The sequence below is a fragment of the Paenibacillus sp. J22P90 genome, assembly GCF_059692195.1.
Genome location: NZ_JCAUAY010000002.1, coordinates 807,402 through 865,072, shown reverse-complemented (window position 1 = coordinate 865,072; position 57,671 = coordinate 807,402). Strand labels below are relative to the sequence as shown.

Annotated in this window: 57 protein-coding genes and 1 pseudogene (1 of these 58 only partly in view); 42 read left to right on the top strand and 16 right to left on the bottom strand. The window is 46.9% G+C overall.

The annotated features are described in order from the left end of the window. The first annotated feature begins 70 nt into the window (after positions 1-70). From sufC to sufB, 5 genes are all read left to right on the top strand, one after another. Entirely contained in the window at positions 71-901 is an 831-nt protein-coding gene (gene sufC / locus AC58UX_RS08615) for a Fe-S cluster assembly ATPase SufC (RefSeq protein WP_497251452.1), read from the top strand. Between the two features lie 147 nt (positions 902-1,048). Next, positions 1,049-2,344: a Fe-S cluster assembly protein SufD gene (gene sufD, locus AC58UX_RS08610; protein WP_497251450.1), complete on the top strand. Its 1,296-nt coding sequence runs from the start codon at positions 1,049-1,051 to the stop codon at positions 2,342-2,344. Then, positions 2,341-3,567 carry a cysteine desulfurase gene (locus AC58UX_RS08605; protein WP_497251448.1) on the top strand — a complete coding sequence of 409 codons (1,227 nt, stop codon included), beginning with the start codon at positions 2,341-2,343 and terminating at the stop codon, positions 3,565-3,567. Before sufD ends, AC58UX_RS08605 begins: the two co-directional genes overlap by 4 nt. Continuing rightward, positions 3,554-3,985, top strand: coding sequence for a Fe-S cluster assembly sulfur transfer protein SufU (gene sufU, locus AC58UX_RS08600; protein ID WP_497251446.1), 432 nt, complete (start codon positions 3,554-3,556; stop codon positions 3,983-3,985). Before AC58UX_RS08605 ends, sufU begins: the two co-directional genes overlap by 14 nt. A gap of 38 nt (positions 3,986-4,023) precedes the next feature. Then, positions 4,024-5,421, top strand: coding sequence for a Fe-S cluster assembly protein SufB (gene sufB / locus AC58UX_RS08595; protein ID WP_497251444.1), 1,398 nt, complete (start codon positions 4,024-4,026; stop codon positions 5,419-5,421). 64 nt (positions 5,422-5,485) lie between these two features. Here sufB and AC58UX_RS08590 read toward each other — a convergent pair. After that, a pseudogene (locus AC58UX_RS08590) lies at positions 5,486-5,913 on the bottom strand (PH domain-containing protein). Between the two features lie 180 nt (positions 5,914-6,093). On the opposite strand from AC58UX_RS08590, the gene AC58UX_RS08585 reads away from it, so the two are divergent. The 6 genes from AC58UX_RS08585 to AC58UX_RS08560 all read left to right on the top strand — a co-directional run bounded on the left by AC58UX_RS08585 (position 6,094) and on the right by AC58UX_RS08560 (position 10,424). Continuing rightward, a complete protein-coding gene (locus tag AC58UX_RS08585) occupies positions 6,094-7,200 on the top strand; it encodes a C40 family peptidase (RefSeq protein ID WP_497251442.1) in 1,107 nt (368 codons plus the stop codon). Between the two features lie 121 nt (positions 7,201-7,321). Next, complete coding sequence (locus AC58UX_RS08580; RefSeq protein WP_497251440.1) at positions 7,322-7,540, top strand: hypothetical protein; 219 nt, start codon at positions 7,322-7,324, stop codon at positions 7,538-7,540. Further along, a complete protein-coding gene (locus tag AC58UX_RS08575; protein WP_497251438.1) occupies positions 7,540-8,190 on the top strand; it encodes a hypothetical protein in 651 nt (216 codons plus the stop codon). Before AC58UX_RS08580 ends, AC58UX_RS08575 begins: the two co-directional genes overlap by 1 nt. A gap of 4 nt (positions 8,191-8,194) precedes the next feature. Beyond that, positions 8,195-9,391 carry a glutathionylspermidine synthase family protein gene (locus AC58UX_RS08570; RefSeq protein ID WP_497251436.1) on the top strand — a complete coding sequence of 399 codons (1,197 nt, stop codon included), beginning with the start codon at positions 8,195-8,197 and terminating at the stop codon, positions 9,389-9,391. Beyond that, positions 9,388-10,038 carry a signal peptide protein gene (locus tag AC58UX_RS08565; protein ID WP_497251434.1) on the top strand — a complete coding sequence of 217 codons (651 nt, stop codon included), beginning with the start codon at positions 9,388-9,390 and terminating at the stop codon, positions 10,036-10,038. Before AC58UX_RS08570 ends, AC58UX_RS08565 begins: the two co-directional genes overlap by 4 nt. Next, positions 10,035-10,424 carry a DUF350 domain-containing protein gene (locus AC58UX_RS08560; RefSeq protein WP_497251432.1) on the top strand — a complete coding sequence of 130 codons (390 nt, stop codon included), beginning with the start codon at positions 10,035-10,037 and terminating at the stop codon, positions 10,422-10,424. The genes AC58UX_RS08565 and AC58UX_RS08560 overlap by 4 nt, the downstream gene beginning before the upstream one ends. Before the next feature lie 12 nt (positions 10,425-10,436). Here AC58UX_RS08560 and AC58UX_RS08555 read toward each other — a convergent pair whose 3' ends face one another. The 3 genes from AC58UX_RS08555 to AC58UX_RS08545 are packed head-to-tail and all read right to left on the bottom strand — an operon-like array spanning position 10,437 to position 13,324. Continuing rightward, positions 10,437-11,486, bottom strand: coding sequence for an HD-GYP domain-containing protein (locus AC58UX_RS08555; protein ID WP_497251430.1), 1,050 nt, complete (start codon positions 11,484-11,486; stop codon positions 10,437-10,439). 47 nt (positions 11,487-11,533) lie between these two features. After that, the gene (locus AC58UX_RS08550; protein ID WP_497251428.1) at positions 11,534-12,598 is read right to left on the bottom strand and encodes a ThiF family adenylyltransferase; all 1,065 of its coding nucleotides are present in this window, start codon (positions 12,596-12,598) and stop codon (positions 11,534-11,536) included. A 24-nt stretch (positions 12,599-12,622) separates the two neighbouring features. Further along, on the bottom strand, positions 12,623-13,324 hold the full coding sequence (locus AC58UX_RS08545; protein ID WP_497251426.1) for a molybdenum cofactor biosynthesis protein: 702 nt from the start codon (positions 13,322-13,324) through the stop codon (positions 12,623-12,625). A 122-nt stretch (positions 13,325-13,446) separates the two neighbouring features. On the opposite strand from AC58UX_RS08545, the gene AC58UX_RS08540 reads away from it, so the two are divergent. The 11 genes from AC58UX_RS08540 to AC58UX_RS08490 all read left to right on the top strand — a co-directional run bounded on the left by AC58UX_RS08540 (position 13,447) and on the right by AC58UX_RS08490 (position 24,849). Then, on the top strand, positions 13,447-13,914 hold the full coding sequence (locus AC58UX_RS08540) for a hypothetical protein (protein WP_497251424.1): 468 nt from the start codon (positions 13,447-13,449) through the stop codon (positions 13,912-13,914). Between the two features lie 92 nt (positions 13,915-14,006). Continuing rightward, positions 14,007-15,449, top strand: coding sequence for a bifunctional metallophosphatase/5'-nucleotidase (locus AC58UX_RS08535; RefSeq protein ID WP_497251422.1), 1,443 nt, complete (start codon positions 14,007-14,009; stop codon positions 15,447-15,449). A gap of 48 nt (positions 15,450-15,497) precedes the next feature. Continuing rightward, entirely contained in the window at positions 15,498-16,310 is an 813-nt protein-coding gene (locus AC58UX_RS08530) for an undecaprenyl-diphosphate phosphatase (RefSeq protein WP_497251420.1), read from the top strand. 118 nt (positions 16,311-16,428) lie between these two features. Further along, complete coding sequence (locus tag AC58UX_RS08525; RefSeq protein WP_497251418.1) at positions 16,429-17,562, top strand: HD-GYP domain-containing protein; 1,134 nt, start codon at positions 16,429-16,431, stop codon at positions 17,560-17,562. A gap of 72 nt (positions 17,563-17,634) precedes the next feature. Continuing rightward, positions 17,635-19,860 carry an MMPL family transporter gene (locus tag AC58UX_RS08520; protein WP_497251416.1) on the top strand — a complete coding sequence of 742 codons (2,226 nt, stop codon included), beginning with the start codon at positions 17,635-17,637 and terminating at the stop codon, positions 19,858-19,860. A gap of 128 nt (positions 19,861-19,988) precedes the next feature. Beyond that, positions 19,989-21,116, top strand: a complete 1,128-nt coding sequence (gene yfkAB, locus AC58UX_RS08515; RefSeq protein WP_497251414.1) for a radical SAM/CxCxxxxC motif protein YfkAB — start codon at positions 19,989-19,991, stop codon at positions 21,114-21,116. 26 nt (positions 21,117-21,142) lie between these two features. Further along, entirely contained in the window at positions 21,143-22,480 is a 1,338-nt protein-coding gene (locus AC58UX_RS08510; protein ID WP_497251412.1) for a hemolysin family protein, read from the top strand. Between the two features lie 14 nt (positions 22,481-22,494). Beyond that, positions 22,495-23,541, top strand: coding sequence for a sporulation integral membrane protein YtvI (gene ytvI, locus AC58UX_RS08505; protein WP_497251410.1), 1,047 nt, complete (start codon positions 22,495-22,497; stop codon positions 23,539-23,541). Positions 23,542-23,721: 180 nt separating this feature from the next. Beyond that, positions 23,722-23,964 (top strand): spore coat associated protein CotJA, encoded by a 243-nt coding sequence (locus tag AC58UX_RS08500; protein ID WP_497251408.1) that lies wholly within the window; start codon positions 23,722-23,724, stop codon positions 23,962-23,964. Beyond that, a complete protein-coding gene (locus AC58UX_RS08495; protein ID WP_497251406.1) occupies positions 23,961-24,227 on the top strand; it encodes a spore coat protein CotJB in 267 nt (88 codons plus the stop codon). The genes AC58UX_RS08500 and AC58UX_RS08495 overlap by 4 nt, the downstream gene beginning before the upstream one ends. A gap of 52 nt (positions 24,228-24,279) precedes the next feature. Further along, positions 24,280-24,849, top strand: a complete 570-nt coding sequence (locus AC58UX_RS08490; RefSeq protein ID WP_497251404.1) for a manganese catalase family protein — start codon at positions 24,280-24,282, stop codon at positions 24,847-24,849. Between the two features lie 317 nt (positions 24,850-25,166). Here the strand turns inward: AC58UX_RS08490 and nagA are convergent, their stop codons facing one another. Then, complete coding sequence (gene nagA / locus AC58UX_RS08485) at positions 25,167-26,339, bottom strand: N-acetylglucosamine-6-phosphate deacetylase (protein ID WP_497251402.1); 1,173 nt, start codon at positions 26,337-26,339, stop codon at positions 25,167-25,169. Beyond that, positions 26,336-27,064, bottom strand: a complete 729-nt coding sequence (gene nagB, locus AC58UX_RS08480; protein WP_497251400.1) for a glucosamine-6-phosphate deaminase — start codon at positions 27,062-27,064, stop codon at positions 26,336-26,338. The genes nagA and nagB overlap by 4 nt, the downstream gene beginning before the upstream one ends. Before the next feature lie 259 nt (positions 27,065-27,323). Here nagB and AC58UX_RS08475 point away from each other — a divergent pair, with 259 nt between their 5' ends. From AC58UX_RS08475 to AC58UX_RS08460, 4 genes are all read left to right on the top strand, one after another. Then, positions 27,324-27,995, top strand: a complete 672-nt coding sequence (locus AC58UX_RS08475; protein ID WP_497251398.1) for an HAD family hydrolase — start codon at positions 27,324-27,326, stop codon at positions 27,993-27,995. A gap of 63 nt (positions 27,996-28,058) precedes the next feature. Then, positions 28,059-28,295, top strand: coding sequence for a spore germination protein (locus tag AC58UX_RS08470; RefSeq protein ID WP_497251396.1), 237 nt, complete (start codon positions 28,059-28,061; stop codon positions 28,293-28,295). A gap of 199 nt (positions 28,296-28,494) precedes the next feature. Continuing rightward, positions 28,495-29,538: a cation diffusion facilitator family transporter gene (locus AC58UX_RS08465; RefSeq protein ID WP_497251394.1), complete on the top strand. Its 1,044-nt coding sequence runs from the start codon at positions 28,495-28,497 to the stop codon at positions 29,536-29,538. A 29-nt stretch (positions 29,539-29,567) separates the two neighbouring features. After that, positions 29,568-29,945 (top strand): ArsR/SmtB family transcription factor, encoded by a 378-nt coding sequence (locus AC58UX_RS08460; protein ID WP_497251392.1) that lies wholly within the window; start codon positions 29,568-29,570, stop codon positions 29,943-29,945. An 86-nt stretch (positions 29,946-30,031) separates the two neighbouring features. Here AC58UX_RS08460 and AC58UX_RS08455 read toward each other — a convergent pair whose 3' ends face one another. The 5 genes from AC58UX_RS08455 to AC58UX_RS08435 all read right to left on the bottom strand — a co-directional run bounded on the left by AC58UX_RS08455 (position 30,032) and on the right by AC58UX_RS08435 (position 36,255). Then, the gene (locus tag AC58UX_RS08455; RefSeq protein WP_497251390.1) at positions 30,032-31,129 is read right to left on the bottom strand and encodes a YheC/YheD family endospore coat-associated protein; all 1,098 of its coding nucleotides are present in this window, start codon (positions 31,127-31,129) and stop codon (positions 30,032-30,034) included. A gap of 6 nt (positions 31,130-31,135) precedes the next feature. After that, positions 31,136-32,263 (bottom strand): YheC/YheD family endospore coat-associated protein, encoded by a 1,128-nt coding sequence (locus AC58UX_RS08450; RefSeq protein ID WP_497251388.1) that lies wholly within the window; start codon positions 32,261-32,263, stop codon positions 31,136-31,138. Continuing rightward, positions 32,263-33,627: a YheC/YheD family endospore coat-associated protein gene (locus AC58UX_RS08445; protein ID WP_497251386.1), complete on the bottom strand. Its 1,365-nt coding sequence runs from the start codon at positions 33,625-33,627 to the stop codon at positions 32,263-32,265. Before AC58UX_RS08445 ends, AC58UX_RS08450 begins: the two co-directional genes overlap by 1 nt. Positions 33,628-33,733: 106 nt before the next feature. Beyond that, positions 33,734-34,810, bottom strand: coding sequence for a YheC/YheD family endospore coat-associated protein (locus AC58UX_RS08440; protein WP_497251384.1), 1,077 nt, complete (start codon positions 34,808-34,810; stop codon positions 33,734-33,736). Positions 34,811-34,854: 44 nt separating this feature from the next. After that, the gene (locus AC58UX_RS08435; RefSeq protein WP_497252121.1) at positions 34,855-36,255 is read right to left on the bottom strand and encodes a YheC/YheD family endospore coat-associated protein; all 1,401 of its coding nucleotides are present in this window, start codon (positions 36,253-36,255) and stop codon (positions 34,855-34,857) included. Between the two features lie 384 nt (positions 36,256-36,639). On the opposite strand from AC58UX_RS08435, the gene AC58UX_RS08430 reads away from it, so the two are divergent. From AC58UX_RS08430 to AC58UX_RS08400, 7 genes are all read left to right on the top strand, one after another. After that, positions 36,640-36,942: a hypothetical protein gene (locus AC58UX_RS08430; protein ID WP_497251382.1), complete on the top strand. Its 303-nt coding sequence runs from the start codon at positions 36,640-36,642 to the stop codon at positions 36,940-36,942. 30 nt (positions 36,943-36,972) lie between these two features. Continuing rightward, positions 36,973-37,944, top strand: a complete 972-nt coding sequence (locus AC58UX_RS08425) for an FAD:protein FMN transferase (RefSeq protein WP_497251380.1) — start codon at positions 36,973-36,975, stop codon at positions 37,942-37,944. After that, positions 37,941-38,513 carry a ferric reductase-like transmembrane domain-containing protein gene (locus AC58UX_RS08420; RefSeq protein ID WP_497251378.1) on the top strand — a complete coding sequence of 191 codons (573 nt, stop codon included), beginning with the start codon at positions 37,941-37,943 and terminating at the stop codon, positions 38,511-38,513. Before AC58UX_RS08425 ends, AC58UX_RS08420 begins: the two co-directional genes overlap by 4 nt. A 112-nt stretch (positions 38,514-38,625) precedes the next feature. Beyond that, on the top strand, positions 38,626-39,681 hold the full coding sequence (locus AC58UX_RS08415) for an acyltransferase (protein ID WP_497251376.1): 1,056 nt from the start codon (positions 38,626-38,628) through the stop codon (positions 39,679-39,681). A gap of 546 nt (positions 39,682-40,227) precedes the next feature. Then, a complete protein-coding gene (gene nfsA / locus AC58UX_RS08410) occupies positions 40,228-40,956 on the top strand; it encodes an oxygen-insensitive NADPH nitroreductase (RefSeq protein WP_497251374.1) in 729 nt (242 codons plus the stop codon). A gap of 96 nt (positions 40,957-41,052) precedes the next feature. Next, positions 41,053-41,340: a hypothetical protein gene (locus AC58UX_RS08405; RefSeq protein ID WP_497251372.1), complete on the top strand. Its 288-nt coding sequence runs from the start codon at positions 41,053-41,055 to the stop codon at positions 41,338-41,340. Between the two features lie 175 nt (positions 41,341-41,515). Further along, positions 41,516-42,844, top strand: a complete 1,329-nt coding sequence (locus AC58UX_RS08400) for a DRTGG domain-containing protein (RefSeq protein WP_497251370.1) — start codon at positions 41,516-41,518, stop codon at positions 42,842-42,844. Here AC58UX_RS08400 and AC58UX_RS08395 read toward each other — a convergent pair. From AC58UX_RS08395 to AC58UX_RS08385, 3 genes are all read right to left on the bottom strand, one after another. Next, a complete protein-coding gene (locus AC58UX_RS08395; protein WP_497251368.1) occupies positions 42,841-43,134 on the bottom strand; it encodes a YtpI family protein in 294 nt (97 codons plus the stop codon). The two genes, AC58UX_RS08400 and AC58UX_RS08395, sit on opposite strands and share 4 nt — an antisense overlap. An 84-nt stretch (positions 43,135-43,218) precedes the next feature. After that, a complete protein-coding gene (locus AC58UX_RS08390; protein WP_497251366.1) occupies positions 43,219-43,710 on the bottom strand; it encodes a sporulation membrane protein YtrI in 492 nt (163 codons plus the stop codon). Beyond that, entirely contained in the window at positions 43,707-44,039 is a 333-nt protein-coding gene (locus AC58UX_RS08385) for a YtrH family sporulation protein (RefSeq protein ID WP_497251364.1), read from the bottom strand. The genes AC58UX_RS08390 and AC58UX_RS08385 overlap by 4 nt, the downstream gene beginning before the upstream one ends. Positions 44,040-44,164: 125 nt before the next feature. On the opposite strand from AC58UX_RS08385, the gene AC58UX_RS08380 reads away from it, so the two are divergent. The 8 genes from AC58UX_RS08380 (at position 44,165) to AC58UX_RS08345 (ending at position 53,288) form a co-directional block, all read left to right on the top strand. Further along, positions 44,165-47,737, top strand: a complete 3,573-nt coding sequence (locus AC58UX_RS08380) for a DNA polymerase III subunit alpha (RefSeq protein ID WP_497251362.1) — start codon at positions 44,165-44,167, stop codon at positions 47,735-47,737. A gap of 108 nt (positions 47,738-47,845) precedes the next feature. After that, positions 47,846-48,346 carry a phosphatidylglycerophosphatase A family protein gene (locus tag AC58UX_RS08375; RefSeq protein ID WP_497251360.1) on the top strand — a complete coding sequence of 167 codons (501 nt, stop codon included), beginning with the start codon at positions 47,846-47,848 and terminating at the stop codon, positions 48,344-48,346. Between the two features lie 170 nt (positions 48,347-48,516). Continuing rightward, positions 48,517-48,705: a hypothetical protein gene (locus AC58UX_RS08370; protein ID WP_028554922.1), complete on the top strand. Its 189-nt coding sequence runs from the start codon at positions 48,517-48,519 to the stop codon at positions 48,703-48,705. Positions 48,706-48,771: 66 nt separating this feature from the next. After that, positions 48,772-49,638, top strand: coding sequence for an acetyl-CoA carboxylase, carboxyltransferase subunit beta (gene accD / locus AC58UX_RS08365; protein WP_497251357.1), 867 nt, complete (start codon positions 48,772-48,774; stop codon positions 49,636-49,638). Next, complete coding sequence (locus AC58UX_RS08360) at positions 49,628-50,608, top strand: acetyl-CoA carboxylase carboxyltransferase subunit alpha (protein ID WP_497251355.1); 981 nt, start codon at positions 49,628-49,630, stop codon at positions 50,606-50,608. Before accD ends, AC58UX_RS08360 begins: the two co-directional genes overlap by 11 nt. Continuing rightward, complete coding sequence (pyk, locus tag AC58UX_RS08355; protein WP_497251353.1) at positions 50,601-52,355, top strand: pyruvate kinase; 1,755 nt, start codon at positions 50,601-50,603, stop codon at positions 52,353-52,355. Before AC58UX_RS08360 ends, pyk begins: the two co-directional genes overlap by 8 nt. A 92-nt stretch (positions 52,356-52,447) precedes the next feature. Continuing rightward, positions 52,448-52,888: an acyl-CoA thioesterase gene (locus AC58UX_RS08350; RefSeq protein WP_497251351.1), complete on the top strand. Its 441-nt coding sequence runs from the start codon at positions 52,448-52,450 to the stop codon at positions 52,886-52,888. A 4-nt stretch (positions 52,889-52,892) separates the two neighbouring features. Beyond that, a complete protein-coding gene (locus AC58UX_RS08345; RefSeq protein WP_497251349.1) occupies positions 52,893-53,288 on the top strand; it encodes an FxsA family protein in 396 nt (131 codons plus the stop codon). A gap of 32 nt (positions 53,289-53,320) precedes the next feature. On the opposite strand, the gene ytvI (AC58UX_RS08340) is transcribed toward AC58UX_RS08345, so the two are convergent. Then, positions 53,321-54,406 carry a sporulation integral membrane protein YtvI gene (ytvI, locus tag AC58UX_RS08340; protein ID WP_497251347.1) on the bottom strand — a complete coding sequence of 362 codons (1,086 nt, stop codon included), beginning with the start codon at positions 54,404-54,406 and terminating at the stop codon, positions 53,321-53,323. 237 nt (positions 54,407-54,643) lie between these two features. Here ytvI (AC58UX_RS08340) and AC58UX_RS08335 point away from each other — a divergent pair, with 237 nt between their 5' ends. After that, positions 54,644-56,776, top strand: coding sequence for an RNA degradosome polyphosphate kinase (locus tag AC58UX_RS08335; RefSeq protein ID WP_497251345.1), 2,133 nt, complete (start codon positions 54,644-54,646; stop codon positions 56,774-56,776). On the opposite strand, the gene AC58UX_RS08330 is transcribed toward AC58UX_RS08335, so the two are convergent. Continuing rightward, positions 56,742-57,671: the 3' portion of a Ppx/GppA phosphatase family protein gene (locus tag AC58UX_RS08330; protein WP_497251343.1), read on the bottom strand. Its footprint extends 609 nt past the window's final position; only the last 930 of its 1,539 coding nucleotides appear in the window; its start codon lies off the right edge, out of view; its stop codon occupies positions 56,742-56,744. The two genes, AC58UX_RS08335 and AC58UX_RS08330, sit on opposite strands and share 35 nt — an antisense overlap.

Below are 57,671 nucleotides of genomic sequence, written 5' to 3'. Positions count from 1 at the left end.
ATCAGTGATAATCATTTCATTTGATTGTCAACTATCTAGTACACTCAAACATTATGGAGGCTTAAAGAAAATGGCAAATTCATTAACATTTACAATAGACGGTCTGAAGGCGACCATCGAAGGAAAGGAAATTTTGAAAGGTCTTAGCCTAGAAATCAAAGGCGGCGAAGTTCACGCGATCATGGGGCCGAACGGTACTGGTAAAAGTACATTGGCATCTGCGTTGATGGGTCACCCGAAATATGAAGTTACAGAGGGTTCTGTTACTTTAGATGGCGAAGATGTGCTTGAGATGGCTGTAGACGAGAGAGCACGCGCTGGTCTGTTCTTGGCTATGCAGTACCCAAGCGAAATTACAGGGGTAACGAATGCTGACTTCTTGCGCAGTGCGATGAATGTTCGTCGCGGCGAAGGCAACGAAATCTCCTTGATCAAATTCATCCGTCAAATGGAAGCAAAAATGAAGCAACTGGAAATGAACCCTGAGTTCATGCACCGTTACTTGAACGAAGGCTTCTCCGGCGGTGAGAAGAAGCGTAACGAAATTCTTCAAATGCTTTTACTTGAGCCTAAAATCGTAGTTCTTGATGAAATTGACTCCGGTCTAGATATCGATGCTTTGCGTATCGTTGCTGAAGGTGTTAATGCTATGCGCAGCGAAGATCGTGGATTCTTGATCATTACGCATTACCAACGTTTGTTGAACTACGTTAAACCTGATTTTGTACATGTTATGATGCAAGGTCGCATTGTGAAATCAGGCGGTCCTGAGCTTGCTGAGCGTTTGGAAGCAGAAGGCTACGACTGGATCAAAGAAGAACTCGGAATCGTTGATGAAACTGTTGGTCAAGACGAAGAAGAATTCAAAGTTCCAATGAACACGACTGGGCCGAAGTACTAGGAGACAAAATAAACGGCTACTCCGTCCTACATGGACGGTAGCGTTTATGGAGAAAGATAAGCAATTGTATAAAGTGAAACTTATACTTACTTATCTTTTGAGAGACTTTGATCTTCGGGTCAAAGATACTTATAAATGGAGGAAATCATGAGCACTAAAACAACACTTTCCATCGATACTAATGCTGTTACTGAGCTCTCCCGCAGCAAGCAAGAGCCTGAGTGGATGACAGCCCTTCGTACTGAAGGCGTGGCATTAGCGAATTCGTTGGAATTACCTATACTAGAAAAAACAAGAATCGACCGTTGGAGCATTTCCGCTTACGGTTCCTATAAAGAGCAAGCAGCTTTGAGTTCACTTGATGCACTGCCTGAAGTGACGAAAGGCTTAACGAATTCCGATAACCTGATTGTTCAACGCAACTCCGGTATCGTGTTCAATCAAGTGTCGGAAGAATTGAAAAAGCAAGGCGTTATTTTCACAGATCTTGAAACGGCTGTTCGTGAGCATGGAGATTTGGTGAAGCCTTACTTCATGAAGGCTGTTCAAGCGAATGAAAATCAGCTAACAGCTTTGCATGCGGCATTGTGGAATGGCGGTATCTTCATCTACGTTCCGAAAAACGTTGTTGTAGACATTCCGCTTCAAGCTTTATTTGTAGCCGATGATGCAGAAGCTACATTTGCACCGCATGTCCTGATCGTTGCTGAGCAATTCAGCTCCGTTACGTATGTAGATAACTTTGTGTCCTCCGTTGGCGGCGCAGCACTTGTACAGAACGGTGTTGTTGAAGTGTTTGCAAAACCAGGATCACGCGTTAGCTATTCTTCCATTCACAGCTTGGAAGAATCCGTAACAGATCTCACGTATCGTCGTGCGATCCTTGAAGACGACTCCCGTATTGGATGGGTTGTTGGAGAGTTGAACTATGGAAATTCGATGTCCGATACGACATCTATTCTTAAAGGCAAAGGATCCGACTCGGATGCGAAAGTGATCTGTGTTGGAACACAAGAACAGAAGCTAAACCTGACGACTCGCGCTGTTCACTGGGGCAAAGCGTCAACAAGTGATATGATTACACGTGCAGTTATGCGTGATAGCTCTACTGCGATCATCAACGGAATCACGAAGATCGAAAAAGGCGCACAAGGCTGTAACGGTCAACAAACGGAGAAAGTCTTGATGCTAAGCCCGAAAGCACGCGGAGACGCGAATCCGATTCTTCTGATTGACGAAGATGATGTTAAAGCAGGTCACGCAGCGAGTGTTGGGCAAGTGAATGCAGAGCAAGTTCACTACCTAATGTCCCGCGGGATTACGAAGGAAGAAGCTCAACGCTTAATCATTTACGGATTCTTGGCACCAGTTGTGTCTGAGATCCCTGTTAAGAGCGTTGAAGAACAGCTGCAAAGCTTAGTGGAGAGGAAGCTAGGACAATGATACCTGCCGAGATACGTGAACTTTTTCCCATTCTGAAGCAAGAAGTGAACGGTCATCCTCTGGTTTACTTGGATAGTGCTGCTACTTCCCAGAAGCCTACTCAGGTGATTGAGGCACTGAAGCATTACTATGAGTGGGATAATGCGAACGTTCATCGTGGTGTTCATACCCTAGGTTCCCGTGCAACCGATGCGTACGAAGGAGCTAGAGCCAAAGTGGCTAAGTTCATCGGGGCAGCGAGTGAGCAGGAAATTATTTTCACTAGAGGCACGACAACCGCTATTAATATTGTGGCAGCTAGTTATGCCCAATCGGTACTGCGTGAGGGCGATGAAATCGTCCTTACACCGATGGAGCATCACAGCAACCTAATTCCTTGGCAGCAAGCAGCTAAGAAGACAGGTGCCATTTTAAAATATATCCCGCTGCAACCAGACGGATCTATTTCCTTGGTAGATGCTGAAAACACGATTACAGATCGTACGAAAATCGTTTCGATCGTATATGTGTCCAATGTTCTAGGCGTCGTGAACCCGATTAAGGAAATCGCGCAAATCGCCCATAAACATGGTGCTAAAATCATGGTAGATGGTGCACAAAGCACACCGCATATGAAGGTGGATGTGCAAGATTTGGATTGTGACTTTTATGCCCTGTCCGGGCATAAGATGTGTGGACCGACTGGAATCGGGGCATTGTATGGGAAGAAGTCTTTGTTAAATAACATGGAGCCTATTGAGTTTGGCGGCGAAATGATCGACCACGTCGATCTTTACGAGTCTACTTGGAAGGAACTTCCGTGGAAATTTGAAGGCGGAACACCTATGATTGCAGGAGCAGTAGGACTTGGCGCTGCGATCGACTTCTTAACGGAAGTCGGGATGGATAACATATATAAACATGATGTGAAGCTCACGAATTATGCGTTAGACCGGATGATGCAGATCCCTGATCTAGCTGTCTACGGACCAACGACAAACCGTGCAGGTCTTGTAACCTTTAATCTTGGGGATGTTCATCCTCATGACGTGGCAACCGTTTTGGATTCGATGGGCATTGCAGTTCGTGCCGGTCACCACTGCTGCCAGCCGCTGATGAGATGGTTAGAACAAAGCAGCACAGCTCGTGCAAGCTTTTATCTATATAATACGGAAGATGATGTAGACCGTCTTGTGACGGCTTTACTGAAAACAAAGGAGTACTTCGGCGATGCAATTGGATGATTTATACCGTAGAGTAATTATGGATCACTATAAAACTCCGCGCAACCGTGGGAAATTTGAGTCCGGCGAGTCTGTTACGATTGATCTAAACAACCCAACCTGTGGAGATAAAATCTCACTGCAGATGCAAGTTGAAGAAGGCATCGTGAAAATGGCGAAATTCACAGGCGAAGGCTGCTCGATCAGCTTATCCTCTGCATCCATGATGACGGATGCGGTCAAAGGCAAAACGATCGAGGAAGCGCTGAAGATGGCCGATGATTTTTCCGGCCTGATGAAGGGCGAACCTGTTGAATTTGAATACGAAGACATTGAAGCCCTGTCTGGAGTTAACAAATTCCCTGCGCGGATTAAATGTGCGACTCTTGCGTGGAACGCTCTACGCAAAGGGATTGAACATTCACATAAGACCGAATAACTAATCGTAAGAAAGAAATCGTTAAGGAGGAATCAACCATGGCTAAACAAATGCCAGATTTAGAGGATTACAAATATGGTTTTAGAGATGAGCATAAGTCCATTTTCCAATCCGGTAAAGGCTTAACTCGTGAAATCGTTGAAGAAATCTCAAGAATTAAAGGCGAACCAGAATGGATGTTGGAATTCCGTCTAAAATCACTTGAGCAATTTTTCAAAATGCCGATGCCGCGTTGGGGCGGAAACATGGATGACTTGGATTTCGATGATATCCAGTACTATGTTCGTCCATCCGAGAAGCAAGGTAAAACGTGGGAAGAAGTTCCTACAGAAATTAAAGAAACGTTCGACAAGCTTGGTATTCCTGAAGCAGAGCAAAAGTTCCTAGCTGGTGTATCTGCACAGTATGAGTCCGAGGTAGTTTACCACAGCATGCAAAAAGAGCTTGAAGATCAAGGTGTTATCTTCACGGATACGGACACAGCTCTTCGCGAATATCCGGAATTGTTCAAACAATATTTCGGAACAATCATTCCTCCTTCTGACAACAAATTTGCAGCGTTGAACAGTGCAGTTTGGTCAGGCGGATCCTTCATCTACGTACCAAAAGGCGTTAAATGTGAAGTGCCTTTGCAGGCTTACTTCCGTATTAACTCCGAGAACATGGGTCAATTCGAGCGTACTTTGATCATCACCGATGAAGATAGCTTCGTACACTACGTAGAGGGCTGTACAGCTCCTATTTACAGCACGAACTCCCTTCATAGTGCGGTTGTTGAGATCGTATGTCTGAAGAACTCCCGTGCGCGTTACACGACGATCCAAAACTGGGCACCTAACATCTACAACCTCGTTACTAAACGTGCGGTTGCAGAAGAAGGAGCTACGATGGAGTGGGTTGACGGTAACATCGGTTCCAAGCTGACAATGAAGTACCCAGCTGTTGTTCTTAAAGGCCGCGGCGCTAAAGGGATGGTTCTTTCCATCGCTGTTGCGGGCAAAGGTCAACACCAAGATGCGGGCGCGAAAATGACGCATTTGGCACCAGATACAACATCGACAATCGTATCCAAATCGATCTCCAAGCACGGCGGTAAAGTAACGTACCGTGGTTTGGCTTCCTTCGGGCGTAACTCCCAAGGCTCCAAAGCTAACATCAAGTGCGATACGTTGATCTTGGATAACGAGTCAACATCAGATACAATTCCTTACAATGAAATCTTGAACGATAACATCACACTTGAGCATGAAGCGACAGTATCCAAGGTATCTGAGGATCAATTGTTCTACCTCATGAGCCGTGGTCTTACAGAAGCAGAAGCTACGCAAATGATCGTTATGGGCTTCATCGAACCATTCACGAAAGAACTTCCAATGGAATATGCCGTGGAAATGAACCGTCTCATTAAGTTTGAGATGGAAGGGTCTATCGGTTAATCTCCTGATCATAGAAAAAGCGTCCCAGATATTTCTCTGGGGCGCTTTTTTGCATACGTACGTGTTACCCGTTTATCCGCTTACGATTCTGCGTAGCCGCTGATTGCAGCGCCACATACAACGATTGGATATTGAACTTTTTCTTAAATTCAAAGCGATACGACGCGGTAGAAATGTTATTCGATTTGTAGTAGGGGGATGTTATGTAATGAATAATTAACTCACTGTCATCAAAGCCTGTACCGCCGGATTCCATGGATACTTCGTAGATGGCGTCTAGATCGATCGTCGATACCTTGGTCTTCTTGCCAGTCAGCCCTGGTGATCAATCAGGATAATGCGCTCGTCGGTGATGACAAAGGAATCTCTCACCAGCTTAAAGCCTGTTGAAATGGTTTCATCCGGCATCAGATAGATGCCATATTGCTTTGTAAGTTCTTCGACAGAAACCTCAGATAAATTTCCGATTAATCCACTAAAAATACCCAACATCATCACTCCTTCTTGAACAAATATATGTTGGAGTTCCCGATTTATACGGTCATTTTCATAATGGTAAGCCCAGCTTTCCAACATGCTCCAAGGCAGAATGAGCTGCCAAATTGCATATTTACATGCCACTTGTCTCACCCTATGAAGGATAATAATGTTTCCTGAAGGAGAGAGAAATTCATGTGGAGTAAGCTAAAGACACCAGCAATAGGCAGTATGGTCGTCATGTTGGCGATTACGACAGCTTGTGGGAAGGATAATGCGAGCCCTCCAACCGTAACACCCTCGCAGAGTCCGACAGGTCTTACAGGCCAAGGAAACTCAGTTACGAGGAGCTTATCGCAAGCAGGCAAGGATATTATTGCCCTTGCGAGTAATGATGCTGTTCTCCCGATGAAGCAGATTGGCAATGTGAATTATGTGTCTGCCCAAGATCTAATAAAGACACTAAAGTTTCAATCCGATTGGGAAGACAACAAGCTAATGATCGGCGATAATGATGCCAACTTTGAATTGTTTATGGACTCGAGAAAAGCTGTTAAAGATGGCGCCGACATTCAATTAAGTCAACCTGTTGTGAAAGAGGGTGGTACGGTATATTTACCTGTCTCTGGCTTGTCCGATTTATTCCAAGAGGATATGTCGTTTGAAGTTAGAAAAAGCGATGTACTCATACACGCTTCACCCATAGCCATTATCGAGAATGAAGACGCTCCTGCGGGTGCGAATGATAATTCGCCGGACTTGGATTTCGGGGACGATCCAACGGATCCTTTTAAGGACAGCGGTACAGGCGCAAATCCAGCGATGAATCCGAGCCCAGCATCAGGAGATTTACAGGTTTGGTCGCCATATGACCAACAAGAGGTTGTTCCGGTTCTGAAAAATATCAATATCAATGCCATGATTGATAAAGGGGAAAATTATTTAGGTGTTAAATATAAATTTGGAACGGGGCCTTATCCGAAGACAGGACGCTTCGATTGCTCCACATTTACCCAATATATTTTTGGTAAATATAATATTAAACTCCCGCGCGTAGCTCGCCAGCAAGGAACGCATGGAACCTTGGTTTCACGAAAATCTTTGCGTAAAGGAGATCTCATGTTTTTCTATGTACCAGGCCGTTTCAAAACGAATAGAACGGTAGGGCACGTAGGGATTTATATTGGAAATCGTAAAATGCTGCATGCATCACCAGAGCCGAAAAACGGTGTGCAAATTACGAATATCGATAAGCCATATTGGAAAAAAACATTTCTCAAAGCGAAGCGCATAGCTTATTAAATGATGTCCGAATAAAAGTCTATCCCTTGGATAGGCTTTTATTTTTGTCAATTTTGAAACAAATGTGTGCTTCGTGCGTTTAAATGTGTATGGATTTTTTTTGTGAAGGAGGCATGGAAGCATGAGAATTGTTCTGTATGAAAAATTAATCGAGGGGCAGCTGCTCCAAATTGGTGAACGCGCATGGGATGATCAGTTGATTCAAGCTTTAAATGTGGCTAATTTTATCCTCGTTGGCGGGAAGGAATATGAAATGATTGAGGGTCGCTTAAATTTGGATCTTCAAGTGTTTGAATTGCTTCTCGTTGCAGCCAGCTCAGAAGGGGGAGGAAGCAAGTAGTGAAACGACCACTTAAAGTACTGTCAGCTTCACTCACACTGATCTTGTTAAGTCAAATGCTGCTGGTATCCGCTCAGGCCGCAGAGACACCGGCTCCGAATACAACAGGTTCATCCAAATTGGTGGAATGGTCGAACGAAGACGTTAAAGCGTTTTATGATCCGCAGGTGGATTGGAGCTTGCCTATCCCAGGTAATCAGCCTTCACCATCGCCATCGCCAACACCAACACCAGTAGGCAGCAGTAGCGGTTCGACTGTCATTGTGAACCAGAGTTACGGTGGCAGCGGCTTTGGCTGGGATGATCTTCTCTTGTATCATCTTATTTTTAATACAGTAAGCCCTTATTCATCCAGCAGCTGGGGGAGCAGTCATCGCTCGTATTACTATCGTTCGAATACCCCTTATGTGACTAAAACGTACCAACCGAGCTCGTTTACGAATCGTTCCACAACGAAGACGCCTACGACTTCAAGCGGAAGCGGCACGTTTACATCGAATAAATCGTCAACGACAACGAAATCAAATACGAGCTCATCTGTAGGCAGCACGTCGTCCAACAGCACCAAATCGACCTCGACCTCATCTGGCAGTATTGGTGGTAAATCAAGCGGCTTCAGCTCATCCTCCAGCTCAAGCTCTGGAGGTTAATTGAATGGGATTTGAAGTCATAGGGACCCCATCTCCCGATAGAGAACGAAGAGTACAGGAATTGGCCGATCTTGGTTTTACTTGGGCCAATTTGGAGCAGGAACAGTATTGGATTGATCAACTTGTCGTGATGCCAAGTGAAGTTTATCAGGACCTCATTCATGCCGCGGCAGGACTCTGGCAAGTGTTCGATAAAGCAGTCCGCTATGTCCACAGGGATAGGAAGCTTTACGCAGACCTGTCGATCCCAGAAGTACTGTGGGATGGATTGGATCGGCTTGAGCCGAATGAGGAAGGCTTCATTAGCCGTTATGCCAGATTTGATTTTACCATCAGTCAGGACGGCGCAATTAAATTGCTTGAACTGAACGCAGATACGCCGACAGGCTACGTAGAGGCCGCTATTGCTACGCCTTGGCTATGTGAGCAATATGGTGTGGATTCACCAAATGTTGGGATGAAAGAGCTCGTAAGAGCCGCTTGGGCGATTGAAGCTCCCGATTACGCGGCTTGCATTGCATATGGGAAGCATGAGGAAGACTCTGGCACGATTAATGCTCTTGTCGCGCACAGTCAGAGAGAGATGATCTGTGTCGATTGTTTGGATTTATGGATTGACGAAGGTGTGGTCAAGGTTGGAGCGGATCAAACCATTCAGCGTATGTTCGCCTTATATCCGAAGGAATGGATGGGGGTTGATGACGGCGGAGAAGCGCTGTCGTATGCCATCGAAGAACAATTCGTTCATCTGTTCAATCCTTTACACGCTGTGGTGCTGCAATCCAAAGGGCTGCAGGCGTTAATCTGGGAGCTTCATGTAGGACAGTCTGACATATTTACGCCGGAGGAGCACGAGGTGATTAAAACCTACATGCTGGCTACGTACATGGAACCTGTCTTCGAGGGCAGTTATGTGTCTAAGTCGATGTTTGGTCGTGAGGGCGGCTCGGTGCAGTTATATAACGAGCATGGAGAGCTGGAGTTCAAGGATGAAGCGGGCTTTGATACGAGTGTATTTTTTAAGCGTGTGTATCAAGAACGGGCTGATTTGCCGCGGCTTTCCTTTCAGCATGGTGAAGGTCATCTATTGACGGGACTTTTTGTATTGAATGGAACACCCTGCGGCTTGCTAGGAAGAGCTGGTGGCATTATCACAGGAAATGCAAGTCAATTTGTGGCGATTGGAGTGAAAGCGCCTTGAAACAAGGAAGATTCATGCTATTGGCAGTAGGACTTATCGGAATTATCGGTATCATATGGCTGTTGACCATAGCATTCGATAAGAAACCATCTGTTCTAAGCAAAACAACATCAGAGAATGCGGCAACTTATACGAATTACGGAGCTGGCGAGGTGCCGTGGGATTACCAAGTTCAGCAGGTGAAGGTTGGCGATTTAATTGATGGAGACATGGTATTGTTGCCCAACAATGAGCGAATTTCCAATGATCAGAATTTCGCTACTGGGGATACGATCTGGATCTTGAGTTTTATGCAGGCATCCATGAAAACGGACAGTCAAGGGAAGAACAATGTGACCTTGTCGCAGTGGAAGCCCATCAAATCGTTCAAAACCAAAGAAGAAGCAGATAAAGATTTTGCGGAGCTGAAAGTAGAAATAAAGACGGACGTGAAATTGGTCGGGGTTTATAAAACAGAGCTGGATGGCAAATTTAGATGGTTTGCTGTGGTCGAATTGCCTACTGGACAGAAGGTTAAGCAGCCGATTCCAGAAGAGCGATACAAAACGTTTAAGGATAAAAAAGAAGTAAGCGTAGTACTAGAAGAAGTGCATGATTATACAGATTTTGATCAATCTATGGCTAAATTTCGGGGGTGGGCAGAGTGATCGTTTTGGATATTATTATTAGTTTATGTGTGATTGTTTTGCTGCAATTTGCAGGCATGTACGTATTTAGTTTAATGACACCCTACCGTGATATGGAAGAAATCAACAATGGCAATGTGGCCGTTGGTATCACCATGGGAGGTAAGTTCGTGGCTACAGCGATCATTTTAGGCATTGCTGCCTATACGAACTCCTCCATCTGGCATATGAGTTTATGGTTTGCGGTTGGGTACGCATGTTTAATAGCTTCATACTGGGTGTTTGATTGGTTAACACCAGGCATAAAGCTATCAGATCAGTTGAAGCAGCGTAATGTAGCGGTCGGTATACTACTCGCTGCAGTCTATATTGGAATTGCGATTTCGATTAGCTCTCTCATTATTTAGAGAGCTGGTCGACTACATCGCAATTCGCGTTATTTCAACATTTGCAAGCTGTGACAGATCTAGGAATTGATTGTCGATGTTAATGAGCGGTCGGAAGAAATCGGAAGGGTTCGTCATAATGATTGTACCTTCACGTCCGTCGCTCAGAGACACCTTTTTACCAATAAAGTTAGGAATCATATTGCGAATGAAAACTTGCGTAATTTTGGGATCCAACTGGCCAAAGCTCATGCGGTGAAGCTCTTTGAGTACATACAGTAGATCACGCCGTTCTGAATAAACTCGGTTTGAGATCATGGCGCTGTACACATCGGCAACGGCGACAATGCGAGAGTATGAATGAATGTCGGTACCAAATTTGCGTAGTGGATAACCGGTACCATCCATACGCTCGTGATGCTGAAGGGCAACAAGCGCAAGTGTATCATCCTTCAATGACTTTCGAATGATATCATAGCCATGAATGGTATGCTTCTGAACTTCCTCGAACTCGTCCTTCGTCAGCTTGCCTGGTTTATTCAAAATATCCGGATGAACTCTACATTTCCCAATATCGTGTAAATAACCTGCTTTACCGATCGCTAATGCTTCTTTCTCGGACTTGTTCATCCATTTAGCGATGTAGTAGGATAACATACCTACTTGGACACTATGTTGAAGGGTATACTCATCCTCACTTGTTAAGGATAAGAGGAGTGAAACCACATCTTTCTCTTCTTGAATGCTCTCAATCATCGGATTGAAAGCGGATTCTACAACCTCATTGCGAATAGTACCCCCATCTTGCAACATGTCAAAGAGCTCTTTGATGCCCTCGACCGCGTTATGAAACGAAGCTACCTGCACTTTATTAGCTTGTCGGGAAGGGACTTCCTCAACGATTTTTTCAATTTCACTGATTCTAGGAGCTATATCAACATAATCCACGCTGTGGCGATTGAGCATTGAAATGTCTCCAGCATCGAGAACTGTACCCGATGATAGGAGATGTAGGCCTATTGAATTGTAGGAATCATTTATCAATTGATCACCAACGATAAGTTGAAGCACATGTACTCGCATAGAAGCTCCTCTCCAGGTCCTATTATTCACGTAGGTATATTGTAATACTACATCCCTATATAACGGCTGTAAAGACTTTTGGCCTGAATTAGGTCTTCAGTCCCTTGTATGAGAACACGTCCGCCAGGGAATAGAATCATTTGAATGTCATCAGAAGCATGAAACTTCAACAAAAAGCGGTTTCTCTCAACGCGACCAAGGGGCTTTAAGCGTTCCTCCCAGTAGTCTAACGGCTGCGAATTCGGGATGATGGGATGAATTTGAACGGAATTACGCCCGCAAAGCGATTGAATCGTATCCGTTTCAAGAATGGCATCCAAGTACTCATATTGCTTATGACCGCAAGCAGGACAATCCGGCTTTTTAGCTCCTGATACCCGTATCGCGGAGTTCTGATTGAACCATAAGTCCCATTGCTGCATGCTGAGATTGAGCTGCTCCGTAGCGCCTACAAGCAGTTTAAGTGCCTCAGTGGCTTGAAACGAAGCGACGACATGAATGATACCGCCTATGACGCCCGCCGTATCGCAAGTATCCGTTGTGCCTGCAGCAGGCGCTTGTGGAAAGAGACAGCGCAAGCAAGGTGTTTGATCAGGGAGAATCGTCAAAGAGACACCTCTCGAAGCAACAGCGCCGCCATAGATCCAAGGAATGCCTAATTTCAGGCTGACATCATTAAGCAGGAAGCGGACGGCGAAGTTATCGGTGCCATCGAGGATGACATTTACATCATGGAGCAATTCCTCCGCATTCGTCGCATTGAGGTCACACACATGCGGGTCAATCACGACAGCTGAATTGACAAGCTGCAACCGTTTGGCAGCGGCGATAGCTTTAGGGATCGTAGCGGAAGCATCCTCTTCATCGTAAAGCATCTGCCGCTGCAGATTGCTCTTATCAACAAAATCACGATCAATGATGCGCACAAAGCCAACTCCTGCACGCACCATATGATTGGCAAGTACGGTGCCTAAAGCGCCCATGCCAACAATGGCCACGCGTCCATTGCCTAGCTTTCGCTGACCTTCAAGGCCAATAGGGGGAAATAGAATTTGTCTTGAGTAACGCGGGTCTACGTCAGGAACAGCTTCTGTATGTAAAAGGGGATCCAAGTTAAGTCATCTCCGATCAAGTCATTATTCAGCTTTCGGTGCAGCCAGCGGGTTCCAAGGGCCGGTTTGGCTGCCTTTCCATTCGGAACCGTCTTCCCAAATTTCTTTTTTCCAAATAGGTACGATTTGTTTCAAACGCTCAATCGCGTAACGGCTGGCGTCATAGCAATCTGCGCGATGCGGCGAGGACACGGCGATGACAACACTCGCCTCTGCAATGGCTACCTTCCCCAAACGATGGGTAATGGCGCACAGCGTGCCAGGCCACTTGGCATCAATTTCCTCCCCGATGCTGGCCATCGTTTTCAATGCCATTGGGACATAAGCCTCATACTCTAAGAGCACTGTACGTTGTCCGTACGTCATTTCTCGTGTTGTACCGATGAAAGCAAGGGAAGCGCCGTGATTGGGATGATTCACCTTGGAAGTCACCGCAACGACATCAATGATTTCATGCGTGATTTCATAAAGAGAAGGCTGCCCACCTGAAACAGGTGGAATGAGTGCGAGCTCATCAGACGCGGTAACCGTCTCCTGATCACCGGCATAAGCTTGATTTTTGGCGAAAAAGCATATAGGAAGCTGCGCCGAGGCCGCAGGATAGTCAGTGATGATTTTATCCTTCAATTGTGCAATTGTAATGAACTCTTGTTCAACAGAAATCGTCAAAACAGAAGTTCCGAATAGGTCTACAAGCCCTGCGAAAAGTTGGATGTGTAAGTTCAATTTGTTTCTCCTAGCGATAGATGTTAGAATCCCTTACAGCATATCATATTTTGCCCTAAAAATGGTATAATGGAGTGATCCTTTGGTAGGAAATACCTTTGAAATTGGAAGGAGATGTAAGTATGCAAGCTCATTCAGTCATACAAGTGTCTGACATACATAAGAAGATGGAAACCTTTTCGGTAGAGGAAATGGTCGCTTTTGCGGATCAACCGTTGAACATTCAAGATCGTGTACCCAATGTAGAGGGAGATGCTTTTGATCTTAAAAGCTGGTACCGAAGCTGGAAACGTTTGGGGAACGAAGGCGATGGGGAGCCGACTCACGTGAAAGTGGAAGCTGTCGACGAGTTCCAGGCGTTGATTCCATGGTCACAGGTTGATAAAGCCTGTTTTCTATATGCACAGAAGGGACAACCGCTCCAGAAAGGGTATCCCATTCGTCTGTACGTACCAGATGGAAGCAGCGAGTGTCTCAATGTCAAAAGTATTGTAAAAGTATGGTTCCTAAGCGAACCAGCTTTGGGGGAAGAAGCGACCTACGGGTTTAAAAACAACGTATCGCTCGAGGATTTAAAATTCAAGAAATGAGTGGAAGCATACTTGCATAACATAGAGACATGCTAGGAACTAGTTGACCACGAAGAGAGGTGAACGGGATGTCAGCCCCCTTGCAACGGCTAGTGATATTACATACGAATGATATTCACAGTCATTTTGAACAGATGCCCAAAATAAGCGCATATTTTGATCGTGTTCGCCGCCTATGGCCCTCGGATCAAGTATTGACACTCGATATTGGCGACCATATGGATCGGATGTTTCCAGAGACGGAAGGAACGAATGCGATCGCGAATTTAGAAATTATGAATGCAACGGGCTACGATGCGATGGTGCTGGGCAATAATGAAGGCTTGACCTTCACGCCGGAATGGCTGAGATCGGTGGTGCTGGAGCACGCGAAATTCCCGATTATAGGCACCAATATTACCGAAATCGCTACCAATGAGACGCCGGATTGGATGCTGCCGACGCTGACCGTCGAGAAGTCAGGCCTCCGTATCGGCTTGATCGGTGTTACAGCAGCTTATCAGTCTTATTATGAGCTGCTTGGTTGGCATGTGACGGACCCTATGAAGGCTGTGAGCGCCCACGTTAGCCTTCTACGCCCCAAAGTGGACATTATCATCGTGATGTCCCATCTGGGCCTGAGAACGGATCAGCGGATGGCTGAGGAGCTGGAGGGCATCGATGTCATCCTAGGCGGACATACGCATCATCTTCTGGAAGAGCCGCTCCTGCTCAGCGGCACTTATATTTGTGCGGCCGGCAAGTTCGGTCAGCACGCCGGCCACATCGAACTTGCCTTCGACCCGGCGCAGCGCCGGATCGTGGAGCTGAACGGCCGCGTCGTCCCGATGACCGACGCGAGTGAAGAAGACAGCAGCGTCCTCACGCTGCTGGAGCACTACCGCATCGCCAGCGCAGCGTCGCTGGCGGTGGAGGTGGCGCAGCTGCGGCAGCCGCTGCGCCTGGATTGGTACGGCGAATCCCCGCTCGGCAACTTGCTTGCCGCGGGTATTCGCCGCTGGACCAGCGCCGAGATCGGGCTGGTCAATAGCGGGCAGCTCCTTCAGGGACTGAAGGAGGGCGGTTTAACCCGGGCGCGGCTGCTGGAAATCTGCCCCGGCCCGATCAATCCCTGCCGCATGCTGCTCAGCGGCGCGGATATTCGTCAAGCGCTCGAAGAGTCGCTGCTTGACGAGTTTATGGAGAAGCCGATTCGCGGCTTCGGCTTCCGGGGGGAGGTGCTCGGCGTGCTCTGTGTGGACGGGATCACCGTCCAAGTGGATGCCTCGCGCCCTCCTTACGAACGCATCCTCGCCGTGCATGTTGGCGAGGCGCTATTAGATCCAGAACGTGACTATCTCGTAGGCACGATCGATATGTTTACATTCGGCTCCGGATACTTATCGCTGAGCCGCGGTAAGCAGATCGTTTACATGCTGCCAGAATTTATCCGTGACGTGCTGGCTGATCAATTGCAGGATGAAGCTGCGATTGCAAGCAGCCATAACCTTAGATTCACAGATGTTGTCAGAACCAGTACCAAACAGGTAGAATAAGTACTGGAAAACGATTTACCATTTTGGGCAGATTCATAGGGGGCAATTATGCATACAATTTTTGAGGCGATCATTATTGGGATCGTTGAAGGCTTAACTGAGTTTTTACCCGTATCATCGACAGGACATATGATTTTGGCACAAAGCTTATTAAACACACAAAATGATGAAGTCATGAAAACCTTTGATTTCGTAATTCAATTAGGTGCGATCATGGCAGTTGTCATCATTTATTGGAAGCGAATCCTCTCGTTATTTGGACTCGTGAATCGGAAAAGTGAAAGTAAAACAGGTAAAAAGCTCAATCTAATCCACATTTTAATCGGTATCGTACCTGCTGGTGTGATTGGCGTCTTATTCAATGATATTGTGGATGCGAAGCTGTTCAACACAACGACTGTTTTAATCGGACTCGTGCTGGGTGGTATCCTATTGATCATTGCCGAGCAAAAGAAGGAACAGCCCAAAACGATGGTGCTGGATGACTTGACGTATCGACAAGCGTTTGCGATCGGTTTATGGCAGCTCGTTTCGATCTGGCCAGGCTTTTCTCGATCAGGCTCAACAATTGCCGGCGGTATGCTGTCTGGTGTAAGCCGTGCGGCTTCAGCTGACTTTACGTTCATCATGGCGATTCCGATTATGTTCGGGGCGTCAGGCGTTTACTTTTTGAAAAATTATGATGCGCTTTCCTCTGATGATTTGGCCTTTTTTGTTGTAGGATTTCTAGTGGCTTTTGTTGTTGCATTATTGGCCGTTGTATCCTTCATTAAATTTGTTCAAAAAATGAAATTAACTTACTTTGCTTATTATCGTTTTGCTGTTGCGATTATTTTCGCGCTTTATATGTTTTTAAAGTAAAATTAGGTAGTAGGACTAGCGAATCGCGTCGAAAGACGCGGTTTTTTATATTGAACTTTTATATAAAATCTATTACATTTAGATAGAATGAAATGCTCATCTAGGCGGGGGTCCTGAAATGCTGTTAATGCCGATCAACATGTGTCGACCTGGAATGAGGCTGGCTAAGAATATATACAACGATGATGGTATGGTCCTTCTGGCTGTTAATGTTGAGCTTTCACAAAGACTCATTGATCGCTTGTTTACCTATGGAATCGATTATATCTACATTGAAGACGCTAGAACGAATGACATCATCCAAGAAGATGTGATTCAAGATGAAACAAGAACCAAGGCCGTCACCGAAATCCGCAATACCTTTAAAAAGGTGATGGAGGATTCGAATAAACGTGGTGCCGTTAGTTATTATGATATCGGGCGTAATTTTCGCGATGTAATGAAGATGATTATTGATGATCTCAGTGCTCATGCGGGTGCTATGATCATGCTCAATAATATGAATGTGAAGGATAACTACTTGTTCCAGCACTCTGTGAATGTGAGTATATACGCAATCATGCTTGGCATCAGCTACGGATACAGCCGAGATAAGCTGGAAACACTTGGATTAGGTGCCTTGTTGCACGATATTGGGAAAACCAAAATTCCGTTAGGGATTCTGCGTAAGCCGTCCCAGCTAACGCCTGATGAGTTCAAGGAGATGAAGAATCATACGACCTATGGTTTCAATCTTTTGAAGGATGAGCCCAATATCCCGTTGCTTTCTGCACATTGTGCTTTACAGCATCATGAACGGATTAATGGCAGCGGCTATCCGCGTGGGATTCAAGGGAATGACATCAATGAGTTTGCCAAATGGATCGGGCTTGTCGATTCTTACGATGCGATGACGACAACGCGGGTATATCGAAGACCGTTATTGCCGCATGAAGCGATGGAGCAATTGTTTGCTGGTTCTGGCACGATGTATGATCAAAGTCAGATCGCGCTCTTCCGAGATAAAATTGCCATTTACCCATTAGGCATTACGGTTCGCTTGAATACGGGTGAATACGGTATCGTATCCAAGTTGAATATGTCTGTTCCGCACAGACCGACGATTCGCGTGCTGCAGGATGAAGCGGGCACCGTGCTGAAAGAACCTTATGAAATCGACCTTTCCATTAAGCTTTCGATATTAATTTCCGAAATTGGGGAAATTAAGATAAACGAATTTGAATTTGATTCCGAAATACCGACCATTTTCTAGAACAGATATAGTACGTATTAGATGAAGAACCTGGGCAACCAGGTTCTTTTTGTAGATCAAGGAGGAAGAGCGATGCGGGAGAGGGCGGAACAAAGGAAGTTTTGGAGATGGGGCCATGCGATGTATACCTTTCGATGGCTCGTGCTTACGATCGGAATCGTCTTAATGCTCATTTTTGCTGTCTTTGCTCAGAAAACGCCAGGCATGCTAAAAGACAACGGATTTACACCGAAAGGGAGTGAATCCGATCTTGGTTTGATTCAGATGCGGGATGAGCTAGGGGTGCCTCGCACACAACTGAATCTCGTCTATCAGGCGAGAAACGGTCTTAATGTAACAGAGAAAGCACAGCAAGATACCATTATGGACTCCCTTTCTAAATTAAAAGAGCTTCCATATGTAGAGAGTGTAAAGTTTGTTACTACATCTCGGAATGAAGGACATCAGGATGTTCAAGCCGTTACAGTTTCACTCACGTTGGATACGGATCCCGCGCTCGAGAAATATCCGGAGCTCAAATCACTTGTGCATCCGCCCTCTGGTATGGATGTCTATGTAACCGGGGGACCGGCGATTCTGTATGACATGCAAGTCGCGAGCAAACATGATATTGCCAAGTCGGAAGCAATTGGCCTACCGATTGCCCTCATTGTTTTGCTTATTGTCTTTGGTACAATTGTTGGCGCGATGCTGCCAATGATCGTGGGTATAATGAGTGTGACGCTAACGCTTGGCGTTACTTATTTCATCGCGCAGCATCAATCGTTATCGAATTTCTTACCGAATATGGTTACGATGCTGGGGCTTGCTGTCGGTATCGACTATGCGCTTTTCCTAGTTAGCCGTTTCCGTGAGGAGCTCAAAGTTGGGCGGAGTATCGCTGACGCCGTTGCCATGACATGTCAAACTGCCGGTAAATCGATCTTCTTTTCGGGTATCGCTGTATTAATTGGTTTGTTAGGTATGCTGTTTGTAGATTTGACCTTCTTCCGCTCTCTATGTCTCGGAGGAGTTGTCGTCGTTTCCATTTCCGTCATTGTGGCCAATACGGTGTTGCTTGCATTGCTTGGCGTTCTTGGCCATCGCATTAATTCTTTGCAGGTCATTCCAAAACGATTCCGGAAGAAAGAAACATCCTTGTTCTGGGAAAAAATCGCCTACACGGTGATGAAACGTCCAGTTGTTTTAGTTGTTCTGGTTGGTGGTATTCTCATCTATAGCATGACGCCTATTGGCCATATGAAATTAGGGGTGCCGAACGCGGAGGTGCTTCCACCGAGCTATGAATCCCGTTTTGGTGCAGAATTGATGAAAACCGCCTATGACCCTCGCATGGCAGGACCCATTCAAGTTGTGGTTCATGCCAAAGCTGAGGTCTGGTCCTCAGCATCGATTAGAGAAATTCATGCTTATGCTGATCGTGTTAAGGCTGTCGCTGGCGTTCAAGAAGTCCAGAGCTATCTGAGTGTTCTAGGATCGCATACGGATACAGAGCTGGCCGGTATGTTGGCAAGTCCTGATGTTAGAAAACAGCTGGAAGACACACAATTAGCGAAAGACCGTACCGCATTGCTGGTCGTTGTACCTGAGAAGGATACCGATGATCCTGCGACAGATACGCTGGTTCGCGAGCTTCGGAAGCTGGATAAAGGCAGTTTGGAGGTTGCAATCACAGGTGGACCTGCCTACCGACTGGACATCATTGACCGAATTCAAAATGAAATTCCAGCGGTTTTAATTTTTGTAATGGGCATTACCTATCTGGTTCTGATGTTTGCATTTCGATCTATCCTGCTTCCTCTGAAAGCTGTGCTGATGAATATGCTTAGTTTGGGCGCAAGCTTAGGCATCGTTGTCCTTGTTTTTCAACAGGGGTATATGGCGGATATGCTGCATATTACATCGATTGGATATGTGAGCGCGACGCTGCCCGTAATCATCTTCTGTGTCGTTTTTGGTATTTCCATGGATTATGAAGTGTTTCTCATTTCTCGCATCTTGGAAGAATATGAGGCCAGCGGTGACAACGATCAGAGTACAGCAGAAGGCTTGAAAAAAACAGGAAGCTTGATTACAAGCGCCGCTTTTATTCTTGTGGTCGTTGTGGGTTCATTTATTTTCACGGATATCGAAATTATGAAGGCGCTCGGACTTGGTCTTGGGTTAGCTGTCTTGATCGATGCCACGATCGTCCGCGTCATGCTCGTGCCAGCGCTAATGAAGCTGCTCGGAGAAGCAAACTGGTGGGCACCGAGGTGGCTGCGAGTTAGGCAGCATGCGAAAGCGGATAAGCGTTAGAGCCATCTGCAATTGCTGGTCTTGTTTCCTTTTTTGTGAATCATAAGTTACAATAAAGGGCATAGGTATAGGCATAATAGGTAGTAACATGTTCTTGAATAGGAAATGATAGGTCAGGTGTAAACAGCATGAATAGTAACGCAACACACTCCATATTACCGGAGCTAACTCCCCATTATGATCCATGGGACCCCATTCGGTCGTATCGTAAATACGGGAAACATGTTTTAACGAGTATAGAGCTTACCATCACCAATCTGTGCAATATGCGCTGTGAGCATTGTGCCGTTGGGGATTCACTTACGATGACAGAAGGGCCGCGTATTCCGCTGCCTGTCATTTTACAAAAGCTGGATGAGATTGAACATTTGGAAACGATCAGTCTAACCGGCGGCGAACCTTCCTACCACATCAAAATCGTGAAGGACTACATGCTTCCGATTCTGAAGTATGCGCGGGAGCGAGGGATTCGCACACAAATTAATTCCAATTTAACCTTGGATTTAGAGCGCTATGAGCTTCTTGCCCCTTATCTCGATGTGATGCATATCTCTTTCAATTATTTGAATGCCGATGATTTCCATCAAGTCGGGTTTGTGAATTCGCAGCGTCCTGTGAGTTACGGGGTGGCTGCAGGCATGTATGAGCGAATGGTTAATAATACGATCGCACTCAGCAAAGGCGGCTTGTACGTCTCTGCGGAATCGATGATTAACACGCGGACCCATTTGAAATTGCCTGAGATTCATCAGCTGATCAATGAAATGGGCTGCAAACGTCACGAGGTGCATCCGATGTATGCGAGTTCGTTTGCTTCACATCTTCCGATGGTTTCGCTGGATGAGCTGCGCACGAGTATCCATCGCTTGCTAGATGTACGAAACCAAGATATGTGGATGCTGTTCGGAACGCTGCCATTCTTTGCATGTAATGAACCCGAGGAGGATCGCAGGCTCGTTAAGCGTCTCCGCGAGGAACCGAATGTAACGGTTCGTAACGACCCCGATGGGCGAAACCGACTGAACGTCAGTACGTTTACTGGCGAGGTTTTCGTCACTGATTTTGCGAATGAGCCTCCGCTTGGAAATATCCATGATGATGGCCTAGACGCCATCTTTGCACGTTGGGAGAACAATCCGCTGAACCAGCGCGTGAACTGCTTCTGTAGTGCCGCATCCTGCTGCGGTCCCAACCTGCTTGTTGCTGACTCGTACTATCGCAATGTGGATTTCAAAAGCCGTAAAGCTATTATCTAATCCTCTTTCTGAAGGAGAAATACATTTTGCTACATACGTCGTTTGATTTCGGTTCAATCGCGTTCAATCTGATCCTAGTTATCGCACTCGTCTTGCTGAATGGGTTTTTTGTTGCAGCCGAGTTCGCGCTTGTTAAAGTTCGAACCTCTCGCATTCAACAGCTCGTGAATGAAGGCAGTGGCAAAGCCAAGTACGCAAGCAAGGTGACGTCTCAGCTTGATCGGTATTTATCTGCCACACAGCTGGGGATCACACTGGCCTCCTTGGGACTAGGTTGGGTTGGAGAACCCGCGATACATGATCTGATTATGGAACCTCTCTTTCATGCACTTGGTTTAGGGGAATCTGCCTTTACAACGACTTTGTCTTTTATTGTTGCTTTCGGATTTATTACGTTTTTGCACATTGTGCTTGGTGAGCTGGCACCGAAATCTTTCGCTATTCAAAAGCCAGAATTGACATCCTTGTGGCTGTCAGCGCCCTTGTTGTTCTTCTATAAAATCTTTAGTCCGATTATTTGGGTGCTCAATGGGGCCGCGAATAAATTCCTAGCGATGATTGGTGTAGAGCCTGCGAGCGAGCATGAAGCCGCACATACGGAAGAAGAAATTCGAATCCTCATGGATGAGAGTGTCAAAAGCGGCCATATCAACGAAGATGAGATGACGCTTTTCGATAACATTTTTGAATTCTCCGATCTCATTGCTCGGGAAGTGATGCTGCCGCGGACGGATATGGATTGTCTGTTCTTGGAAGTCAGCTTTATCGATAATTTACGATTCGTTCACGAAACCAAACATACACGTTATCCCGTTGCTGATCAGCACAAAGATAACATTGTCGGGTTTGTCCATATTGCTGATCTTCTGACAGCTGACCCTGATGTCGAGCAGGAGCTTAAGACGTTCATTCGTCCCATTTTAAATGTGCCTGAGTCCATGGAAGTTAGCCGTGTACTCAAGCTCATGCAAAAGAAACATTCCCAACTCGCGATCGTTGTGGATGAGTATGGGGGGACTGCCGGCCTCTTGGCCTTAGAGGACATCATCGAGGAAATCGTCGGTGAATTGCATGATGAATTCGATGTGAATGAGCGACCTGGTGTGGAAGTTAAGGACAAATACACCTCTGTCGATGGTCGTGTACTGCTGGAAGATCTGAATGATATGCTCGACCTCCAAATTGAAGATGATGATGTGGATTCAATTGGGGGATGGCTGTTCAAGAAAGTGGAGGGCGCGCCTGTCAAAGGTAAAAAAGTACCTTACGCCAACCATGTGTTTGAAGTGACAGAGGTAGATCGGTTGCGTATTGTTCGTATACATATCACGAATATCGACACTGTCAAACCGGGAAATGAATAATCGGAGGAGTCCCTATGTCACCTAAAACAGCCATACTCATGGTGTTAGGATTAGTGCTGTTGTACGTGTCGTTCACTATAGGACTGCCATTTCTCCTAGCATTGGTGACAGCTATTTTCTTAGACCCATTAACGTCTCTCTTGATGCGTGCCGCGAAAATGAGACATTTTATCGCCGCTACCATTGTCAGCACCGCCTTTACTCTTCTGATGGGCGCCGTCATCTATTTCATTGGGATGAATGTCGTAACGGAGCTGATCGATCTCGGGCGTAAAGCGCCTGATTATATGGAGGATGTCAATAAATACGTAGATCAAGCCGTGGTGCGAACCCAAGTATTCTATGAGTCTTTATCGCCAGAAATGGCAGCCCAAGTGCAGTCCTGGCTAGAACGCAGTACAGAAACGTTAACAGGCGCTTTAACAAGTATCCTGAGCGGAGTTTCCGGGTTTTTCCTCAATATGGCAGGTAAAATCCCGAATTTATTCATTTTGTTGATCGTATACGTGATCGCCCTGTATTTGTGCTTGTACAACTTGGCCAGTATGAAGGCTGCGTTTCTGTCGATATTTGAAGCGAAAACGAGAGAAAAAATGGAGCATATGCTCATTTATTTGCGTGAGGCTATTTTTGGCTTCATTCGCGCTCAGCTAATTATGGCGATATTTACGTATTTATTCACCTTCATTGGACTGATCTTACTTCGAGCAGAGTATCCGCTCGCGGTTTCCCTGCTGGTGATGGTGATGGAATTCCTGCCTGTGATTGGAACTGGTATTGTTTTCATTCCATGGATTATTTATCAGCTGCTGCTGGGAAATACGGGCATGGGTATCGGTTTATTTGTCCTCTTCCTGGTATTAATCATTCTCCGTCGGATTATAGAGCCCAAAGTGCTTAGCGATGCCGTCGGTATCAATTCACTGGCCGCGCTCATTTCGTTGTACATCGGTTTTGAGTGGCTAGGCTTTGCCGGCCTATTCCTCGGTCCTTTGGTCGTCATAATTTATCAAGCGCTTCGCAAAGCAGGCGTGTTGAATTATAATATTAAATTAGATTGAGAGACCCTCTTCGAACTGCGCTGGCGCAGATCGGAGGGGGATTTTTTTGTTTGAGCAGTCATCCACAACCCTGCTACACGTCGAAACAAGAACATCTCCTCGAAAAAGATGGGAAATCGGTGATTTTGGTCAAGTTATGCTGCATATAACGTGTCATAAGGTATGAAAAGGAGGAGACGTATGCAGCATTCACAATTCAAAAAGTGGTACCCGTACATCGGTCCATGCGACCCTTGCCCGCCGATCCGAGTGAAATGGTATAATACGCCGCCGCAGTTATATATGCATTTTCAACCGCCAGGATTGCCGCAGTTTAGTCCATATGATGCATTGAAAGTAGGGACGCTCTGGCCAGCGCTATATGGGCCTTATCCCAATCCGTTACAGGAGCCAAGAGTCGAAGAAGGGGGCCAATCGACATGAGCGAGCGTGTGCTGCCAGAAGCCTATTACAAGCAGCTTCGTGATCTGCAAGCCGTGGATTTTGTATTGGTGGAGTTGACGCTCTATTTGGATACGCACCCTGATGATCTCAGCGTAATCCAGCAATATAATCAATTTGCCCACAAGCGTATGCATATGGTACAGCAGTTTGAATTGGAATTCGGCCCTTTAATGTCCTATGGTCATAGCTTCACGAAAGCTCCATGGCAGTGGGTGGAAACACCTTGGCCGTGGCAAGTTTAAGCTAGTGCTTACGAAGCCAGTTTTCTTGCGAAAACTTTAAGGAGGACAGCCCATGTGGATTTATGAGAAAAAGCTGCAATATCCAGTCAAAGTCAGCAAATGTGATCCTCGCATGGCCAAACTGCTTCTTGAGCAGTATGGGGGAGCAGATGGGGAGCTTGCAGCAGCGCTTCGGTATTTGAACCAACGATACTCAATTCCGGATAAGGTCGTGGGTTTGCTGACTGATATCGGGACAGAGGAATTTGCTCACCTTGAGATGATTGCGACCATGGTTTATAAACTGACGAAGGATGCGACGATTGAGCAATTGAAGGTAGCAGGCTTGGATGATCACTATGTTGCCCATGATCGTGGGCTGTTTTATCAGAGCGCCGGAGGGGTGCCCTGGACGGCTGCTTACATACAAGCGAAAGGAGACCCAATTGCAGACCTCTACGAGGATATCGCAGCAGAGGAGAAGGCGAGAGCGACCTATCAATGGTTAATTGACTTAACTGATGACGTGGATTTGCAGGATAGCTTGAAATTTCTGAGGGAGAGGGAGATTGTGCATTCGCTGCGTTTTAGGGAGGCTGTTGAAATTTTGAAGGCGGATCGGGAGGAGAAGAAGATTTTTTAGTTGAGGTCAGTGTGGTGAGCAGCAGGTTCGTGCTTGTGTGCGTAGTTTGCTGTGAGTTCAGTTGAAAGGGAACGACGATCCTCTATTTAGCTAATTATGGTCAAATAGTAAATCTAACGGAACTACAGTCCTCTATTTGTCGCGAATAGGCTTCCAAACTTCAAAAATGGACGAATAGCGTATCTGAGTTCCGTTTCAAGGGGGAAACCGCTGAAATTGAGCAAATAGCGGCTTCTAGTTCCGCTTGAGGATCCAAGCAGTGGGAAGAAAGCCAAAAACAATAAAAGCCAGCTCATCAGAGCTGGCTTTCTGTTCGATTATGCTTGCATTGCCGCGCCGCGCACCCAAACCTGCTCCAGCTCAAGCTCTGAGCTGATCAACAGCAGGTCGGCCTGCTTGCCCGCGGCAAGCGAGCCGTGCGTCGCGTCGAGGCCGAGCAGCCGCGCCGGATTGCCGCTCGCGTAGCGGCTCGCGTCTGCGACGCTGACACCGACCTCGCGCACCATAAACCGGAGCGCCTCGATCATCGTCAGCGTGCTGCCGGCGAGCGCACCGCCCTCCGTCAGCCGGGCCACGCCCGACTGCACGGTGACGGCCTGGCCGCCAAGGTCGTACTGCCCGTCGCCGAGCCCGGCGGCAGACATGGCGTCCGTGATCAGCAGCAAGCCATGCGTCTGCTTCACCATCGTCAGCAGCTTGATCGCTGCTGGATGCACGTGAATCCCATCGGCGATCACCTCGCCGCTGATGCGCGTGTCGGTGAGTACCGCACCGACGGTTCCAGGCTCGCGATGATGCAGCGGCTTCATCGCGTTGAAGGTGTGAACCGCATGCGAGAGCCCCACACTTACTGCCGACTGAATGTCGGCGTAAGAGGCGTCCGTGTGGCCGCATGCGGCAACGATGCCATGATCGCGCAGCCACGCGATCATCTCATGGCCCCCCTCGCGCTCGGGGGCCAACGTCAACTGCTTCATGAGCTGCGGGAAGCGCTCATGCCAATCTTTCAACCAATCAAGCTGCGGCGTGACCATGAGCTTCGGATCCTGAGCGCCCGCCCATTTGGGCGAGATGAAAGGACCTTCCAAGTGCACGCCAAGCAGCTGAGCGTAAGGCATCGCCCGTTCCATGTAGCTTTGCACTTCAACAAGCACGCGATCAATCGCTTCATGTGTAGCGGTCATCGTCGTGGCCAACATGCCCGTTGTGCCATGCGAAGCATGGAATCGAGTGATCGTATCCAGCGTTTCTGGATTTGAATCCATAAAATCGGCCCCGTAACCGCCATGCACATGGACGTCGATGAAGCCTGGGAGCAGCCATTTGCCGGCAGCGTCAATCCGAACGGCATTTGGACTAGCTGTGTCCTCCTGCCAGCCAGACGGTTCACCTACGTAGATCAATTTGCCATCTACCGCGTGAACGACCCCATTTTCAATGACGCCATGTTCGGTAACGACCTTGGCACCTGAGATGAGAAGCTCGCTCATTCGAACAGCCTCCCAGCCTCAGCGTCCAGAAGAACAACAAGGTGTGGATGCGTTTGAAGCAATGTAGCAGGAACTTCAGTCGTAATAGGTCCTGTTAGGGCACGGTGTACGATTTCGGCTTTATCTGCGCCGCGAACGATCAAAAGGATCGTTTTGGCTTTCAGTATCGTTCCAACGCCCATGGTAAGAGCGTGTGTAGGTACGTCATCGATCGAGTCGAAATAGCGGGCATTTGCTTCGCGCGTCTCTTCTTTCAATTCAACACGGTGTGTGCCGCTGACCAAGGAATCGTCAGGCTCATTAAAGCCGATATGACCGTTGTGGCCAAGGCCTAGAATTTGTAGATCAATTTGTTTAACATCATCCAAAAGTTGATTGAATCGCTCACATTCCGCCTCTAAATCGGAAGCATTCCCATCAGGGATATGTGCGGATTCGGCAGGAAGGTCGATGTGTTTAAATAAATGATGCTGCATATAAGCATGATAGCTTTCAGAGTGGTCGACAGGTAGGCCGACGTACTCGTCTAAATTAAAGGTCGTAACCTGTTTGAAGCTCACACGGCCTTTCTCGTAAGCTTTCACAAGCTCTTCGTAAATCCCGACAGGCGTGCCGCCAGTGGCTAGGCCAAGAATGGCTTTCGGCTGCATTTGCACGAGGGAGGTAATGATTCCTGCACCTGCTTCGTTAAGTTCTTGTTGGTTTTGGAAAATATGAAGGTTCATAATTCGTTATTCCTCACTTTCATGATGTAAGTTGTATGGTGAGAAGAAGTTTTCATATGACTATTTAGATGTCGTTAGTTAGGATTATTTTGCATGAATAGTTCATTTTTCGATGAAATTATTCTCATTTCAATCATAACTGAATTTTTTAAGATCGGCAATAAGCATTTTCCATGATCAGCATTGACTTACATGGGTATGTTTGCCATTCTTAACTAAGATCATTACAACTATTTTATACATATAAAGGAGTAAGAAGATGACGACTCGGGGACAACTGCCGGAAGCGATGCTTTTTGACTTGGATGGGACATTATTTCAAACGGAAACCTTGCTATTACCAGCCTACCATGCGACGTTTGATGAGCTTCGTGCGAGGGGTTTATATGAGGGGGAAACTCCGCCAGAGGAGCGAATTCTAGGAGCTTTAGGTATGCTTCTTGAACATATATGGATGCGTGTTATGCCGGAAGCACCTATTGCAACACATCAGGAAGCGGACAAGCTATTGATCAAGTACCAGGTGCAAGGGTTGTTGGAAGGGCGCGGGGAGTTATATGAAGGCGTGGCTGAAACGTTGCAAACCTTGCACGACAAGGGTGTGCGATTATTTGTTGCGAGCAATGGGTTAGAGCAATATGTAAAAGAAGTGATGGCAGCGATGGGGCTTGCGCACCTATTCGAGGGCTTGTACAGCGCGGGCGAGTACCAAACGAGATCTAAAGTAGATTTAGTCAAAATTTTGCTTGAAACCCATGGCGTTGGGTCAGCTTGGATGGTCGGAGATCGATCTTCCGATGTTGAAGCGGGTTTGAAAAATAACCTCACAGTGGCCGCTTGCGATTACGCAGGCTTTCGAGAAGCTGGTGAGCTTGATGGCGCACATATGCGTCTTCGTCGATTTGCCGAGCTGCTCGATTATATTTCCTAATCCGCGCGATTAGTCGCAAAGCGGCAGTGGTGGGCATACACTATAGCACATTGAGAGATAAAGGTGCTGATCAGAATGCCTTCTTTTGTAGGGATATTTAACATCATAAGGAATGAAGGAAACCTGATTAACGGTGATACGGCTGTCATTGCCCCGACAAGTGCTTCCAAAACGTATACAGGAGCTGGCGGGGGAATAACGGGAGATTTTTCAATATCCACGACCGTTTTCAGTGCGACCATTACGTTAGACCCCGACGTGATTGAAGCAGGCGCGAATAAGGCAGGAACGGGGACGTAAATAAGCAAGATTTTGACCGATTCAAGCTCACATGATGTGAGATGATGAATCGGTCTTTTTATTTTGGTGAAGCCTATTGACACTGGCAAGCAGGCTTCTTTATTATTAACATATGAACAATCATTCATATATATAATGCATTTTACAATAAGCCATCGTGTGTATGGCTCAAGCAGTGAGCAGCTAGGGAGGGATTGCCATGCATCATCACGAATCAGGGAAGCAGCACGCATGTGGACATGACCATGGAGAAGAGAAGAACGGTCATGCGCACCATGACCATGATCATCACCACGACCATAGTCACAACCATCATCATCATGGGCACGGTCACCATCATCACGGGCATGGCCACCATGGTCACCACCATGGGCACGCGGGGAATAAACAAGGCTTGCTGATTGCGCTCAGTATTACGGCAGGCATCATGCTGCTTGAATTTGTAGGCGGTCTATGGACGAATAGCTTAGCGCTGCTCTCGGATTCAGGTCATATGCTCAGTGACGCTGGTGCGCTGGCGTTGAGCCTACTTGCGCTATGGTTTGCAGCGAAGCCTACCTCCGCCAGCTTATCTTTCGGCTTTCACCGCTTTGAAATATTAGCAGCACTCTTTAATGCGGTGACGTTATTCGTTATCGCCGGCCTTATTATATGGGAAGCGATTGAACGTTTCCTTCATCCTACTGTTGTTGCAAGTGGATCCATGATGTTAATCGCGTGTGTAGGTCTATTAGCGAATTTGTTAAGTGCTTGGTCGTTAATGCGAAAAGGCGATGTGCATGGCAATTTAAATTTGCGCAGCGCGTATCTGCATATTTTAGGCGATGCTTTAGGCTCTGTTGGTGCAATAGTAGCAGGCGCACTTATGCTGCTCTTCGGGTGGTATGTGGCAGATCCCATCATTAGCATCATCGTATCTCTCCTTATTTTAAAAGGTGCCTGGAGCGTGCTGAAATCAACGCTGCACATCTTGATGGAGGGAACGCCTAGCGCTATTTCCATCCCTAACATCAAACAAGTATTAGAAGAAATTGATGGTGTCATCGACGTGCACGACTTGCATGTTTGGACAATTACATCGGGAATCGAGGCGTTGAGCTGTCATTTGCTAATCATGGATGATCGCGACAGTCAGGAAATTCTCCAACAAGGGATTACGCTAATTGAGAAGCAATTTGGCATCACGCATACGACGATTCAGATCGAGAAGTCAATGAACAATCACGGTGTTCTTCCTGTCTAACATAGACGACGAAGCTAGGGGGATTACGTATGGATAAAGGATTGCTGGAGGCTAGAACGGTACCTGACGAGGATTGTGGATGTGAGCATACGGAGCAGTCGCAAGGGAAACGTGAGAGTGAACTTACGGATGGTCAGGCGGCCGGTATCGCCGAGATCTTCAAAGCGCTCGGAGATTCAACGCGCGTAAAGATCATCTACTTTTTACTGAGTCAAGAGCTCTGTGTTCACGAACTTGGGGAGCGGATTGGGATGGAGCAATCTGCCGTTTCCCATCAACTCAGATATTTGAGAGACCTGCATATTGTCAAAAGACGCAAAGTAGGCAAGACGGTATACTACTCCCTGGATGATGAGCATATTGAACAGATTTTTGTGCAAACGATGGGACATATCACACATATGTAAGCTAAATAACAAAACCTATGGCCGCGAGAAACGATTCTCTCGTTGTCATAGGTTTTTAATTTGGAATCTTTTAGATACGGGATTAATTAATCTGAACTCTGATTTTTTTGTTTCAGCATCCAAAGGGCATATTCCAACGGTCTTGTTACAGCCTTCTGATAGGTCGCGTGCTGTCCGATTCTATGAAAAACCTCGCGTGAAGGCTTCGGATTCACTTCGAGCAGCCATACATTGCCTTTGGGATCGACGGCGATGTCCATACCGAGCTCACATAGCTTTCCGAATTTGACCTCCAGATAGTCCGCAAGCTTATAAGCAAAATCGTTCATCTCGTCCTTAATAGACTGTATTTTCTCCGGGGAAGAGAAACGATAGCCTAATAATCGATCTTGCGTGACCGCCGTACCCCCTCCGTGCAAATTCGAAGTAATGCTGCGATGAGGACCAATTCTTCCGGCACAACCCGTGACTTCCCAGGCGCCTTGCCCGTTTTTCTGAATTAGCAAACGATAGTCATGCACGCGTCCATCATTCAATGTCAGATGGATCCCTTGCTGCACGACATAATTGGGGCTCAGATTCAATGTATGCAGCTTAATCGCCAGCTGTCTTTCATTGGCTCTGAAGGGCGCGATGATCGATCGATGTTGATTTCTTCCTTGTAATAAATATAGATCGGAGGAAAGTTGTTCGATTCTCATGATTCCTCTTCCTCCGGTGCCATTCTTCGGTTTGACATAGATAAGCTTATACTTCTTTAGAAATCTCATTAGTTCGTGGATGGTGCTGTACCTTACTGTCGCTGGTAAATAAGGACGAATTGAGCTGTTTTGAGAAAGCGTTTGATGCATCGCCCATTTATTGGCTAGCGGTTTACTTAAATAGATGAGCTTTGCGTGACGGTTGCGGAAGGCTTGGAGCATATGATAATTCGCCGCGGCTTTATAGCGGCAGCGATCATAGATAATGGGAGGTAATGTCGTGTGCCTTCGAAGCCATCTGCCACGACTGGAATCAAATGTGAGTGTTCGCACTGCGTTTCCCTGTACATCCGCCGGAGTAAACACTTCGACTTGAACGCCGAGCTTCTGGCCTTCCTTGCTCAGCCGCTTAAAATAGGCAAGCTCTTCAAGTCGCGAGTTGTTTAAATAAATAGCGAGTACGCCTAGTCGTTCGTGAGCCAAGCATAATCACCTTCTTCTCCGATTATTGATCAAATGCAGACTGTACTGAATGATCCGTTCGAGTGATTTTCTGCGAATGCGGGGTTCATCGAATTTCATCGGCTTCGAATTCGCTTCAAAAAACCAGATGTGACCTGATGTGTCAACCCCGATATCCATGGACATTTCGCCTAAGGGACTACCAGAGGATTTCTCAATTTGTGTTGCTAGTGTAATCGCCGCTGTTCGAACGCGACTTAGAATCGATTTGGCTTCTTTCACTCCAAACACATACGTGAGCAGCTTTCGTGGTTCGTCAATCGAACCGCCGCGTGGAACATGCGTTGTGATGCTTGCTTTGCCTGCTACACGAGCGCCGATGCCGGAAACGCTCCACTCGCCCTTCGCCGTTTTCTGGACTAATGCACGCAGATCGTAAGCACGTTCTTTAAATCTGGTTAGGGCTATACCCTGTTGAACGATGTAATCCTGGCCCCCGCGATGCCGATCCCATTCACGCCAGATGTCTTCCGAGGAATTATGAAAGGTATAAACCATTTTCTTGTCTTCTAGACGGCTCAGACGATACTGCGACTGATTCTGCTTGCCGGTCACGCGATCAATTCGCATAATCCCCATCCCGGCTTTACCTTTAACAGGTTTCAAGTACAGTACAGCATGTTTCTGTAATAACTGCGAGAGATCGGACTCTTCGTTCATTTGTTGGGTATCAGGCATGTAGGGCTTACTTTCCTTGGCACTATTTAACCAACTGAATAATGTCCATTTATTGAAAAAAGAAGGGTTGAATAAATGAATGCTCGTGCTTCGTTTACAGGCCTGAATCGTTTGCTGTACCTCAGGCTTCATTTCCATTTTGCGGTAAGGGATGCGATTGTAAACAACTTGAGGAGAGGGAACGAGTTCCCTGCTCCATCTATTAGCTCCTGGATGAAAGCGATAACCGTACATCTGAGAATTTGAAATACTAAAGTCTTTGGCAGTCACGACATAGACGTCGAGGCCAAAGCGTTCACCTGTTTTGATCAAATCCAGAAAGTTATCTAGGTTTCCACGAAATACACGTGCGCTGTCTTTCACCGTGAGGATAGCCATTGTAGGTCTAGGTGCTTTCTCATGAAGGGTAAAACCCATTAGTTCTCCCTCCTTGAGCGGAAGCGGCTCAAATACAGACAGTGCTCATAAACACTTTGAATAGTGGCAGTATCTCCCTCTTTTAACGAAGGGTGCTTAAATATCGACCGGCCTGGCTTCGCATTGGCTTCAAACATCCATACTTTTTCATTCTGATCAATCCCGATATCGAAGCCGAGCTCACCGAGCAAATGATCATAATTATTTTCGATCCCCTGTGCAAGCTTAATCGCTGTTTCTTTAGCGTTATCCAGAATTTGCTCTGCGCGACCGCCATAGACTAAACGTAGAACCTGCTCAGGCGTCATTAACTGACCACCATTCCGGATATGCGTAGTGACGCTGCCTTTCCCGGATTTCTTCGCTCCAATCGCTGCAACAACCCATTGATTGTTACCGTTTTTCGTCAAATGGAAGCGGAAGTCAATGGGGCAATTATCGATTTCGATAAGGCGAATCCCCTGTTGGGCAACGTAGCTAGCCAATCGACCGCGTCCAGTTCCAAGCATTTGCATTAAGCCTTCGAATTTCGCATAACGAATGAGAACGTTTTTATTCGCTTTGCGGTAACGTACGAAATATCCGCGCTTCGGATTATAAGTGACACGATAAATACCGATACCAAGGCTGCCCGCTGTTGGTTTCAAGTAAATAAATTTGTGTTTATCGAGCATTTCTTTAATCTGCTCGGCAGTGGGATTAATTCTGGATTCGGGAACGAAGCGGAAGGCTTCGTCGCCATCTAGCATTTTGTACACATCCCACTTATCAAAGAAGCTCCAGTTAAAGATCGGAACACCTCGTTGTACGAAGCGATTTTTAAATCCCTCCATACCTGCGGATTTCTCCGCTTTGCGGCTGGATAGCCGGTTGTAGATAACGTCCGGAAGCGGGAATGTTTTACGCATCCAACCTCCGCCTTCTTTCGGAACCAGGCCAGACACCGTCTCTTGAATCCAGTTCACACTCTTGGGACTGAAAGCAAAGCTGAACGAACGATGTGAACCTGTATTGATGACTTGGCGAATGAAGCCTGTTTTGGAACCGAAGGGCGAAGTACCGCTCTCTACATTCGTTAAAACGCCGATAAGTGGACCGATACGAAGCTCTCTATTGTTGGTATTTGAAACTAACACATTCCCAGTGCGAGGTATACGCAAGGAGGCCATTAAGGAAAGCGGGATGTACATATGCTGACCACTTTTTTTGATCAAACGGATCGGTAACGAAGTACCTTTACTCCCAACCTTTACAGTAATGGATTTGATTCCGGTTAACCGTAAAGCTTTGGCGAGATCACTCGTCAAGTAGACCGATCTATCTGTTCGTTGTACGGCGTGGAGCATACACGATGTCAAACTCATTAGGTTACCCTCCTAAACTTGTTGCCCTACGGGGCTTTCCGTGTCAAAACAGGCAGCTTAAAAGCTTCTGCCCCCAATGAGCACGTTCAAACAAAGCTTAGCTCGCTCAGCTCAGCTGTTTGTTCAACAAAAATCCAGCATAGTGGATCGGATTTGCAATTGATTTGTTACGTGCTCGTTCATTATGCAAACGGGCAAAAATCGTTCTGCCCGGCTTCGAATTCACTTCAAGAATCCACACGCGCCCGCTGGTATCGATCCCTAAATCAATGCCAAGCTCTGCAAGTCGACCATGATAGGACTCCAGTACAGACGGAATGCGCTGTGAGAGCATGTCAATCGTTTCTGTCAGGAGATTGGCTTTCATCTCACCGAATTCTCGGGTTAGGTATTCACTCACATCTTCGGCAGTGCCGCCGCCATGCAGATTGGAGGTGATGCTGCCAGGTTTACCAACACGAACAGCCATCCCCGTATGTTCCCAGTTTCCGCGACCATTTTTCTGCACAAGGGATCGTACATCATAGGCCATCCCATTCAGCGAGTGAAGATGTAAATATTGCTGCAGGAGATAGGGGCGCGAGCCTAACAAACTCCTCAGCCATTGCCAGCAGGAAGGCCAATCCTTGAACTCGCCTGTGACGGGGGAGTTGCGTCCATCTCTTCCTTGCACGTGATACATTGGTCCTTCTTTATGAATATGCAGCGCACCTCTGCCTTGACTGCCGCCTTGTGGTTTTAAGAAAGCATCTGCCCTTTGGCCAAACCAGTTTTCAAGTTGTTGTCTGCTGCGCAGCCGGCTCGTTTCTGGTAAGTAAGGATGCAGCAATGGATCCTTCTGCAAAATCTGCCCCACCTCCCACTTTCCACCTAGGCCGTAACCTAGGAAACGAATAGTGGGAATCGCACGCAGCTTGCTCACATGGTATTGATAAGTGAGATAACTTTGTTTGTTGCTGAAGAAACAGCGATCATAAATAAGAGAAGGAAGGGGGAACAGCTTGGTAAGCCATGTCTGCTGTATGCGATCGTACATATAGCCTCTAACCATGGATTGCATCCAGTCAATGCGATTCGGTGAGAAGACAAACACATCGATGCCCTCGTTCGCGCCATGATTTATAAGATTCTGGTAGAATTTAATATTGGCAAAAGGGAGTTCTCTACTTAGTTCAGTTACCATGATCCCTAACAAGGGTCGTTGTGTTCGCAATCGCATACGTCACCTCATAATTTCGCTAAAAAACGAGCGTATTTGACTAGCGTTTTAACGGATGGCCTGATTTTATTTTTACTATTCGGGTCGGTGTTCAGTGCTGTATTATCATCCTTAGAAGGCTTGGAATTGACTTCCAGCAGCCATACGCGAGCTGATCGATCAACGGCAAGATCAATCCCTAGTTCACCAAAGTGACTCGGAATTTGAGTTTCAATGCCTTTGGCAATGTCCAGTGAGGCTTTGCGCAGCTTCCGTATGACGGATGCACGCGTTGGTTGGGAGAAACCAGCCTTTGCTAGTGCTTCAGGAACGGTAGATAAGGTTCCACCGCGCGCAAGGTTCGAGACAAAGTGCTGAGAGCCTGCAATCCGGCCAACAATCGAAGTAATTTCCCATTGTCCTGTTTCGCCTCTTTGCACAAGTGCGCGGAAGTCAATGGGATTTCCCTCAGCGGTAATGAGATCAAGTCCTTGCTGAATTTGATAGCGCTGTGTTTTGAGTTTCCCGGAAACGGACTGGAATACGGCTAGGAGTGAAGGGAATGTTTGTCTGCGAACGCCGGCAAGGCTTGTTGAGTGGGCGGTGTACGATTCACCGAGACCCTCTTTACGAATACGAATAATGCCATTTCCGAGACTTCCAGTAATCGGTTTAAGGAAAAGAGCACTATGGCGAGCGGCCATAGATTTCAGCATTTGAAAGTTTTTGAAAAGATAAGATTCTGGCAAGTAGGTATGCAAGGAGCTATCTTTACGCAACGCCTCGAAAACTTCGGTTTTGTTCAAATATTTTTCATTAAATATTTCTGTGCCATATCGGGACTTCACGTCCTTCATAAACTGCTGCACATTGGGCATATTCTCGTACTTGCGCGAGGTGAGTCGATTGTAAATCACATTCGGAATAGGAAACGACTTTTTACTCCACGTACCACCCGAATACGAATAAGCAGCAATGGAGTGAGCGTTGGCACGCATTTCATTTGGAGGGAAGAAACATACGCTAGCCCCTACTTGATTGCAAGCATCAGTCAATTCTTTACAAAAAGTGGTAATAGGACCAAAAGGACGGCTGGCTGAACTCGTATTGACGCGGCTAATCATGACGCCAATTAATGGCCCGATCGACATTGTATTCGAAGTTGGCTTATAGTGGATGGTAAGCCGTGCCCCTTGATGTAGACCTATCTTGGTTGCAAGCGCAGGGTCGACACGGAGGCTATTCGGTACAGCAGCTGTGACCACTTTGACATCCTGCTGGTATGAGCCGAATCGCATGTTAATCATTTGATTGGATGGAACTTTCCATTTTCTTGCAATGGCTTCACTTAGAACAACGGTCCGATCATCCAAGTAAATGCTGGTGCTTTGTATGGATACGCCAACTTTCGTTCTGGTCAATGTGTACACTCCTTCCAGCATGTGAAAATCCCTAACGAGGCCTTTCAAGGATGATCGACCGCTATTCTACCCCGCAAAGTGACGATAGTCTTTGTTACAAAGTCCGTCCATGACTTCGTGGGGGCCCCAGGGAAGGTGAGACTTTGGTCTCCGACCAAAGATCCCTATAAAGGGTGGATTTTACAGTGGTATTACCGTATTAGCAAAGTAAACTACTCCATCATATGAGGACATATTTCCCTTTGTGCCTAGGCTTCCGAAGGAAAGCGCCCAATCTTCATATATAACTTCAGGGAGTTTTCAGCTTATTTTTAAGGTTTACTCAGGATTTTAGGTGGAGAACCGCGTATAATTAGCTTAGTTTCTTATTTAAAGAGATGGGATGGATTGGGTATGAAAGCATCCTCCAAATGGACAAAATGGCACATCGGACTCGTGAGCGCGATGATTGTGGTCTATTTATTTCAGGAAGTGAAAGAAAGTCCTGAATTCCTCAGGGCTGTTCGCGAAGCCTCAAATGCCAAGCTGAATTCGACAATCATAGCTACACAACCAAACCAACCACAGTTACAATCCAATAAGCCATCGCAAGGGCAAACCTCACTGCAGGGACAAACACCACTTCAAGGGCAAACCCCAACGCAAGGGCAAACACCATCACAAACAAAGCCGCACACCAGAAGTCACGCATCATAACAGCTTGCATGGACAGGAGGTGATGGCCGTATGCTTCAAGAGCTCACATTTCGGGCAATGAATTCGCACATGCAGGTGCTATTGGCTGAAGACACGCCGATAAGTCTTCTTGAAGTCCCCATCGTGGAAGGCTTTGAACTTGCTGAACAACGGTTTAGCCGATTTCGTTCCACTAGTGAATGCTCGTATCTGAATGCGCGAAGCGGGCAGACGAGTCTCGTTTCTGACAGCATGTTGGAGGTACTTGAGCTAGCTAGGCATTATAGGGAACAAACGGATGGCATTTTTGACATATGTGTTGGACAGGCGTTAGAGCAAGCAGGGTATGGACAATCATTTGAGAGATTAAAGGTAAAGGATAGGATCGTGGAGCTTGAGCAGCATTCTCCCCTTATTGGGACTGGTTTGGCGCTGCAAGTGGATCCTTGGATGAAATCCGTTCGTATCCCTGCAGCATGCCAGCTGGATTTCGGCGGGATTGTGAAAAGCTGGACAGCTCAACAAGTTGCACATAAATTGCTTTGGGATTGGCAAGTAGGCAGAGGGCTCATGAATGCGGGCGGCGATGTTGTAGTGTGGGGAGGAGCGTCGGAGAACGAGCCTTGGTGCATAGGCATTGCTAATCCGTTTGATCCCGATACGGCCAAAGAAGCTTCGCTTCAGCTTATAACGGGAGCTGTAGCAACCTCTAGTGTTTTGCGGAGGCGATGGCGAACGAGTGAAGGTGAGCGGCATCATCTGATTGATCCGCGTACGATGCGGCCAAGCACATCCGCTGTTGTGCAATGTACGGTCGTCGGCCCAGATCTGATTGCTTGCGAAGTTTGGGCAAAAACATTATGCATACTTGGGATCGAAGCAGGAGCTTCCCTTTTTCAGCGTAAAACACATGGTATGGAAGCTATTGTGTACACTGCCGCAGGTGATGTGTTTCATGTGCAGCCTCATCTTTGCAGCATGGAGCGTACTTGGACTGGTTTGGAAGGAGCAAGAAAACTATGATTCATTTTTTCGTTGAATTGCCGACCTGGATGCTCATCCGAACCTTTGGTTTGCTTTCGTACATCGTCTTGTTTATTGGGATGGCGCTCGGTATCCTATACAGCTATCCTCAGATTAAAGGGCCTACGAAGGGCCGATTGCTCCGCTGGCATACGTATGCCAATCTAACTGGAACCTGCTTCGCTCTCCTGCATACAGTTCTTCTTATTATAGATACTTTCATGCCTTTCGACTGGGCGGAGCTCCTCATCCCTTTTACAGCAAAGCATAATCCACTATTGAACGGGATTGGAACTCTCGCGATGTATGGGCTATTGCTAGTGATTTTGACCACAGATCTTAGAAATAAGTTGAAAAGAAAGCTCTGGCTAACCTTACATTTCTTATCGTATCCGATTTTTATATTATCCATGGTGCATGGACTATTGCTTGGCACAGATAGCAAATTGGGATGGGTTACGGCTATGTACATGGCGTCCGCGATTGTGATTGTTGGATTAACGATGATGAGGTTCCTGGTTTCTACTCGAAGACGGCAAGTTAGGGCAGGGCAGACAAAGCAAGGTTGAAGTCCCAATGCGGTGTTGGGGCTTTTTTCCATGTAAATGAATCTGTTGCGAATTATGTCGAAAATGTCTATAGTAAAAGGGTATTTATTATGAAATGAGGATCGTAACCGACATGGCAAAAGCAAAAATCACGGAGCTTGATATCGTCAGAGCCGTTTCCATTCTAGCTGTTTGTATGATTCATGTAACGGCAGACTGGACAGTGGATCCAGGGTTGAAAGGCAGCAGCACGCAGCTGTTTAGTTTATTTATGAACAAAATCAGTTATTTTGCTGTTCCTGTATTCATTTTTTTGAGCGGCATCGTCTTGTTCTATATTTATGCGGATAACTGGAGCGCTAAGCAGGCCGGTATCTTCTATTGGAAACGCGTGCGGCAAGTGCTTGTCCCTTATATCCTATGGTCCTTTTTCTACTATATATATAATCCATGGCTATGGACGCCTGGGCATCCCATAAAAGTAGATTTGAAAGTGTTTTTTGAACAGTTAAAATGGGCAGATTCGGGCTATCATTTGTATTTTATGATCATCATCGTGCAGTTCTACCTGTTGTTTCCGCTGCTAGTTTGGGCTGTAAGAAAAGCGGCATGGTTCCGCAAAACGCTGGCACTTTGGGGACTAGCCATTCAAGCTGGTGTCTACATCTACAGTCACTGGTTCGGTGTCATCCATCATAAGCCTGAACTATGTATTACGTATTTCGGCTATTTCCTTGTCGGCGGTGCCATCGGGATGAATTATGCGAACTTCCGAGCATGGCTGGATCGCAACAAAGGGTGGGTCATTCCATCCTCAATCGCGAGTGGTTTAGTGTACACAGGGCTTTATTTATTAGCATCTCGAGGCTATTCCTTTGAAAATACGTGGTATGAAATCGCTTGGCTGCTGTACAGTCTAGGCATCGGTGTAAGCATGATTTGGCTGGCGAAAGAGCTCTTGCTAAGATGGAAAAGAATTGGCAAATTCTTCGTGTCCCTTGGAATGATGTCCTTCGGCGTTTACTTAATGCACCCAGCTTTGCTGTCATTATGGAAGCTTAAGGTCCACATGCCGGGTACGATTCTATTATTTAACCTCTACAACGGTATCGTGTTTGTACTGATTGTGGCGATCCCTTGGATATTGACGTTGTTGTATCGTAAGGGTAGGAAAGTGTTGTTGAAGTAGGTTGGCGGGACCCGTGAGTCATAGATGCGAGAACTTATGAACTCACTTAAAACTAGATTGCACAAGCTAACCTAAAAACTAAATTACACCCAACTATCATGAAAACTGAAATCTACAGCTACCATGAAAACTGTAACATACCAGCTACCGAGAATTGAAATATACCCAACTAGCATAAATCACACTCAACTCCCCCAAAAATGCAAAAAGGCATCTTTTGGGGGAGTTTTTTTGTGGTGATAGGGAAGAAGTGCAAATAGGCACTTATTTTAGGATGTTTTTCAGAATAAGCGGGTTTTCATGGGAAAAGGTTGTATTATCGCACTAATTTGCTGGTTTTGAGGCTGAAATGTGGAAAAAAGATGCTCATTTGCATTTTTGATTTGATTTCTCGGCACTGGTACCATTCCCCACTGTGCATCCATTCCCGCCACCGTATCACTACCAGCCCTAGTTCCCGACGTACTCCATAATGACGTACATTTGAAAATCACCATACTTTCAGGGATACTGAAAGAAATTAGATAAAGGATGTGGATCTAGAGAATGAATGCCATCATTGATCTACTACAAAATCATCGCTCCATTCGCAAATTTACGAACGAGCCCGTAAGTATCGAGCAACGCGAGGCCATCCTAAAGTCTGCGCAAGCCGCCTCGACCTCGAGCAATATGCAAGCGTACAGCGTGATCCACGTGTCCGACGCTGACATGAAGACCCAGCTAGCCGAGCTAGCTGGCAACCAAGCCTACGTCAGCGAGTGTCCGCTGTTCCTCGTGTGGTGCGCAGACCTGCACCGCTACGCGGCGGCGGCCCACCAACATGTGGACACGCCAATCACCGGCAATGCTGAGAATCTCATCATTGCCACCGTCGAAGCTGCATTAGCTGCGCAAAATGCAGCCATCGCCGCCGAGTCACTCGGCTTCGGCGTCTGCTATATCGGCGGGCTGCGCAATAAGCCCGCTGAAGTATCCGAGCTGCTGGGCCTGCCCCAGCTCGTGTACCCGATCTTCGGCATGTGCATCGGCATGCCGGATCAAGAGCCGCTGCATCGCCCGCGGCTCCCCCTCACAGCCGTATACCACGAGAATCGGTATACGCATGACACACAAGCCGTCGAGTCGTACGACGAGACGATCCGCGACTACATGAACGTGCGGACCGGCGGCAAAGTCGACACGACCTGGTCCAAAGAAATGGCTGCGAAAGCGCAGCGTCCAAGAAAACATATGAAAGCCTTCCTGAACAGCCAAGGTTTTGAAGTGGAATAAGACGACTCACTAGCCCATACGTTCATATATCAAGTACTTGTCTCATACAATGGAAATAGGTAGAGATCGGTAGAGGTTATTTTGAGCGAAGGGTGTGTGGTTCGAGTGAAGGGCTTCAAAAATGTCGTGTACATGAGCTTAGCGGTCGGCATGTTATTTTATTCCATACCGCAATTAAATTTCCGTGAGGTAGGATCGTTGCCGATGGTGTTTAGCGTTATCTGGCTGGTGATGGCATTGCTCATCATTGCCGCGCATTTGCACCAAATCCTCGGTGTCGATGAAGAGAAACGCAAGCAACAGCTCCGCATCAATCGGATGAAAAAATGGCAAATGGAGCAGCTTGTCCAAGGCAGACGGAAGCTTTTGCAATTCCGCAAATAAGCCAACTATGGCAAAACTTTGACATCGAACATGTGTTTGGTATAATGATTATGGAGCATCCAATCCTATAGGGTTGGATGCTTTTGCTTCTCCCCAGCCTCATTGTTCTTAAACGCTAGAACGATTATACTAGTAGTACAGACTAATACAGGATCTAGTAAATGAGGTGTAACAGTTGGATACACATTCGGTCGATACTTTAACGAAGCATGAGCAGATTTTGCGGCACATTGAAGATTTGAAGCTGGGCAGTCGAATTTCCGTGCGCAAAATCGCCAAAAATATGGAAGTCAGCGAAGGCACAGCCTATCGCGCGATTAAAGAGGCGGAGAATCAGGGACTCGTTTCGACCAAAGAGAGGATCGGAACCGTTCGTGTGGAGAAGAAGCTGCGTCAGAATATTGATAAGCTGACCTTTGCCGAGGTTGTAAATATGGTGGATGGTCAGGTGCTGGGCGGGGCGAAGGGGCTTCATAAGACGCTGCACAAGTTCGTCATCGGCGCGATGGAGCAAGATGCGATGATGCGCTACATTGAAGCGGGCAGCCTACTTATTGTTGGTAACCGCAACAAAGCGCACTTGTGTGCCTTAGAGCAAGGCGCTGGCGTCTTAATTACCGGCGGATTTAACACGAGCCCCGAGGTCAAAGTGCTGGCGGATGAACTGGAGCTGCCGATTATTTCAAGCAGCTATGATACGTTTACCGTCGCATCCATGATTAACCGAGCGATTTACGATCGTTTGATCAAAAAGAAAATCATGCTCGTGGAAGATATACTCGCCTCTGGCGCAGCGCTCTTCGCACTGAAGGCGAACAGCACCTTGAAGGATTGGCAGCGGATGTCCGAAGATACGGGCTACAGCCGCTTTCCCGTCGTCGATGAATGGAATCGAATTATCGGTGTCGTGACGTCCAAAGATATGGTCGGCGCGAGCACACAGCAAACCGTAGATAAATTAATGACGAAGAATCCTTTAACTGTCTCACCCCAAACGTCAGTCGCTTCGGCGGCTCATATGATGGTGTGGGAAGGGATTGAGCTTTTGCCCGTCGTGGATACGAATCGAAAAATCGTCGGCGTGCTGAACCGCAGCGATATCCTGAAGGCGATGCAATCCATTCAGAAGCAGCCGCAGAACGGTGAAACGTTTGAGGACTTGATTTGGTCGGGGATGGAAGAAGCGAGAGATGAGAAGGGGAAGCTGCGCTTTCACGGTGTAATCACACCGCAGATGACGAATCATTTAGGTACTGTTTCCGAAGGGGTGCTTACGACGCTCATGACCCAAGCGGCTTACCGCATTGTGCAGGAGCATAAGAAGGGTGATCTCGTGATGGATAATATGTCGACCTATTTTCTAAAGCCGCTGCAAATTGATTCGAAAATAGAAATACGACCCACCATCATTGAGGTGAGCCGTAAATTTGGCAAAATCGATGTAGAGATATATCATGCGGGAGCCTTGGTTTCAAAGGCAATGCTAACCGCTCAAGTCATCTAGCGCAGCTGGCGATCGAAGTGCCCGTGATTGCGGATGCCGACGAAAACATTGAAAACACCAATCAACACAAGCACTGTGCCGAAGATGCGGCGGAAGCTGGATTCGCTGAAGAAGAAGATCTGCGTGACAGCAATAAGAACGAGCATCAATCCCATGAAAATATTCATGCGGGCCGTATACAAGCCTCGTTTAGCGGCATCTGGCTCGCGACGTGAGCGAATGCTGTAGAACAAGGTAAGCCCGAGCAGGAGGCAAATAAGAATAAATAACGTCAATTGTATGGCGTGCATAGCGACAATCCGTCCCTTACCGTTGAATTTACCCTTAACTTTAGCGATTTTGGGAAGGGATTGCAATATGAGCCGCCAATAGCGTTATGTTTTTTTCTCCTGCGCCGTAATCCAAATGGTTAATTCAGTTTGAATGAGCACGATGGATTTGACTTCGATGACATATTTTTTATCATGTAAAAAATATGTTCTTTGCGTAATCAGACGCTCGTAGAGAGGCTGGGAATCTCGCACAAAGGTTGCTTTTTGACCGATGACGAGGTTGAGTTCAGCTTTGACATCGCCTTCGATTTCCTTTTGAATATCCTCGCTGATCAGATCATCTTGATTCCTGGGAACCAGATGGACATTGATGACATTCACTAAGGTTTGATTGTTCTTCGTCTTCTGTAAGCTGGCGATATCGAGTTTAAGATCGTCTTTTTCCTGTAAAACTTTATGCAATTGCACATACAACTCATTATACGTATGTTGATGAATGCTCATATAGATGGCGCTCCCAATGATCGCTCCCGACAGCAATAATCCGAAGCTCGCAAGCAGTTGTTGATATCGGGCAAAAGGAGGGACTCTCAAGTCTGATGGCCCCCCTTGCAGATCATTTGAATAAGAGCCGTGCCGAATTGTGCTCCAGTGAAAGCAACGACAATATAAATAATTTGTTTGATTGCTGGATTGAGATGACCAATGGCCACATGGCTTTCAATATAACGGATTGGATCAATGGTACCGCCTACCGCTGCGACCATGGCCCAAATCTTAATGTTTTCAGAGATGGTCAGCATTTTCTCTGTGGGAGATTGCAACGTTAATACGGCTGCGATGCCGCTTAACATACTGCCTCCGAATACAACCCCAAATGCAATGCAGAAATACATGATAATACTTGCCCAAAAGCCAGCCATGTACCAATCGCTTCCTTTCTACTGAGTTGCGAGGACAAACTCTCTCTACTACTGTATGGGACTGGCTGGCTCCAATATGATAAAATGTAAGGAATAAATCACGAAAAGAAGGGGGGAACCCACGGATGAGTTCGTTTGTACATCTGCATGTGCATAGTGAATACAGTTTATTAGACGGTGCGGCACGGATGGAGGAGCTTGTTGCACAAGCGGCTAATCTGGGCATGACCTCTTTGGCTTTAACAGATCATGGTGTCATGTATGGGGCGATCGCTTTCTACAAAGCCTGCAAACAGCGAGGCATCAAACCGATTATCGGTTGTGAGGTCTACTTCACTGCGGGTTCCATTCGTGATAAAGGGACGCGCCAGGAGCAGCCAATTTATCATCTTATTTTGCTTGCCAAAAATTTCAAAGGCTATCAAAACCTAATGAAGCTCACGTCGATTGCACATCTACAGGGCTTTCACTATAAACCGCGTATTGATTTAGAACATTTGGCCCTGCACTCGGAGGGTCTGATTTGCTTGAGCTCATGCTTAGGCAGCGAGGTTTCCCAACATTTGCTTCATAATCGGTATGACGAGGCTCGTCAAGCGGCCGAGCGTTATCGCAGCATTTTCGGAGACGATTATTTCCTGGAAATTCAAGATCACGGCATGATCGAGCAGAAAAAAGTGATGGTTTCCATGATTGAATTGAGCAAAGAAACCGGTATCCCTTTGATCGCGACGAATGATGTGCATTATGTCACAGAGCCGGATCATGTGATGCAGGATATTCTTATTTGTATAGGTACTGGCAAAACGGTAGAGGACACGGATCGGCTCAAGATGGGTACGAGTCAGATGTATTTGAAAAGCGAAGAAGAAATGCGTCGCTTATTCGTCCATGTGCCAGAAGCGATGACGAATACGGCTGTAGTGGCTTCGCGTTGTGACCTCGAACTGACGTTCGGTAAGTCGATTTTGCCGAGCTTTAGGCCAATTCCTCCCCAATTAACCGCTGCTGCCTATTTGCAGGATCTGTGCAGGCAAGGATTGGAACAACGGTATGGCAATAAACCAGAGTGGCACGATCCAAGCCATCCCTTGAGGAAGCAGGCGGAAGATCGCCTCGCTTATGAACTCGGTGTCATTGAAAATATGGGCTTCTCCGACTATTTCTTGATCGTGTGGGATTTTATTCGTTTCGCGCATGAGAAATCGATCATGACTGGGCCTGGGCGGGGATCCTCTGCTGGAAGCTTAGTTGCTTATGTGCTGCGTATTACGAATGTCGATCCGCTGCAATATAAGCTGCTCTTCGAGCGGTTCTTGAACCCGGAACGGATCACCATGCCGGATATCGATATCGATTTTAGCGATGAGCGACGGGATGAAGTCATTGATTATGTCGTTGCCAAATATGGGCATGAACACGTTGCGCAAATTATTACATTCGGAACGATGGCGGCGAAGGCTGCGGTTCGGGATGTTGGTCGTGTTCTTAACGTACCTTATGGGGATGTGGATCGGGCAGCAAAAGCGATTCCCAATCAGCTGGGGATGACGTTGAAGGAAGCTCTTCAAGTTAGCTCGGATTTGAAAGGGATGGTAGCTAGACAGCCTAAGACCGCGGAACTATTGGAGATGGCGATGCGTGTTGAAGGGATGCCGCGACATGCTTCTACGCATGCTGCTGGTGTTGTCATTTCCCGCGAGCCTCTGACGCACTATGTACCTCTGCAGGAAGGCACGACGCAGACGGCGCTCACGCAGTATACCATGGAGCATTTAGAAGCGATTGGACTGCTTAAAATGGATTTCTTAGGCCTCAGGACCCTTTCCATTATTGAGCGTACGGTGGATTGGCTCAGTCAGCTGGAAGAGGTTCACATTAATTTCGACCTCCTCAATATGGATTCGGATGATGTCACCTACGAGATGCTCAGCAGAGGGGAAACAACAGGCGTATTCCAATTGGAGTCAACAGGCTGTCGCAAGGTGCTAAAGGACTTGAAACCGTCTGAATTTGAAGATATTATTTCCGTCTTAGCCTTGTACCGTCCAGGTCCGATGGAATTTATACCAAAATATATTGCCGGTAAGCATGGTCAGGTGGAGGTCGTTTATCCGCATCCTACGTTGGAACCGATTCTACGTGACACTTATGGGATTATCGTTTATCAAGAACAAATTATGCAGATTGCGTCCTCTATGGCTGGTTTTAGTTTGGGGGAAGCGGATTTATTGCGTAGAGCTGTTTCTAAAAAGAAGCGGGAAGTACTCGACGAAGAACGGACGCATTTCGTCGCGGGCAGCTTGCGACAAGGATTTGGGGCCGATGAGGCGAATCATGTGTACGATATGATCGTGCGTTTTGCCGATTACGGCTTCCCGCGCGCGCATGCGACGGCGTACGGGGTACTGGCATTCCAAACAGCGTACCTGAAGGCGCATTATCCGATCTATTTCATGGCTTCGATGTTAACCGCCGTTATGGGGAATCATCGCAAGGTGGCTGAGTACGTAGACGAGTGTCGACGTGTGAAGCTCGCTGTTCTGCCTCCCGATGTGAATGGCAGCGGAACGGTGTTTACGCCGGATTCGAGCGCCGGAGCGATCCGATTCGGCTTGGCCGCGATTAAGAATGTCGGCACACAAGCCATCGATGCCATTCTAAGCGAGAGAAAGAAAGCTCCTTTTGAGAGCCTGCTTGATTTTTGCCGCAGGGTCGATCTCCGCGTATGTAATAAACGCGTGGTGGAATCGCTCATCCAAGGAGGCGCGTTCGATTCGCTCGGCGGTCACCGCGCTCAACATCTCGCGATCCTCGATGAAACGATCGCTTCCGCTACGAAATGGCGCAAAGAAAGGGATGATCTGCAGCTGCACCTTTTCGGCTTCGTTGAAGAGCCGAATTGGGAAGTTGAGGTGCCGAACATCCCTCCGATGCCGCCATCCAAGCAGCTAGAGCTGGAGAAAGAGCTGCTCGGCATGTATATCTCCGGCCATCCGCTGGACGCTTACGCGGAGCAGCTCGCAGAGCTCGATGCCGTTATGCTGCATCAGCTAACTGAACTGCCAGACCATAGCGATGTCCTAGTAGCAGGGATGATCCTCTCGAACAAGACGATCGTAACCAAAAAAGGCGATCCCATGGCATTCATGGAGCTGGAGGATCGCATTGATAAGGTCGAGGTGGTCTTGTTCCCCGAGACCTGGAAGAAGTCGGCTCCGCTCGTGCAGAAGGGCAGGCTCGTCCTCATCCGCGCGAAGCTGCAGCTGCAGGACGAGGACCCGCCCAAGCTGCTCGCGGAGCAGCTGGCCGCGCTGGACGACCCGGAGGCCGTCCAGCGGCTTCGCAGGCAGCCTGCGGCACAGCGACGATCCCCTGACGACGTCAGGGATCGTGCGCCGCGCACGGCTGCCCCGCAGAGCGTCGCGCGCAGTGCCGCTCCTGCACCGCAGCCCGCTGCTGAGGCGAAGCCGCAGCGCGTGTTCGTCAAGATCACGGCTGACTGTGAGCAGCCGGATAAGCTCTTGCAGCTGAAGGCGCTGCTTAAGCTGCATAAGGGCCAGCTCGCAGTTGCGCTTTTCTATGAAAGCAGCAACAAACTGTTGGCCTTGAGCGACCAGTATCGGGTCGATCCATCCAAGGATTTGATGCGCATGATCGAAACGATCATGGGGAAAGATTCGGTCCGAGTGAAATAGAAAATCTCAATCGTTTGTTTCTCTTGTGGTAAACATAACTTCCTCCGCATATGAATAGGAACCCGGCTTTCTTTTCATATCAGCATCCCATTGCTAGGAGGAGGATTTATGACCGAACAACACATGATTCAGCTGCTCCAGAAACGCGGCGTGTCCGTGGATCAAGTCTCAGAAATTGTATACAAGCTGCAGAAGCCGTATAATGATCAACTCACGCTTGAAGAATGTGTCGATAGTGTGATGGCCGTGCTTTCAAAGCGCGAAGTGCAATATACCCTCTATACGGGGATCGCGCTGGATGAATTAGCGGAGAAGAAGCTGCTGCCAGAGCCGCTGCAATCTATTCTTGAGGTCGATGAACCGCTATACGGTGTAGACGAGACCCTGGCACTGGGCATTGTACATGTTTACGGCATGATTGGGTTAACCAGCTTTGGCTATTTAGATAAGGAAAAAATAGGAATTATTCGCGCGTTGAACGATGACCGCAGCGCTGTACATGTTTTTCTAGATGATTTAGTCTGTGGATTAGCCGCAGCAGCATCAGCCAGAATCGCTCACCAGAATGAGCATGCGCCTGATTATAGCTCTAAACAACGTCTGGACTAAGCCTTAATAGTTCAGGCTTTACTTTTTTCATAGATGTGCTCTGTTGCGGGCAAAAGTGGAATTATGCTATCATTATTGCATTGTGTGTTCCTATGCGTATAAAGGATGTTATTATCGTCATAGCTTAGTTGCCTTAGTGGTTGTAGTTGCACGTCATAGGAGGTTTATTCATGTGGACGGTGATCTATATAGCTCCTACTGCGAAAATTGCAGAGCGTATTAAACAGAGGCTGACGGAAGAAGGTTTTCTCGTACAAGTACGGGGCATCTCTTTATCCAAAAATCAATTTGAAATTGTTGTTCCCGAAGGGGAGTTGGAAGAAGTACAAGAAGTGCTCAATTCTATTTTACATAGATAGTAAAAGTAGAACTAAGAATCGTGGCTTGTCAAGGAATATAGGTCATAGCCAAGTAGAGGTGGAAATGTGCTAAAGGATTTATTTCAAAAGCGAAAATATGCAACGATTCCTTCCGAGAGAACGAAAAGAGAGATTCCTGAGGGTTTAATGAATAAATGTCCCAAGTGTGGCACGATTCAGACAAGCAAAGAGCTTGAGAAGAACCTGAAAGTGTGTACGGCTTGCGGCTATCATTATCGATTAAGCGCATCCGAACGGATCCAACTTACGCTCGATGAAGGTCAATTTGTTGAATTTGATACGGACATGATCTCAGAGGATCCCCTGCAGTTCCCTGATTACGTCGAGAAATTGGACAAAGCTAAGAACGCAACGAAGCTTCAGGATGCGATTCTTACGGGTCAAGGAACGATTGGCGGATATCCGGTTATCGTTGCTGCGATGAGCTTTGATTTTATGGGAGGCTCGCTAGGTTCCGTTGTCGGAGAGAAAATGACGAGAGCCGTCGAAATTGCGATTGAGAAAAAGCTTCCGATTCTCATTTACTCCACATCTGGTGGCGCACGTATGCAAGAAAGTATTCTCAGCCTTATGCAAATGGCCAAAACTAGCGCAGCATTGTCCAAGCTTAGCGAAGAAGGCGGATTATTCATATCGATTATTACGGATCCGACTTTTGGCGGAGTTTCGGCGAGCTTTGCGATGCTTGGCGATATTATTATTGCAGAACCGGCTGCTTCGTTTGGTTTTACGGGACGCCGTGTTATCGAGCAAACCATTAAGCAGAAGCTGCCTGATAATTTCCAAACATCTGAATTCAATCTCGAGCATGGTCAGCTCGACAAGGTCGTCTGCCGCAAGGATATGAGACCGACGTTAATTAAGCTGCTCGACATGCACGGAACGAAGGAGGAGCCGACTTATGGCGGGTGAAATGCCGTTTGAACAGCCACTGGCGGAACTAAAAAGTAAAATTGCCGAACTGCGTAAATTTGGGGCAGAGAAGCAAATCGACTTTTCAGAGGAAATTCGCCGACTAGAAGAAAGATATGCTCAGCTTGAAGATGAGCTCTATACGACGATGACGTCTGCGGAGAAAATGCAGTTGGCTCGCCATCCGCAAAGACCGACGACGATTGACTATATCAATACGATTTTCACGGATTTCATCGAATTCCATGGTGATCGCTTATATGGCGATGACCTTGCTATTGTTGGTGGATTAGCGAAGCTGAACGGGGTTCCCGTCACGGTTGTTGGTCATCAAAAAGGGAAAGACACGAAGGATAATATTGCTCGCAATTTCGGATGTCCGCATCCGGAAGGGTTTCGTAAAGCGCTGCGCTTGATGCGTCAAGCGAATAAGTTCAAACGTCCTATCGTAACCTTTATCGATACGAAGGGAGCATTCCCTGGGAATGCTGCGGAAGAGCGCGGTCAAGGAGAAGCGATTGCCAGAAATCTGCTGGAAATGGCCTCTTTTCGTGTGCCGATCATTTGTATCGTCATCGGAGAAGGCGGCAGTGGCGGTGCCTTGGCATTAGGTTTAGGCAATAAGGTGTTAATGTTGGAGAATGCGATCTATTCGGTTATTAGCCCGGAAGGCGCGGCTTCGATTCTTTATAAAGATGCTTCTAAAGCATTAGCCGCAGCAGAAGCAATGAAAATTACGGCCGATCATATCCTTGAACTTGGTGTCATTGATGGGATCATACCTGAGCCCAAGGGTGGCGCTCACCGGGATTTGGCCACACAAGCCGAACACATTAAATCAGCGATCTGGGAACAGCTTCAGCAACTGCTAAGTTTGAACGAACAGGAGCTGCTCGATGACCGTTATCGGAGATTCAGAGATATTGGTCGGTTCACATTCACTCAGGAGGGTAACAGTAACCATGCGTAAAACGAAAATTGTCTGTACCATAGGACCAGCAAGCGAATCACAAGAGAATTTGAAAAAACTTCTAGTAGCGGGCATGAACGTAGCTCGTCTTAACTTCTCCCACGGAGATTTTGAGGAGCACGGTGCACGTATCCGCAACCTTCGCGCTGCATCCGCTGAGACAGGCAAAGTAGCTGCTATTTTGCTAGACACCAAAGGTCCAGAAATCCGTACAGGTAAGCTAAAAGAAGAGCCAATTGAGCTTGTTCAGGACAAGCACATCATTTTGACGACAGAAGAAATTCTTGGGGATGCAGACCGCATCTCTGTGACATATTCGGATCTGCCGCGTGACGTTGAAGTTGGATCCACAATTCTAATCGATGACGGTTTGATCGGTCTTACGGTTGTTGATATTCGTGGAACAGAGATCGAATGCCGCATCGTAAACGGCGGAACGATCAAAAGTAAAAAAGGCGTTAACGTACCAGGTGTGAAAATCTCCTTGCCAGGTATCACAGAAAAAGATGCGAATGATATCGTGTTCGGTATCGAACAAGGTGTAGATTTCATCGCAGCTTCTTTCGTGCGTAAAGCTAGCGACGTCATGGAAATCCGTGAATTGTTGGAGCGCCACAATGCTTCGCACATTCAAATCATTAGTAAAATCGAAAACCAAGAAGGCGTTGACAACCTCGACGAAATTCTTGAAGTTTCCGACGGTCTGATGGTTGCTCGTGGAGATCTCGGTGTTGAGATTCCAGCTGAGGACGTTCCAGTTGTTCAAAAGCAAATGATCAAAAAATGTAACATCGTAGGTAAACCGGTTATTACCGCTACGATGATGTTGGATTCCATGCAGCGTAACCCGCGTCCTACACGTGCGGAAGCAAGTGACGTAGCGAATGCGGTATTCGACGGTACGGATGCTGTGATGTTGTCCGGCGAAACAGCAGCTGGAAAATACCCAGTTGAGTCCGTTGAAACGATGGCTCGTATTGCTGAGCGCGCAGAAGCGGCTTTGGAATATAAAGAAATTTTCCTTCGTCAAGCGCAAGCACAACAAGTTACGGTGACAGAAGCGATCTCCCAAGCGGTAGCAAACTCCGCATTGGAGCTAGGCGCGAAAGCGATCCTGACAGCAACAGAAAGTGGCTACACAGCGCGTATGGTTTCCAAATACCGTCCGAAGTCCCCGATCATTGCGGTTACACCGAGTGAGCAAGTGATTCGCCGTTTATCCCTTGTATGGGGTGTTATCCCTGTACTAGGAACACAAGCGAAAACAACAGATGAGCTATTCAACCTTGCGGTAGACAGCTCCATCAAAACAGGCATCGTTTCCCTGGGCGACATCGTTGTTATCACAGCAGGCGTGCCAGTTGGCCGCTCTGGAACAACGAACTTGATTAAAGTTCATCACGTTGGTGAAATGATTGCCAAAGGAACAGGCATCGGTATGCAAACAGCAACGGGTACTGTTGTAACAGCTCGTACACCAGAAGAAGCGAATGCGAAAATGGTTGACGGTGCAGTACTTGTTACAGTTTCAACGGACAAAGAGTACATGCCGGCTGTTCAAAGAGCTTCTGCTTTGATTACCGAAGTAGGCGGCATTACGTCTCACGCGGCAGTCGTTGCACTTAGCCTTGGAATTCCAGTTATCGTAGGCGTGGAAAACGCAGTTGAATTAATTAAAGACGGCACAGAAGTTTCGATTTACCCAGAAGTAGGCGTTATCTACTCAGGTCAAGCGAGCGTTCTGTAAGTGATATCAGAGAGTGGAGCGAGAGTAATCTTGCTTCACTCTTTTTTTGCGTCTTATAATAGAATTATTAAGACCTATCGGGAGGATGTATCATGAGTCAGGAACAGTGGCATCATCATCAGCTGCGTGTGCGGTATCAGGAAACGGATCAAATGGGGGTTGTGTACCATGCCAACTATTTAACTTGGTTTGAAATTGGCCGGACAGAGCTGATTCGCTCCCTAGGGTATCCTTATCGAAAAATCGAGGAAATGGGCCTGCTTTTGCCTGTGACGGAAGCCGATCTTAAATTTAAGAAGCCTGCGCGCTACGATGATGTCATCGGCATTTATACACAGGTATCACAAATGAGCGGCGTACGGCTGCAATTTACGTATGAAATTCGCAGAATTCATGATGATCTTACCGAAGAATTACTGGTGACGGGAACATCTGGACATGTTTGGGTGAATCCTTCTTGGCGGCCCGTACGTATAGAGAAGGAAGCGCCAGAATTATGGCAGCTCATTGCGAAGTATACCGAGGGAGGCTGAACTTATGTTTCGTTGGATTCTTGCTATTTTTATTCTTGTGCCAGCGATTGAAATTACGATGTTAATCATGCTTGGACATCTTGTGGGAGGCTGGATGACCTTCCTGTTAATCATAGCGAGCGGTTTCTTAGGAGCATACTTTGCTAAGCGTGAGGGACGCAAGGTGATGGAATATGCGAAGTTTGAGTGGTCGCAAGGTCAGCTGCCCGCACAGCAAATTTTGGATGGGATTTGTATTTTCCTTGGCGGGATTTTGCTGATTACACCGGGCTTCATCACGGATATCTTAGGTTTCTTGCTCGTGTTTCCGTATACAAGACCGATCTTTAAAGTATTGCTGCTGGCCATCATTCGCAAACAAATTGGAAAAGGTAACATGCACATCATTCGTCGCCGATAAGCTTTCATCAAACCAAAGGCTCGGTCATCCTCCTATTTCGGAGGTGCCGAGCCTTTATGTATGTATGCTGCGATATCGTGGAAGATATTCGCGCGGTAGAAGGCAGTGATGAGGATCAGCGATACAGGCCCGACGATGAGTCCTAACAGCCCGAAAAGCTTTAACCCTACAAACATGGCTATGAGTGTTGCCAGCGGGTCTAGGCCGACGGAGGAGGCTAATACCTTGGGCTCCATAATTTGCCGCGCGATTACAATTACTCCGTACAGAACACTAAGCCCGATGCCAAGCATGATATTTCCTTGTGCGAAGAAAACATACAGAATCCACGGCACCATGACGGCGCCTGTACCCAGATACGGCATCAGGTCAGCTAATCCCGTTAACAAACCAATGGTGATCGCATAATCAACACGGAGTATAAGCAAGCCGATGATCACAACTAACGCAGTAAGTGAAACAAGGATCAGTTGAGCTCTCATATAACCGAACAACGCTTTTTGCAAATCAGTGCGGATGAGCTTTGTTGTTTTAACAATCACGTCTGAGAAGATGCCCTTATAACGCTTGATCAACCCATACCAATCCTTACTGATGAAAAAGGTGGCCAGCATCACAATGATGGTGATCGTTGCGATATTAGGAAGTGAGGTCAAGAAGGCTTTGAGTGCCGCAAACGTATAAGTAATAACCAATTTGCTAATGTCAGCAATTGAACCTGCTGTAGACGAGAGATTGGTGTTAACCGTCTCCTGATATTTCGGATTATTTTCAAAAAACTCATTCACGCGCTCAATCCATTGTTGGAAGGTGATCGAATTAATGAAAACATTAAATTCCTCTACCCAGCGGTTAATTTGCAGTTGGATCGTATCCGCAAGGGAGCCTAGCTCTACGACGATGTTGGCCACCAGTAACGTGATGATGGTGACCATCGCAGCGAGGAAGATGAGCATAGATAACGTGACAGACAGCCATCTGGGCAGCTTTAATTTGAACTGAAAGAAATTCACAAGCGGATTGAGCATAAGTGCAATAATCCAACCAAAAATAAAGGGGTAAATCAGTGGGATGATATAGTAAAAGGCTAGGGCCAGCAAAAAGACAATAATTGCCACCCATATGCCCCTGAATATTTGGTGAACTAAGCGCGGATTTAGGATACCCATGGTAGGAATCACTCCTTGTTATAAGTCAATATTATTGTAACATGAACATGGATAAATACGGAAATAGTATGATATTTACAAAATCTTAATATATTGAAATACAGGGAATTGGATTGTCGCTCCCTAAGACCCATAGTACAATAAAGATACTAGATCACTAAAAAAAGGAAAATTACTGGAGGATTTATGAGTATTGCGCGCGAACCAGACCTGAAGGAAGTAAAAGAACACAAAGAAGTCAAAGAAATTTCAACCAAGTACATTAATCGTGATTTGAGCTGGATTGAGTTCAATTGGCGTGTGCTTGAAGAGGCGCAAGATGCGAGCACACCACTGCTGGAGCGTGTGAAATTTCTGTCGATCGTGTCGAGCAATCTCGATGAATTCATGAGTGTTCGTGTCGCAGGACTCAAGGATCAGATTAAGGCTGGTTATACGAAAAAAGATTTTACCGGCTACACACCGGCTGGACTCATTAAAAGAATTATGAAGCGCACAGCGAAAATGGTAACAGAGCAGTACAAAACGTATCGTGAAGTAACGCGGCTTTTAACCAAAGAGGGCATTCTATTCACTGAATACGAAGATCTGAATACGTCACAGAAGAAAGCCATGGATGCTTATTATCATGATATTATTTTTCCAGTGCTTACTCCGATGGCAGTCGATCAAAGTCGTCCATTTCCACTAGTACATAATCAATCGTTATATTTGGCCGTGTTGCTTGTGCGTGAGGGAGAGGATCTGGATGAGGAGCCTTTCTTCGCAATCGTTCAAATTCCTAGCAATTTATCGCGGTGCATACCTGTTCCAACCCGTTCAAATAGTAAAAAGACCGAGTTTATCCTCCTAGAGGAGCTGATCGAGCACCATATTCAGTCTTTATTCAGCGGGTACATCCCGATTTCCGTGCATGGCTTCCGAGTGACGCGTAATGCGGATTTAACGCTCAACGAAGAGGGCGCAGAGGATTTGCTGGAAGAGATCGAAAAGGAGCTTAGGCGCAGACGCTGGGGCTCTCCTGTGAGACTGGAGGTCCAAGAGGGGATACATCCGTATGCTTTGGCTCAATTGCAAGATGAGTTCGAGATTGAGGAACAAATCTTTGAGATTGATGGCCCTCTGGACATCACGTACTTTATGAAGCTTGCGAACACGTTGAATGGCTTTGATAACCTTCGCTATCCGCGTATTGCTGCCAAATATCCAATCGAGTTCGAAGATACGGCTGACGCATCTGACTTTTTCAATATTCTTAAAACGAAAGATGTCCTTGTGCATCACCCGTACGAGACGTTTGATGCAGTTACGGACTTTATCGTCCATGCCGCTTATGATCCACACGTATTGGCAATTAAAATGACGCTGTACCGGGCAAGCGGTAAATCACCCATTATTCAGGCTTTGGCGAGAGCGGCAGAATCCGGGAAGCAAGTGACGGTGGTTGTCGAGCTGAAGGCCAGGTTCGATGAAGAGCGAAATATTGCGTGGGCTAGGATGCTTGAGAAATCGGGCTGCCACGTGGTTTACGGACTAGTCGGACTCAAAACACATGCGAAAATCACACTTGTCGTACGGCAGGAGGAGAATACGCTTCGTCGTTATGTCCATGTCGGTACAGGTAACTACAATGACAGTACGGCTAAGTTATATACCGACGTTGGATTGTTCACTTCGAACAGTGTCATTGGAGAAGACGCTTCTGCACTTTTCAATGAGATAACGGGATACTCAGCACCCCATGATTGGCAATCGTTCGCGGTTGCTCCAACGGATTTGAAAGATAAGCTGTTCGAACTCATCGCACGTGAATCTGCGCATGCTAAAGCAGGTCGTCCTGCTCGGATTATTGCCAAAATGAACTCCCTATCCAATCAAGAGATGGTTGATGCGCTATACGCGGCGTCACAGGCTGGCGTGAAGATTGAGCTTATAATACGAGGCGTTTGCTGCTTGCGGCCAGGCGTACCCGGTCTTAGTGAGAATATTACCGTTCGGAGCATTGTAGACCGATTTTTGGAGCATTCAAGGATCTACTATTTCGAAAATGGGGGACACGTCGACGTCTACTTATCTTCGGCTGACTGGATGACGCGTAATTTAACGCGGAGAATTGAATTGATGTGTCCTGTTTTGGATCGAGAAATGAAGAAAATGATGATTCAAATTCTTAACGTGTCTCTCCATGATAACGTCAAAGCGAGAGAACTCATGTCTAATGGGATGTACACACGCATAAAAAATGAACTGACCCCTTATCGGAGCCAGTTCGAGGCGATGCGGATTACATCATGGAAGAAACTCCGGCGTGAGTCGTAAGCTTGAGTCCCCAAATTTTTTCGAAATCTTTGGTAAAGGCGTTGAGCTCCTTAAGCTCCAAATGCGGGCTATGGACACAGAGCATCTTGAGGTTCATCGATTTTTCATGGCGCTGGATACTGAGCTCTCGAATGGGCTGTATTTGACTAGTATCCAAGGCAATGGCAAGTTTTAAAATAGCACCTAACTTTACGATTAAGTCTACATCGGATTCCAGCAGTAGGTCCTTGTACACAAGAGCCTGCTGCAAAGTCCGATTTTTTGTTTTGAAGGTTGCGATAAGCGAAGCGATGACAATTTCCCGATGGCTTAAGCCGTCAATATGAGCTTCTTGGATCATATACTCGGAGTGCTTGAGGAATTGGTAGTAATGAACGCTCACGCCAATCCGGTACAAAAGCGCAGCGGTATGCAGCATTAGCTTGCCGCGTGCTTCAAGTGCTATTGATGGACCTAGCGCATCATATAGCTGCATGGCAAAAGCATCGATATGGCGAACATGCTTGACGGCGGCATTAGGGTGGAGTGCTAGTACATTCTTGATGCTCGCTTCCAACACATTGGCTTTAATTGGCTGCTTCGAGTTCAAGGTTTCAAAGAAAAGTCCGTCGCGCAAGCCGGACCCGCTTATGACGCAAGCAGAGGACTTAGCTGCTTCGAAGATCGTCTCCAGAATGAGTAAACCTGGCACCATAATATCGGCCCGTTCTTTGGCGAGGCCATCGACTTTCTTTCTTTTTTCAATAGGCATCGAGGATAAAAGGGTTGAAAATACTTGAAGCTCCCCTGGCTTCATCACGTAATTATGAGCAAGCTGGAGCGGATATTTGTTGCGCTTGCGGCTCATTTTGCCCAGTGTCCGAATCGTCCCTCCCAGTCCTACCAAAGGAAGCTC

Coding starts and splice junctions, on each gene's coding strand:
- sufC (WP_497251452.1), top strand. CDS start 71: ATGGCAAATTCATTAACATTTACAATAGACGGTCTGAAGGCGACCATC.
- sufD (WP_497251450.1), top strand. CDS start 1,049: ATGAGCACTAAAACAACACTTTCCATCGATACTAATGCTGTTACTGAG.
- AC58UX_RS08605 (WP_497251448.1), top strand. CDS start 2,341: ATGATACCTGCCGAGATACGTGAACTTTTTCCCATTCTGAAGCAAGAA.
- sufU (WP_497251446.1), top strand. CDS start 3,554: ATGCAATTGGATGATTTATACCGTAGAGTAATTATGGATCACTATAAA.
- sufB (WP_497251444.1), top strand. CDS start 4,024: ATGGCTAAACAAATGCCAGATTTAGAGGATTACAAATATGGTTTTAGA.
- AC58UX_RS08585 (WP_497251442.1), top strand. CDS start 6,094: ATGTGGAGTAAGCTAAAGACACCAGCAATAGGCAGTATGGTCGTCATG.
- AC58UX_RS08580 (WP_497251440.1), top strand. CDS start 7,322: ATGAGAATTGTTCTGTATGAAAAATTAATCGAGGGGCAGCTGCTCCAA.
- AC58UX_RS08570 (WP_497251436.1), top strand. CDS start 8,195: ATGGGATTTGAAGTCATAGGGACCCCATCTCCCGATAGAGAACGAAGA.
- AC58UX_RS08555 (WP_497251430.1), bottom strand. CDS start 11,486: ATGCGAGTACATGTGCTTCAACTTATCGTTGGTGATCAATTGATAAAT.
- AC58UX_RS08540 (WP_497251424.1), top strand. CDS start 13,447: ATGCAAGCTCATTCAGTCATACAAGTGTCTGACATACATAAGAAGATG.
- AC58UX_RS08530 (WP_497251420.1), top strand. CDS start 15,498: ATGCATACAATTTTTGAGGCGATCATTATTGGGATCGTTGAAGGCTTA.
- AC58UX_RS08525 (WP_497251418.1), top strand. CDS start 16,429: ATGCTGTTAATGCCGATCAACATGTGTCGACCTGGAATGAGGCTGGCT.
- AC58UX_RS08520 (WP_497251416.1), top strand. CDS start 17,635: ATGCGGGAGAGGGCGGAACAAAGGAAGTTTTGGAGATGGGGCCATGCG.
- yfkAB (WP_497251414.1), top strand. CDS start 19,989: ATGAATAGTAACGCAACACACTCCATATTACCGGAGCTAACTCCCCAT.
- ytvI (WP_497251410.1), top strand. CDS start 22,495: ATGTCACCTAAAACAGCCATACTCATGGTGTTAGGATTAGTGCTGTTG.
- AC58UX_RS08500 (WP_497251408.1), top strand. CDS start 23,722: ATGCAGCATTCACAATTCAAAAAGTGGTACCCGTACATCGGTCCATGC.
- AC58UX_RS08495 (WP_497251406.1), top strand. CDS start 23,961: ATGAGCGAGCGTGTGCTGCCAGAAGCCTATTACAAGCAGCTTCGTGAT.
- AC58UX_RS08490 (WP_497251404.1), top strand. CDS start 24,280: ATGTGGATTTATGAGAAAAAGCTGCAATATCCAGTCAAAGTCAGCAAA.
- nagA (WP_497251402.1), bottom strand. CDS start 26,339: ATGAGCGAGCTTCTCATCTCAGGTGCCAAGGTCGTTACCGAACATGGC.
- nagB (WP_497251400.1), bottom strand. CDS start 27,064: ATGAACCTTCATATTTTCCAAAACCAACAAGAACTTAACGAAGCAGGT.
- AC58UX_RS08475 (WP_497251398.1), top strand. CDS start 27,324: ATGACGACTCGGGGACAACTGCCGGAAGCGATGCTTTTTGACTTGGAT.
- AC58UX_RS08465 (WP_497251394.1), top strand. CDS start 28,495: ATGCATCATCACGAATCAGGGAAGCAGCACGCATGTGGACATGACCAT.
- AC58UX_RS08460 (WP_497251392.1), top strand. CDS start 29,568: ATGGATAAAGGATTGCTGGAGGCTAGAACGGTACCTGACGAGGATTGT.
- AC58UX_RS08450 (WP_497251388.1), bottom strand. CDS start 32,263: ATGGGTTTTACCCTTCATGAGAAAGCACCTAGACCTACAATGGCTATC.
- AC58UX_RS08445 (WP_497251386.1), bottom strand. CDS start 33,627: ATGAGTTTGACATCGTGTATGCTCCACGCCGTACAACGAACAGATAGA.
- AC58UX_RS08440 (WP_497251384.1), bottom strand. CDS start 34,810: ATGGTAACTGAACTAAGTAGAGAACTCCCTTTTGCCAATATTAAATTC.
- AC58UX_RS08430 (WP_497251382.1), top strand. CDS start 36,640: ATGAAAGCATCCTCCAAATGGACAAAATGGCACATCGGACTCGTGAGC.
- AC58UX_RS08425 (WP_497251380.1), top strand. CDS start 36,973: ATGCTTCAAGAGCTCACATTTCGGGCAATGAATTCGCACATGCAGGTG.
- AC58UX_RS08420 (WP_497251378.1), top strand. CDS start 37,941: ATGATTCATTTTTTCGTTGAATTGCCGACCTGGATGCTCATCCGAACC.
- AC58UX_RS08415 (WP_497251376.1), top strand. CDS start 38,626: ATGGCAAAAGCAAAAATCACGGAGCTTGATATCGTCAGAGCCGTTTCC.
- nfsA (WP_497251374.1), top strand. CDS start 40,228: ATGAATGCCATCATTGATCTACTACAAAATCATCGCTCCATTCGCAAA.
- AC58UX_RS08395 (WP_497251368.1), bottom strand. CDS start 43,134: ATGCACGCCATACAATTGACGTTATTTATTCTTATTTGCCTCCTGCTC.
- AC58UX_RS08385 (WP_497251364.1), bottom strand. CDS start 44,039: ATGGCTGGCTTTTGGGCAAGTATTATCATGTATTTCTGCATTGCATTT.
- AC58UX_RS08380 (WP_497251362.1), top strand. CDS start 44,165: ATGAGTTCGTTTGTACATCTGCATGTGCATAGTGAATACAGTTTATTA.
- AC58UX_RS08375 (WP_497251360.1), top strand. CDS start 47,846: ATGACCGAACAACACATGATTCAGCTGCTCCAGAAACGCGGCGTGTCC.
- AC58UX_RS08370 (WP_028554922.1), top strand. CDS start 48,517: ATGTGGACGGTGATCTATATAGCTCCTACTGCGAAAATTGCAGAGCGT.
- AC58UX_RS08360 (WP_497251355.1), top strand. CDS start 49,628: ATGGCGGGTGAAATGCCGTTTGAACAGCCACTGGCGGAACTAAAAAGT.
- pyk (WP_497251353.1), top strand. CDS start 50,601: ATGCGTAAAACGAAAATTGTCTGTACCATAGGACCAGCAAGCGAATCA.
- AC58UX_RS08350 (WP_497251351.1), top strand. CDS start 52,448: ATGAGTCAGGAACAGTGGCATCATCATCAGCTGCGTGTGCGGTATCAG.
- AC58UX_RS08345 (WP_497251349.1), top strand. CDS start 52,893: ATGTTTCGTTGGATTCTTGCTATTTTTATTCTTGTGCCAGCGATTGAA.
- AC58UX_RS08335 (WP_497251345.1), top strand. CDS start 54,644: ATGAGTATTGCGCGCGAACCAGACCTGAAGGAAGTAAAAGAACACAAA.